Origin of the sequence: Marinobacter sp. UBA3604, assembly GCF_002375325.1 — a bacterium.
GTDB lineage: Bacteria > Pseudomonadota > Gammaproteobacteria > Pseudomonadales > Oleiphilaceae > Marinobacter > Marinobacter salarius.
This window is the reverse complement of the sequence record NZ_DFMB01000013.1, coordinates 1-57,671: the sequence shown is the minus strand read 5'-3', so window position 1 is coordinate 57,671 and position 57,671 is coordinate 1. Positions and strand designations below refer to the sequence as shown.

The 57,671-nt window shown below is 58.9% G+C and carries 49 protein-coding genes; 23 read left to right on the top strand and 26 right to left on the bottom strand.

Features of this window, described 5'->3' with window-relative positions:
• Positions 1-130 precede the first annotated feature (130 nt).
• Together B2590_RS03310 and B2590_RS03305 are read right to left on the bottom strand one after the other, a co-directional pair.
• Entirely contained in the window at positions 131-1,300 is a 1,170-nt protein-coding gene (locus tag B2590_RS03310; RefSeq protein WP_286811075.1) for a phospholipase A, read from the bottom strand.
• Between the two features lie 10 nt (positions 1,301-1,310).
• Positions 1,311-1,643: a hypothetical protein gene (locus tag B2590_RS03305; RefSeq protein ID WP_036202970.1), complete on the bottom strand. Its 333-nt coding sequence runs from the start codon at positions 1,641-1,643 to the stop codon at positions 1,311-1,313.
• 195 nt (positions 1,644-1,838) lie between these two features.
• Here B2590_RS03305 and B2590_RS03300 point away from each other — a divergent pair, with 195 nt between their 5' ends.
• Positions 1,839-2,252, top strand: coding sequence for a c-type cytochrome (locus B2590_RS03300; protein ID WP_036205573.1), 414 nt, complete (start codon positions 1,839-1,841; stop codon positions 2,250-2,252).
• An 81-nt stretch (positions 2,253-2,333) separates the two neighbouring features.
• Here B2590_RS03300 and B2590_RS03295 read toward each other — a convergent pair whose 3' ends face one another.
• From B2590_RS03295 to rep, 3 genes are all read right to left on the bottom strand, one after another.
• On the bottom strand, positions 2,334-2,864 hold the full coding sequence (locus B2590_RS03295; protein WP_286811076.1) for a hypothetical protein: 531 nt from the start codon (positions 2,862-2,864) through the stop codon (positions 2,334-2,336).
• Between the two features lie 17 nt (positions 2,865-2,881).
• Complete coding sequence (locus B2590_RS03290; RefSeq protein ID WP_041332604.1) at positions 2,882-5,146, bottom strand: galactose oxidase-like domain-containing protein; 2,265 nt, start codon at positions 5,144-5,146, stop codon at positions 2,882-2,884.
• A gap of 105 nt (positions 5,147-5,251) precedes the next feature.
• The gene (rep, locus tag B2590_RS03285) at positions 5,252-7,270 is read right to left on the bottom strand and encodes a DNA helicase Rep (RefSeq protein WP_075194993.1); all 2,019 of its coding nucleotides are present in this window, start codon (positions 7,268-7,270) and stop codon (positions 5,252-5,254) included.
• 143 nt (positions 7,271-7,413) lie between these two features.
• Between rep and B2590_RS03280 the strand changes: the two genes are divergently transcribed.
• From B2590_RS03280 to rmf, 4 genes are all read left to right on the top strand, one after another.
• Positions 7,414-9,150, top strand: a complete 1,737-nt coding sequence (locus B2590_RS03280) for an EAL domain-containing response regulator (RefSeq protein WP_151982897.1) — start codon at positions 7,414-7,416, stop codon at positions 9,148-9,150.
• Positions 9,151-9,197: 47 nt separating this feature from the next.
• Positions 9,198-11,528: a Tex family protein gene (locus B2590_RS03275; RefSeq protein ID WP_151982896.1), complete on the top strand. Its 2,331-nt coding sequence runs from the start codon at positions 9,198-9,200 to the stop codon at positions 11,526-11,528.
• A 68-nt stretch (positions 11,529-11,596) separates the two neighbouring features.
• Complete coding sequence (gene gshA / locus B2590_RS03270; protein WP_286811077.1) at positions 11,597-13,150, top strand: glutamate--cysteine ligase; 1,554 nt, start codon at positions 11,597-11,599, stop codon at positions 13,148-13,150.
• A 153-nt stretch (positions 13,151-13,303) separates the two neighbouring features.
• Positions 13,304-13,516: a ribosome modulation factor gene (rmf, locus tag B2590_RS03265; RefSeq protein WP_036202988.1), complete on the top strand. Its 213-nt coding sequence runs from the start codon at positions 13,304-13,306 to the stop codon at positions 13,514-13,516.
• A gap of 36 nt (positions 13,517-13,552) precedes the next feature.
• On the opposite strand, the gene B2590_RS03260 is transcribed toward rmf, so the two are convergent.
• Positions 13,553-14,005, bottom strand: a complete 453-nt coding sequence (locus B2590_RS03260) for a flagellar basal body-associated FliL family protein (RefSeq protein WP_286811078.1) — start codon at positions 14,003-14,005, stop codon at positions 13,553-13,555.
• A gap of 161 nt (positions 14,006-14,166) precedes the next feature.
• Here B2590_RS03260 and B2590_RS03255 point away from each other — a divergent pair, with 161 nt between their 5' ends.
• Both B2590_RS03255 and rsd read left to right on the top strand, forming a co-directional pair.
• Positions 14,167-14,673 carry a disulfide bond formation protein B gene (locus B2590_RS03255; RefSeq protein WP_286811079.1) on the top strand — a complete coding sequence of 169 codons (507 nt, stop codon included), beginning with the start codon at positions 14,167-14,169 and terminating at the stop codon, positions 14,671-14,673.
• A gap of 105 nt (positions 14,674-14,778) precedes the next feature.
• The gene (gene rsd / locus B2590_RS03250) at positions 14,779-15,261 is read left to right on the top strand and encodes a sigma D regulator (protein WP_286811080.1); all 483 of its coding nucleotides are present in this window, start codon (positions 14,779-14,781) and stop codon (positions 15,259-15,261) included.
• Positions 15,262-15,331: 70 nt separating this feature from the next.
• On the opposite strand, the gene B2590_RS03245 is transcribed toward rsd, so the two are convergent.
• The 3 genes from B2590_RS03245 to B2590_RS03235 all read right to left on the bottom strand — a co-directional run bounded on the left by B2590_RS03245 (position 15,332) and on the right by B2590_RS03235 (position 17,058).
• Positions 15,332-16,042: an FKBP-type peptidyl-prolyl cis-trans isomerase gene (locus tag B2590_RS03245; protein ID WP_286811081.1), complete on the bottom strand. Its 711-nt coding sequence runs from the start codon at positions 16,040-16,042 to the stop codon at positions 15,332-15,334.
• Positions 16,043-16,147: 105 nt separating this feature from the next.
• A complete protein-coding gene (locus B2590_RS03240; RefSeq protein WP_286811082.1) occupies positions 16,148-16,534 on the bottom strand; it encodes a DUF4124 domain-containing protein in 387 nt (128 codons plus the stop codon).
• Positions 16,528-17,058, bottom strand: a complete 531-nt coding sequence (locus tag B2590_RS03235) for a DUF2390 domain-containing protein (RefSeq protein WP_041332610.1) — start codon at positions 17,056-17,058, stop codon at positions 16,528-16,530. The genes B2590_RS03240 and B2590_RS03235 overlap by 7 nt, the downstream gene beginning before the upstream one ends.
• A gap of 48 nt (positions 17,059-17,106) precedes the next feature.
• Here B2590_RS03235 and B2590_RS03230 point away from each other — a divergent pair, with 48 nt between their 5' ends.
• Positions 17,107-19,062 (top strand): ATP-binding cassette domain-containing protein, encoded by a 1,956-nt coding sequence (locus B2590_RS03230; protein ID WP_286811083.1) that lies wholly within the window; start codon positions 17,107-17,109, stop codon positions 19,060-19,062.
• Here B2590_RS03230 and ppx read toward each other — a convergent pair.
• Positions 19,059-20,570 (bottom strand): exopolyphosphatase, encoded by a 1,512-nt coding sequence (ppx, locus tag B2590_RS03225; RefSeq protein ID WP_286811084.1) that lies wholly within the window; start codon positions 20,568-20,570, stop codon positions 19,059-19,061. The two genes, B2590_RS03230 and ppx, sit on opposite strands and share 4 nt — an antisense overlap.
• A 372-nt stretch (positions 20,571-20,942) precedes the next feature.
• Here ppx and trxA point away from each other — a divergent pair, with 372 nt between their 5' ends.
• Complete coding sequence (gene trxA, locus B2590_RS03220; protein WP_007153552.1) at positions 20,943-21,269, top strand: thioredoxin TrxA; 327 nt, start codon at positions 20,943-20,945, stop codon at positions 21,267-21,269.
• Between the two features lie 215 nt (positions 21,270-21,484).
• On the opposite strand, the gene B2590_RS03215 is transcribed toward trxA, so the two are convergent.
• Genes B2590_RS03215 through moaB form a run of 4 tightly spaced genes read right to left on the bottom strand, consistent with a single transcriptional unit; the run spans position 21,485 to position 23,989 of the window.
• Positions 21,485-21,931 carry a molybdenum cofactor biosynthesis protein MoaE gene (locus tag B2590_RS03215; RefSeq protein ID WP_041332612.1) on the bottom strand — a complete coding sequence of 149 codons (447 nt, stop codon included), beginning with the start codon at positions 21,929-21,931 and terminating at the stop codon, positions 21,485-21,487.
• Position 21,932: 1 nt separating this feature from the next.
• Positions 21,933-22,202: a molybdopterin converting factor subunit 1 gene (moaD, locus tag B2590_RS03210; protein ID WP_052479373.1), complete on the bottom strand. Its 270-nt coding sequence runs from the start codon at positions 22,200-22,202 to the stop codon at positions 21,933-21,935.
• Positions 22,199-23,413, bottom strand: a complete 1,215-nt coding sequence (glp, locus tag B2590_RS03205) for a gephyrin-like molybdotransferase Glp (RefSeq protein WP_286811085.1) — start codon at positions 23,411-23,413, stop codon at positions 22,199-22,201. The genes moaD and glp overlap by 4 nt, the downstream gene beginning before the upstream one ends.
• A 3-nt stretch (positions 23,414-23,416) precedes the next feature.
• A complete protein-coding gene (moaB, locus tag B2590_RS03200; RefSeq protein ID WP_286811086.1) occupies positions 23,417-23,989 on the bottom strand; it encodes a molybdenum cofactor biosynthesis protein B in 573 nt (190 codons plus the stop codon).
• A gap of 367 nt (positions 23,990-24,356) precedes the next feature.
• Between moaB and rho the strand changes: the two genes are divergently transcribed.
• From rho to B2590_RS03185, 3 genes are all read left to right on the top strand, one after another.
• On the top strand, positions 24,357-25,619 hold the full coding sequence (gene rho, locus B2590_RS03195; protein WP_036203025.1) for a transcription termination factor Rho: 1,263 nt from the start codon (positions 24,357-24,359) through the stop codon (positions 25,617-25,619).
• Positions 25,620-25,884: 265 nt separating this feature from the next.
• Positions 25,885-27,372, top strand: coding sequence for a 4-hydroxy-3-polyprenylbenzoate decarboxylase (gene ubiD, locus B2590_RS03190; RefSeq protein WP_036203027.1), 1,488 nt, complete (start codon positions 25,885-25,887; stop codon positions 27,370-27,372).
• A 1-nt stretch (position 27,373) separates the two neighbouring features.
• Positions 27,374-28,378: a 2Fe-2S iron-sulfur cluster-binding protein gene (locus B2590_RS03185; RefSeq protein WP_286811097.1), complete on the top strand. Its 1,005-nt coding sequence runs from the start codon at positions 27,374-27,376 to the stop codon at positions 28,376-28,378.
• Positions 28,379-28,395: 17 nt separating this feature from the next.
• On the opposite strand, the gene B2590_RS03180 is transcribed toward B2590_RS03185, so the two are convergent.
• The 6 genes from B2590_RS03180 to B2590_RS03155 form a co-directional block, all read right to left on the bottom strand.
• Entirely contained in the window at positions 28,396-29,634 is a 1,239-nt protein-coding gene (locus B2590_RS03180; protein WP_036203032.1) for a heme biosynthesis HemY N-terminal domain-containing protein, read from the bottom strand.
• A complete protein-coding gene (locus tag B2590_RS03175; protein ID WP_286811087.1) occupies positions 29,631-30,749 on the bottom strand; it encodes a uroporphyrinogen-III C-methyltransferase in 1,119 nt (372 codons plus the stop codon). The genes B2590_RS03180 and B2590_RS03175 overlap by 4 nt, the downstream gene beginning before the upstream one ends.
• A gap of 2 nt (positions 30,750-30,751) precedes the next feature.
• Positions 30,752-31,564 (bottom strand): uroporphyrinogen-III synthase, encoded by an 813-nt coding sequence (locus B2590_RS03170; RefSeq protein ID WP_286811088.1) that lies wholly within the window; start codon positions 31,562-31,564, stop codon positions 30,752-30,754.
• The gene (gene hemC, locus B2590_RS03165) at positions 31,545-32,486 is read right to left on the bottom strand and encodes a hydroxymethylbilane synthase (RefSeq protein WP_036203041.1); all 942 of its coding nucleotides are present in this window, start codon (positions 32,484-32,486) and stop codon (positions 31,545-31,547) included. The genes B2590_RS03170 and hemC overlap by 20 nt, the downstream gene beginning before the upstream one ends.
• 85 nt (positions 32,487-32,571) lie before the next feature.
• On the bottom strand, positions 32,572-33,327 hold the full coding sequence (locus B2590_RS03160) for a LytR/AlgR family response regulator transcription factor (RefSeq protein ID WP_286811089.1): 756 nt from the start codon (positions 33,325-33,327) through the stop codon (positions 32,572-32,574).
• A gap of 6 nt (positions 33,328-33,333) precedes the next feature.
• Entirely contained in the window at positions 33,334-34,428 is a 1,095-nt protein-coding gene (locus B2590_RS03155; RefSeq protein WP_286811090.1) for a sensor histidine kinase, read from the bottom strand.
• A gap of 131 nt (positions 34,429-34,559) precedes the next feature.
• Here B2590_RS03155 and argH point away from each other — a divergent pair, with 131 nt between their 5' ends.
• A complete protein-coding gene (gene argH / locus B2590_RS03150; protein ID WP_036203046.1) occupies positions 34,560-35,951 on the top strand; it encodes an argininosuccinate lyase in 1,392 nt (463 codons plus the stop codon).
• On the opposite strand, the gene B2590_RS03145 is transcribed toward argH, so the two are convergent.
• A complete protein-coding gene (locus B2590_RS03145; protein WP_041332615.1) occupies positions 35,952-38,396 on the bottom strand; it encodes an EAL domain-containing protein in 2,445 nt (814 codons plus the stop codon).
• Positions 38,397-38,530: 134 nt separating this feature from the next.
• Here B2590_RS03145 and B2590_RS03140 point away from each other — a divergent pair, with 134 nt between their 5' ends.
• The 7 genes from B2590_RS03140 (at position 38,531) to B2590_RS03110 (ending at position 47,381) form a co-directional block, all read left to right on the top strand.
• Positions 38,531-41,401 carry a class I adenylate cyclase gene (locus tag B2590_RS03140; RefSeq protein WP_286811092.1) on the top strand — a complete coding sequence of 957 codons (2,871 nt, stop codon included), beginning with the start codon at positions 38,531-38,533 and terminating at the stop codon, positions 41,399-41,401.
• An 87-nt stretch (positions 41,402-41,488) separates the two neighbouring features.
• Positions 41,489-41,668, top strand: a complete 180-nt coding sequence (gene lptM / locus B2590_RS03135; protein WP_041332617.1) for an LPS translocon maturation chaperone LptM — start codon at positions 41,489-41,491, stop codon at positions 41,666-41,668.
• Positions 41,669-41,706: 38 nt separating this feature from the next.
• Positions 41,707-42,957, top strand: coding sequence for a diaminopimelate decarboxylase (gene lysA, locus B2590_RS03130; protein ID WP_036203055.1), 1,251 nt, complete (start codon positions 41,707-41,709; stop codon positions 42,955-42,957).
• Positions 42,958-42,971: 14 nt separating this feature from the next.
• Complete coding sequence (gene dapF, locus B2590_RS03125) at positions 42,972-43,937, top strand: diaminopimelate epimerase (RefSeq protein ID WP_051946756.1); 966 nt, start codon at positions 42,972-42,974, stop codon at positions 43,935-43,937.
• A gap of 16 nt (positions 43,938-43,953) precedes the next feature.
• The gene (locus B2590_RS03120; protein WP_036203058.1) at positions 43,954-44,700 is read left to right on the top strand and encodes a DUF484 family protein; all 747 of its coding nucleotides are present in this window, start codon (positions 43,954-43,956) and stop codon (positions 44,698-44,700) included.
• 2 nt (positions 44,701-44,702) lie between these two features.
• Positions 44,703-45,656: a tyrosine recombinase XerC gene (xerC, locus tag B2590_RS03115; RefSeq protein ID WP_051946540.1), complete on the top strand. Its 954-nt coding sequence runs from the start codon at positions 44,703-44,705 to the stop codon at positions 45,654-45,656.
• A gap of 48 nt (positions 45,657-45,704) precedes the next feature.
• Entirely contained in the window at positions 45,705-47,381 is a 1,677-nt protein-coding gene (locus B2590_RS03110; protein WP_036203061.1) for a GGDEF domain-containing protein, read from the top strand.
• A 1-nt stretch (position 47,382) separates the two neighbouring features.
• On the opposite strand, the gene B2590_RS03105 is transcribed toward B2590_RS03110, so the two are convergent.
• The gene (locus tag B2590_RS03105; RefSeq protein ID WP_036203064.1) at positions 47,383-47,616 is read right to left on the bottom strand and encodes a DUF2789 domain-containing protein; all 234 of its coding nucleotides are present in this window, start codon (positions 47,614-47,616) and stop codon (positions 47,383-47,385) included.
• Between the two features lie 141 nt (positions 47,617-47,757).
• Here B2590_RS03105 and B2590_RS03100 point away from each other — a divergent pair, with 141 nt between their 5' ends.
• Positions 47,758-50,583, top strand: coding sequence for a transporter substrate-binding domain-containing protein (locus tag B2590_RS03100; RefSeq protein WP_085681686.1), 2,826 nt, complete (start codon positions 47,758-47,760; stop codon positions 50,581-50,583).
• A gap of 10 nt (positions 50,584-50,593) precedes the next feature.
• On the opposite strand, the gene B2590_RS03095 is transcribed toward B2590_RS03100, so the two are convergent.
• Positions 50,594-50,956, bottom strand: a complete 363-nt coding sequence (locus B2590_RS03095) for a hypothetical protein (RefSeq protein ID WP_075195012.1) — start codon at positions 50,954-50,956, stop codon at positions 50,594-50,596.
• A gap of 219 nt (positions 50,957-51,175) precedes the next feature.
• On the opposite strand from B2590_RS03095, the gene B2590_RS03090 reads away from it, so the two are divergent.
• Complete coding sequence (locus B2590_RS03090) at positions 51,176-51,784, top strand: hypothetical protein (RefSeq protein WP_075195035.1); 609 nt, start codon at positions 51,176-51,178, stop codon at positions 51,782-51,784.
• A gap of 12 nt (positions 51,785-51,796) precedes the next feature.
• Complete coding sequence (locus tag B2590_RS03085; protein ID WP_286811093.1) at positions 51,797-54,001, top strand: patatin-like phospholipase family protein; 2,205 nt, start codon at positions 51,797-51,799, stop codon at positions 53,999-54,001.
• 12 nt (positions 54,002-54,013) lie between these two features.
• On the opposite strand, the gene B2590_RS03080 is transcribed toward B2590_RS03085, so the two are convergent.
• The 3 genes from B2590_RS03080 to B2590_RS03070 form a co-directional block, all read right to left on the bottom strand.
• Positions 54,014-54,688, bottom strand: coding sequence for a GntR family transcriptional regulator (locus B2590_RS03080; RefSeq protein ID WP_036203076.1), 675 nt, complete (start codon positions 54,686-54,688; stop codon positions 54,014-54,016).
• 108 nt (positions 54,689-54,796) lie between these two features.
• A complete protein-coding gene (gene cls, locus B2590_RS03075; RefSeq protein ID WP_136634177.1) occupies positions 54,797-56,233 on the bottom strand; it encodes a cardiolipin synthase in 1,437 nt (478 codons plus the stop codon).
• Positions 56,230-57,294 (bottom strand): AraC family transcriptional regulator, encoded by a 1,065-nt coding sequence (locus B2590_RS03070; protein ID WP_087148992.1) that lies wholly within the window; start codon positions 57,292-57,294, stop codon positions 56,230-56,232. Before B2590_RS03070 ends, cls begins: the two co-directional genes overlap by 4 nt.
• Positions 57,295-57,671: the final 377 nt, after the last annotated feature.

Sequence of the window (57,671 nt, the reverse complement as noted above, 5' to 3'; positions counted from 1 at the left end):
TGTTTCTGGCCTTACTATCCGCCTGATTGGTCTTGCACGAGTGCCCAAGCATCACATGGGTGTGCCGCAAGGAGCGTGTTTCTGAACAGATATCGCCCCAACCGGCCTTGCACCAAAAGTCACAAATAACTCAAAGCCAGTCGTTCAGCATAACCCCGATACCAATCCGCTGAATCCGCTCATTGTAATCAATCAGACTCTCACCATAGCCATTGTAATAGTGGATATACCCCTTGATCGTATCCCCCATCGGAAAGCTGTAACCCAACTCAATCGACGTCTTGTTGTCTGACCGCAAGTTGTTCATCAGCTTCAGCGACAGCGTCCGATCCTCACTCCACTTGTAGATTGCCATATAGTTCGCGTAACCCAGATAGCGCTCAATATCTTCATTGTCGTCCTCGCTGTCATCCTCCGGCAGTCGATACCAGGGCTGAAGGATGAACAGCCAGCGATCATAGCTGTACGCCGCCGACCCCACGATCCGGTTCCAACTGCGGGAGCGGGGTTCCGACTGACCATTGGACTCATGATTAAAGCCCAGCGTGACACCGTTCAGCTTGCCAGGCCCCAGATCATAATTGGTCGCATAGCGCACAAAGATCTCCGGCTCATAATTGGTTTCCCGGAACGGCGCTGAGTCATCCGTGTTATACACCTGCCAGAACGATTTCTGGGTGTAACCGAACCATAGTGTCGTACGCTGATCCAGCCAACCGGTCAGCAAGGGTACCTTGAAACTGATCTGGTACTTCGCCTCCTGATTATCGATGCCATAGTCGTAGTCGGCTGCGCCGAGTCTCGGATTCGTGGGATTACGATTGGCATTCTTCATGTAGCTGAACGGCAGGATGTACATCGGCCGATGGCCAACAAAGCTGCCTGAAAACGAAAAAATAGCCTTCTCGGCCGCCATATAACGGCTCAGGATCGCCGACATCACGCCGGTGTCTTCGCCTTCCTTCCTCTGAGCAGTGTTTTTGACATCCTCAAAAGTGGCGTCATCATCTTCTGCGCTGGTCGCGTCCCTGTACTGCAGTGCTTCTGTTGATTTGTCGATGGCTTCCAGGCTGTCGTCAGAGGCACCGTTTCGAGCCGTGGCGGGATCATTGATCGCGTCATAGCAAGCCAGGCGCTGTACGCCATCCTTGATCAGGGCGCACTCCTCCGACTTCACCCCCTCAAAATTCCGATCTTCGGGGGGCTCGTCCTGCGCGCTGACCGTGCCGGGAAGGAACAGGTTAAGAGACAACAGCAAGCCAGAAAACCCCAAAAATTCATAGCGGCGAACGACAGGCATGGTCCAGTCCTTATGCGTTGGAAACGCTGATCCAGGTATTGGCGACGCCGTAAGCCCATACGCCGAGCAGCGTCATCACCAGCAGGGAAAAAACGATTTTGTGCCGGGGTTTGCGTTCCGCAGCCGCTGCAACCACCCAGCGCAGGTACATCAGCCCGATAAAACTGATGAATACCGCAAGACTTGCGGCGGCGGGAATCAATAACCACACAGGGCTCAGTGCGGCACCCTCTGCCGCGCGGCTGGAAAACCAGCCCATGGACGCCAGCAGTATGGCTACCGCGGTAAACTCGGTGATCAGTAATGGCTTTCGCCAGGGGTGTGGCTGGTTGGTATCAGGCATACATTCGAACCTTCGGTATCTGTTTGGTGCATGGTACCCGGAAAGTGCTTCCGGAGCCCTCTGACTTACGAAATGGCAACGAAAATTGATTGAAATCTGGGGTTCATTTTGCAGTTTGGTTTTTTTGGCCTGCCGCAGTCGCTATAATGCGTGCACTAACGATTATAACGCCCAATTGTGAGGTGCATTGTGATGATGAAGAGAGTCCTGGCTGCCGTATTGCTTGGTTTCGGCCTGACCGCAGGTGCCGTAATGGCCAATGTTGAAGATGAAATTCGTGCTCGCATTGCCCCGGTTGGCGAAGTGTGCGTCCAGGGTGAAGACTGTGGGCAGGCAGCTGCTCCATCTGCAAGCGCAAGCTCGGGCCCTCGTTCTGGAAGTGACGTTTATGATGCAGCCTGTACCGCTTGCCACAGCACTGGCGCGGCAGGCGCTCCCAAGAAGGGCGACACAGCCGCATGGTCACCCCGTATTGAAAAAGGACTGGACACACTGGTCAATCACGCGATCAACGGCTTCAATGCCATGCCGGCCAAGGGCGGTTGTTCCGGGTGCTCTGATGAGGAAATCGAGAGCGCCGTCGAGCACATGGTTGAGGCCAGCCAGTAGCAACTGTATTCCGGCCCACGGTAGATCAAAAAGCCCCCGATATTACGGGGGCTTTTTATTGGTTAGCGGAATGTTCGCCCGTTAGTGAATGGGCATATAGGTCAGTTGCCCTTCGATTCGCTCAGTGCCGTTTTTGGGCGTTGTCACTGCAATTGACCAGGTTTTGGGTCCATCTGCGCTGTTGCTGTCATGCAGAACATTGAGCCGGGAGTCCAGCCAGCCAAAAGCGCCGGATTGAGACATTGTCACCCAGGACGTCTGGCTCGTTTCCGCCGACTGGTTTGGTAGCGCTTTCCAACTGGGGCTCTCCGTATTAACGGTGACTTCGGTTCGGGTAAATCGTATAAACGCCTCCCCGTCCGTGCCCAATACGGTCAGAGGTTCTTCACCTTGATATCGAAGCAATATGCCCGGGCGCGGTGCATCCAGAATGATTGCACTGAGTCCGGGAATGTCGGGTTGATGGGCTATTCGAGCCTTTACGATGCCGTCCGGAACGTCCTCTGTCTCCAGTGCACCGTGGGCCCCTGCCTGCCCGGAGGCTGACAGGGACACCAGGCCGAACAACACCGGGGCCGCCAGGCGAGCTCCGACCTGTTCGATGTGTTTCATAACAATCCTCCTGACGGTCACAGCAGCTCGAGGGTTGACTCAATGATGCCACCGCTGGTGGTGGTATCGCTGGCCACCTGCGTGGGCGCCATGCAGGCGAGATTCTCATTCACCACAGTGATCGGCGCGGACACCGAGGGTACGCGGCCATCTGGGGTGTCCTTGCTGACGAACAGCATGTATTCGCCGGCGGGCACCACGTTGTGGTTGTCGGGCATGGTCAGAGTCAGCTTGTTGCCAGGGCCCCGCTCCATGACCAGTTCAATGGCACGCTGGTCACCGTCAATGACGTGGGTCATGACTGTACGGCGAATCAGCAGGGCCTTGTCGATCTGATCCACCTGGTCGACCTTGATGTTGAATCGGTCGCCAATGGTCAGATTGCTGGGTGCACTTTTAATTTTGGGGCGGTCGTCCCGCATGGCGTAGGGCGGAGTGTAGATTTCGAAACTCGGATCGCGGCCGTCATAGGGTGCGAGTCCGAAATCCTGAAGATCCACGAATGTCAGGTAAGCGGTGTTGATTGGTGAGTGGCCGGCAACCATAACGCGGCCGTCCTCCATCAGTACCGCAGTGTTGTGGTAGGTGCGGGCGCGGTGGCCGGTAGCCATTTCCGTCCATTCTCCGGTTTCCGGGTTGAACTGCTCGGCGGTGCGGATCGGGCCTTCCAGGCCGGGCGCTACCACACCGTCACGATTGCCGCCGCTGAACACCATCACGGTGCCGTCGGGCATCACAACGTTTGTGCCGTACCAGCGAGGCTGATTCAGTGGGCCGGCCAAACGCGACTCGTAGCCGATTTCGTCGCCGTTGGTGGTGACAGTATCGATACGCGTCTGGTCGGTGGGCAGGTAGCCGCCGGGGTTCGTCAGTACTGCATAACTGGGTACGCCGCCCGCGGTCAGCAGTTCCACTTCATTGTAGTTACCGCTGGCGTCTGGTTTCAGCGGCAACATGGTGGACGACGTGGAGCCCCGCATACCACCGGCGATCGCCATGCGCAGATCTTCTTCAGATACCCCAAGATCGGCTGCGCTGGTCAGCAAATCCGTGGGCGAGTCGAGAACATCGCCAAGCAGTGAGCCGACCTGATCAAGCGACAGATTGGTGATGTTCAGGGTGCTGCTCAACTGACCCAGCCCGGCTTCATCCAGCCTTAGTGGGAGGCCGGCATAGCCAATGTCGTTCCAGCGCTGGGTATCCGGGTTGAAACTGGCGACAATGTTCCACAATGCCTGATCGTAACCCTGGCCGAATGGGTTGAAGGCCTGGCCACCAGCGTTGTAGAAGATGTGTCCATTCGGCAGCAGATGCATGCGTGGATAGAGCGGTAAGGAGCGATCAGCGGTGGACGGATTCTGCGTCCAGGCGCCGGCGCAGGGATCGTAGGTCTCCGTTTGCACCACGTTGCGTCCGCTGTTCAGTGGCTCATCCGGGTACACTGGCTTCAGCAGCTTGGTGACACCACTGGCGACGAAGACGTTGCCGTTGCCCATGGTTACGAGTGATGGATACCAGCGCCCGTAGGTCATATCGCCACTTTGGCGCCAGGTGTTGGTCTCCTCGTCGAATATTCTCGAATTCTTGATACCTTCCAGTTCCGCCACCCCAAGAGGCAGGCCATCAATGCCTGGCTCGGAATAGTAGTCGGTGCCGCCAACGGCCATCACATCACCGTTGGCCAGGCCGATGACGTCGGAGCAGAACAGGGCGCCGTCGTTGGCGCTGGTGTTGTCGGCGGTATCGAGCAGGCCATCCAGCTCGGTGCCATTCAGCAGTGTTTCACTGTCGTTGCCATCCGGGTTGGCGCCGGCGTCCAGGGGAGAGGGTTTGATCCAGGATGGATTGTCGTTTTCATCCAGCGACAGAACGCGGGTCTGATCGTTGACGGACACTTCGCCAAATTCCGCAACAATGGATAACTCAACGTTCTCAGTGCCTTCCAGGGCGTTCAGGTAAAGCAGGCGACCGTCTTTGAGAAGTGCCATGGTGCCGGCCGCGGGTTTGCACTCATCCATGCCGTCAGCGCGGGTAATGCATTTTTCGTCCGTTTCGACAGCTTCACCATCCACAATAATGGTGGGTTCCGCAAAGGGCTCACTGAACGTGCCCTTGCTGTTGTAACTGTCAGGAGCTGCCGGTTCCTCAGTCTGGGTCGTTGAGTCCTCGGATGAGCCGCCCAGCAGGCTGCCGAGAAGGCCCGCGTTGGCGGTGCCTGATCCTGCGATGAGCAGAATCAGCGAACCGGTGACGCTTGATAATCGATTGAATCGACGGGACATGGTGTTCTCCTGATCTTGTTTTTGTGTTTGCCGGAAGCAAAGCTCCCTAGGCTGTTACGGATCAGGAGGTCATAAGGTTGCAGGGATTGTGAAAAAACGTGAAATTCAGCTTCCGAGGTCGCCGAGTAATGCACTGAGGGTGGCCTTACCTTTTTGCTGGTTGGCTTCCACGTCCAGGTCGCCGGTGCCTTCCCATCTCAGGTCGTCCTCGGGCAGCTCATCAAGAAACCGGCTTGGAATAGTTTCCAGCTTTTCGCCGTACTGTTTTCGCTGGGCGGCAAACGTAAGGGTCAGGGTTTCCCGGGCTCGGGTGATACCCACGTACATCAGTCGCCGTTCTTCCTCGACATTGCCTTCCTCAATGCTGGAGCGGTGGGGCAGTATTTCCTCTTCCAGACCCATGATGAACACGTGGGGGAATTCCAGGCCTTTTGAGGCGTGGAGGGTCAGTAGCTGGACCTTGTCGCTGTCGTCCTCTTCTTCGCGCTGCTCCATCATGTCGCGCAGGATTAGCCTGCTGATGGCGTCTTCAATGCCCATTTCGTCGGCCGTACCCTTGCCGTCGTCCAGCATGCGCTGGATGGACTCCACCAGATACCAGATGTTCTCCATTCGCCGTTCCGCCTGTTTTGGCGAGCCGGAATGCAGGTGCAGCCATTCCTCGTATTCGATATCGGTGAACAACTGCTTGATCACCGGAATCGGATCTTCGCTGTGCAGGCGCTCGCAGGTGTTGTCCACCCAGTGAGCGAAGCGCCGCAGACGGTCCAGCCCCTTCTCGGTAACGTGGGTTTCGGCACCCATATCGCCCAGGGCACGAAACAGGCTGACGTTGCGGGAGCGGGCGTAATGGCTGAGCTGTTCCAGCGTGCGGGGGCCGATCTCCCGGCGGGGCACGTTCACGACGCGCAGGAATGCCGCGTCGTCATCCGGGTTCACCAACAGACGCAGATAGGACATGGCGTCCTTGATCTCGTTCTTGGAGAAAAACGACTGGCCACCGGAGATGTGATAGGGGATCTGGTAAGCCTGCAGTTTCATTTCCAGCAGCCGTGCCTGGTGGTTGCCCCGATAGAGAACGGCGAAGTCCCGGAAAGCCAGGCCTTTCTTGAGTTTCTGGTCGAGAATTTCCGTGGCCACCCGTTCGGCTTCCGCGTCTTCGCTGCGGCAGCGGACGATTCTTAGCTCGTCCCCGACCGTATGATCACTCCACAGGGCTTTCTCGAACACGTGGGGATTATTGGCAATGACCGTGTTGGCACAACGAAGGATGCGAACCGTGGAACGGTAGTTCTGCTCCAGCTTGACGATTTTGAGGCTTGGGAAGTCTTCCTTGAGCTGAGCAAGGTTTTCAGGTCGGGCGCCGCGCCAGGCATAGATCGACTGGTCGTCATCACCAACGACGGTAAAGGCGGCCCGTTCTGCCACCAACAGCTTGACCAGTTCGTACTGGCACAGGTTGGTGTCCTGGTATTCGTCCACCAGCATGTAGCGGATTTTTCGCCGCCATTTCTGCAACACCTCGGGGTTGTCGCGGAACAGCTGTACCGGCAGCAGGATCAGATCATCGAAATCCACCGCGTTATAGGCCTTCAGGTATTCGTTGTAGTGGCGGTAAATGATGGCAATACGCTGCTCCCGCTCATCAGCGGCCCGGCTCCAGGCGTCCTGGGGGCTGCGCATGGCATTCTTCCAGGACGAGATGGTCATCTGCACGTCAGACAGTTCATCGCCGGCATCCGCGCTGGCCTCGCGCATCATCAGGTCCTGCAGCAGGGCCTTGGCATCTTCCGCATCGAAGATCGAAAAACCGGGGTGATAGCCCAGGTGCTCGTGCTCCTCGCGGATCATGTTCAGCCCGAGGTTATGGAAGGTGGAAACAATCAATCCCCGGGTCAGTTTGCGATCCACCAGGCGTCCGACACGTTCTTTCATTTCGCGCGCGGCCTTGTTGGTGAAGGTCACGGCGGCGATATGACGCCCTGGAATGCCAAGGTGTTCGATCAGATAAGCCACTTTGCGGGTGATCACGCTGGTCTTACCGCTGCCGGCACCAGCCAGTACCAGCATAGGACCCTCCGCGTAGCGGACGGCTTCACTCTGTCGGGGGTTGAGCTTGTTCACAATAATTGCGCCAATCCGGGAAATTCCGAGATAACCTGGGAAGCAAACATTCTACACTAGGCAGACATGCTGTACCTTGACGATCTATCAGCTATTCTTGAGGGAACGGAGATGTTTGATCACGAGGAACGGGACGCTTCTTAATGACCCTGGCAGTAAAACAACCCAATCCCAGCCATGTACGGCTGCTGGTGCTGACGCCGGAGTATGCGGATTTTCTCTGGCTGGGTGCGCTCCTGTCACGTGATTGTGAAATGGAACCGGACCTGACCTGGTGCCCGGATCTTATCGACTGCGATGATCTGATTCGCAATACCCATTTTGACGTTATCCTCTGGGACTGTGTGTTTCATGGCGGTTCCGAAGACGCTTTCCTGCAGTACCTGTCCGTGTCCAGCAATGAGAAACCGGTGTTGGCACTGAGTGCCGAGCCAGCCTCCGAGCGTGCTGTTGACCTGCTTGCCAATGGCGCTTCGGACTACCTGAGTCGCCAGTCATTGGAAGAGTGGGGGCTGCGCCGCGCGGTACGCTGTCTTTGGTATCGGCAGCAGCTTTCGGAGTCCGCTCACGGCCAGTTGGGCCGGGAAGTGGCCAGTGGTTTTATCAACCGTGACCTGTTCTTCGATCGCCTGCAACAGGCATTGCTGAGGGCCGAGCGTGCCAGCCAGCGGCTGGCGTTGTTGCACATCAACCTGGATGATTTCCGCAGCTTCAATGAATCCTTCGGTTACCAGAAGAGTGACCAGATCATGCTGAAGCTGGCGGAACGGCTGCGACAGAATTTGCGGCGAGTGGATTCGCTGATGCGCATTGGCGGCGACGAGTTTGCGATCATTGTCGAGAAAGTGGAAGACTCCCTGGATATTACCCAGATCATCCGCAAGCTCGTGACTGCGATGGGTGAACCATTCAGCCTTGACGGCCAGAATGTCGTCGTCAGCGCCAGCCTCGGCGTGGCCACCTACCCGGAAGCGGGTGACAGCCCGGAAAACCTTCTGCGACGTGCCAACCGAGCCATGTTTGAGGCCAAGCGCGATCCAGGTACCAGCTACCGGTTTTACGATCGTCAGTTGCACATAACGGCCGGATACCAACTGCGCCTGGAGGCGGATCTCCGTAACGCTCTGCGGGGTAATGAGCTGGAAGTGTATTATCAGCCGCGCATCGACCTCGCGTCGGAAGAAGTTCGGGGGGTGGAGTGCCTGCTCCGGTGGAATCATCCGGAAAGGGGGTTGGTGGGGCCGGACGAATTCATTCCAGTGGCAGAGCGCAGCGGGTTGATCGTTCCTGTCGGCTACTGGGTGATTGAACAGGCCTGCAAGCGTCTGCAGGAGTGTTCAGACCTCGGGCACCCGGGGCTGGTGTTTGCCGTGAACCTGTCGTTCCGTCAGTTCCATGATCGCAAGATGACCGAAACCATTTTCCGCATTATCTTCAATGCCAATATCGACACCAGTCTGTTGGAGTTGGAGCTTACGGAAAGCGCCATGATGCATGACCCGGAATATGCCCAGCGATGTCTGCGGGAGCTCAATCAACTGGGTATCAGTTTTGCCCTGGATGACTTCGGAACCGGGTTCTCCTCACTCAGCAATCTTCAGCACCTGCCTATATCCCTCGTAAAAATCGACAAGTCTTTCGTTCAGGAGTTGGGGCAGTCTGCCGACGCCGAGCATATCATCCGTGCCATTATCAGCCTGGCTCACAGCCTGCAAATCAGCGTGGTGGCGGAAGGGGTGGAGACGGAAGGACAACTGGAATTCCTGCGCCAGCAACACTGTGATGAAATTCAGGGTTACTACTACGCGCGCCCCATGCCATGGGCAGATCTTGTGCAATTCCTGGACAACCGTAGCCGCGCTGCTTGCCTGCAGCAATAAGCCGCTGTACCTTTGCGCTTTGACTCGTAAGCATCAGATGAGGTTGCATGAACAGTATCATCAGGCGCATTGCTGACGAACTGGGTGTTCGTGAACAGCAGGTGAACGCCACCGTTGAAATGCTGGACGGTGGCGCCACCGTTCCTTTTATTGCCCGTTATCGCAAGGAAGTCACCGGTTCGCTCGATGACAGCCAGTTACGGTCCCTGGAAGACCGCCTGCGTTATCTGCGTGAGCTGGAAGACCGTCGTTCCACGATCCTCAACAGCATTGAGGAGCAGGGCAAGCTGACCGATGAGCTGCGTGCCAGCATCGATTCGGCGGACACCAAGAACCGCCTCGAAGACCTCTACCTGCCGTATAAGCCCAAGCGCCGAACCAAAGCGCAGATTGCCCGTGAAGCCGGTCTGGAGCCCCTGGCCGATGCCCTGTATGACGACCCCACGCTGGAGCCAGAGAGCACAGCGGAAGGCTATATCAATGATGAGGCCGGTGTTACCGACACCAAGGCCGCGCTTGATGGTGCCCGCTACATTCTGATGGAACGCTTTGCCGAGGATGCGGAACTCCTGGGTGAGCTGCGTGACTTTATCTGGCAGCAGGGGCAGCTCAAGGTCACCGTGGTGGACGGCAAGGAAAATGAAGGTGCCAAGTTCCGCGACTACTTCGACCATGTCGAGCCACTGAAAAAGGTGCCATCCCATCGTGCGCTTGCCATCCTCCGGGGGCGCAATGAAGGCGTGCTTACCTACTCCATTGTGGTTGGCGATGCGGAAGACGACCGTCGCCAGCCCCATCCGGCGGAACAGCGTATTGCCGCGCGCTGGCATATCCGTGACAACGGCCGTGCGGCCGACCGCTGGTTGTCGGAAGTGGTGCGCTGGACCTGGCGCGTAAAGCTGTCCACCCAGATCGAAACCGACCTTATGGCCCAGGTGCGGGAAGCGGCAGAAACCGAGGCCATCAATGTGTTTGCCGCCAACCTCAAGGATCTGCTGTTACTGGCGCCGGCGGGCCCCCGCGCCACACTGGGGCTGGACCCCGGCCTGCGCACCGGTGTGAAGGTTGCCATCATCGACGGCACCGGCCAGGTGGTGGGTCACGGTGGTATTTTCCCGCACGCGCCCCGCAACCAGTGGGACCAGTCCATTGAACAGTTGGCGAGCTGGTGTCGGCAGTACCGCATTGAACTGGTGGCCATTGGTAACGGTACGGCCTCCCGCGAAACCGAAAAGCTGGTCGCGGACCTGAGCAAGCGTTACCCGGAGCTGAAGCTGGCGCGGATTGTGGTCAGCGAATCCGGTGCTTCGATCTATTCCGCCTCTGAATTCGCCTCCCGCGAACTGCCGGACCTGGACGTGACCATTCGCGGGGCGGTTTCCATCGCCCGCCGGTTGCAGGACCCACTGGCGGAAATGGTGAAGATCGAACCCAAGTCCATCGGTGTGGGGCAGTACCAGCACGACGTGTCTCAGGTTCAGTTGGCCCGCAGCCTGGATGCCGTGGTGGAGGACTGTGTTAACGGTGTTGGTGTGGATCTCAACACCGCATCCATCCCCCTGCTGGCACGGGTGTCCGGCCTGAACCAGAGTATTGCCCAGAACATCGTCGATTTTCGTAACCAGAATGGCGTGTTCCGTGATCGCAGGCAGTTGCTTAAAGTTTCCCGCCTTGGTGATCGTACCTTTGAGCAGTCGGCCGGTTTCCTTCGCATTGCGGGGGGCGACAATCCGCTGGACCGCTCGTCGGTGCATCCGGAAGCCTATGGTGTGGTTGAGGATATTGCCCGCCAGAACAATCGCAAGATTGAAGGTATCGTCGGCGACGCCGATTTCCTGCGCTCGTTGAACCCGCAGGACTATGTCACCGAACAGTTTGGTCTGCCGACCATAAAGGATATTATTACGGAATTGGAAAAGCCGGGCCGTGACCCCCGGCCGGAGTTCCGCTTTGCCAGCTTCGAGGAGGGAGTGGAAACCCTCAATGACCTGAAGCCGGGCATGGTGCTGGAAGGGTCGGTCACCAACGTGACCAACTTCGGCGCGTTCGTGGACATCGGCGTCCATCAGGATGGCCTTGTGCATATCTCTGCGTTGTCGAATACCTTCGTGAAAGATCCGAGGGAAGTGGTCAAGGCAGGGGATATCGTCAAGGTGAAAGTGATGGACGTTGATATCCCGAGAAAGCGGATTGCGCTTTCCATGCGTATGGATGACCAGCCCGGGGAGAAATCCGACAACCGCGCCGGCTCCAGCAGTAAAGGTGGCAAACCTTCCGCAAGAAATGACCGCCACAAGGGCGCAGACAGCGGGCAAAAGGGTGCCATGGCCGGAGCGCTGGCACAGGCTCTGGCGTCGGCCCGCAAAGACGGCCGTTAACCCGCGCCGCTACACACTACCGTAATGGCCGCCGGTGTTCCCGGCGGCCATTCAAGCAGGAGTCATTCATGGGTGAATCCCGCCATCAGCTTTTTCAGCAGTTCACGGCCAACCAATGGGCCGGATTTCGAAAAGGCGTTGAGAAAGAAGGCCTGCGGGTCGATCGCAACGGCTTTATCGCACAGACTCCGCACCCCCGCTCGCTGGGTTCCACACTGACTCATCCCCGTATCACCACGGATTACTCCGAAGCTTTGTTGGAGCTGATTACCCCGGTGTTCGATACCACGCGAGGGATGCTCGATTCGCTCCGGGATACCCATCGCTTCGTTCAGTGCAATCTTGGGGATGAGGTGTTCTGGGCCGCGAGTATGCCGTGTGAGCTGGACGGCGACGCGAGCATTCCCATTGCCGAGTATGGCACTGCCAATATCGGTCGCCTGAAGCATGTGTATCGCCAGGGGCTGGCCGTGCGTTACGGTCGCATGATGCAAAGCATTGCTGGCGCCCACTACAACCTGTCGCTGCCTGACAGTTTCTGGAGGCTTTGGCAGGACGCCCTTGGTAACCAACAAAGCCTGCAGGACTTCAAGTCGGACCAGTATTTCTGGCTGATCCGCAATTTCCGTCGTCGCAGCTGGATGCTGATGCTGCTGTTCGGCGCTTCTCCGGCGCTGGATGCCAGCTTTGTGGCGGGTGTACGTCATGACCTGAGCAGGTTCGGCGATGATACCTGGTATGGCCGCGAGGCCACATCGCTGCGCATGGGCGACCTGGGCTATCACAACAACGCTCAGGCATCGCTGAACATCTGTTTCAATGAACTGAAGACCTACACCGACACCCTGTTCAGGGCGATTCATACCCCGTGGCCAGCCTACGAAGAGATGGGAACCCGGCGCGACGGCGAATTCATCCAGATCAACACCAGCGTGCTGCAGATTGAGAACGAGTATTACAGTGCCGTGCGGCCAAAGCGTACCACCGAGCGTGGGGAAAAGCCGATACAGGCTCTGGAGTCACGGGGCGTGGAGTACATTGAAGTGCGCTGTCTGGACCTGGATCCGTTCTCCCCGGTTGGCGTCAACGAAAGCCAAATCGATTTTCTTGACCTGTTCCTGCTGGATTGCCTGCTGTCAGACAGCCCGCGCATTGATGATGACGAATGCGATCGCCTGGATGACAACTATCAGGATGTGGTAGCTCAGGGCCGGAATCCGGACCTGACGATCTGTCGCTCCGGTGAACGGGGCCGGGTTGGTGACGCTGCCGTTGCCCTGATGGATCGTCTTGCCCCCCTTGCAGAACAACTAGACAGCTTGAACGGAGATTCCACCTATCGACGAGCGCTGGATGACCAGCGTGCCAAGCTCGACGATCCGCGTGAGTTACCATCAGCGAAGGTACTTGAAGCCATGGAGGCTTCCGGCATGGGTCACCGGGAATGGGGGCTGGAAATGTCCAGGCAGCACCAGCAAACGCTGCGAGAGGAAGGGCTGTCGCCGGATGTGATGGCAGCGTTTGAAAAAATGACCGCTGATTCGCTTTCCGAGCAGGATGAAATGGAGCAAGCCGAAAACCAGCCGTTTGGAGAATTTCTGGAACAATACCTGCAATCCTGAACCGGGAGTGCCCCTCCCGGTCGGGCGTCACACTCTCCCCGGACCTGTCGCACAGAAACGTAATTAACGTTTGTCAGCTTCGGTTCGCGCTGTTAATTTCTGTAAGCAGAGTGACAGCATCTGATGGTGGCTACAGGTAAAGGGAGAACCGGTATGGCCAGAGACATCAAGTTAGGGTGGGATGTTGAGTCCCTGAATAAAGCCTATCGCCAGGGCTATATGGCCGCCTCTATGGGCATGGAACGCAGCCGCTGTCCCTATCGCGGAGAAGTCGTTGTTGCCGCCTGGGAAGCAGGATGGGAAGACGCTGAACAGGTTACCAATGAGGCGCGGCCGGTCGACGACCTGTTCTCCCGCATCGCCTGATGCCTGCGCCTGCCGCTTGCTCACCCGGCCGTTGTATTACTTCTGAACAACGAACTCCGTAAACAGCACACCGGTAATGCTCTCGCCGGTCTGTTGCTCTTCCAGTGCAGTATTTATTCTCTTCGTGGCTTCTTCACGCAGCGACTGCTGTCCCTCGGTCGAGGACAACTGTTCTGCGTCAGTCTGCTCCCCGAACAGCATCACCAGCTCATGACGGAGCCTGGGCATGTGTGCCTCCACCGCCGGACGAGTGGTTTCCTTCGACGCCCTGATAGTAACCGCGGCCTTGAGGTAGGTCAGTTTGGTGCCCGGTTCCCCCACGTGGGTGACAAAGGGCGGATCCATTTCGATGTAGTCCGTGATTGCTGGTTCCTTTTCCTGCTCTTCCTGTGCCTCGTCTCCCCCTTCGTCCTCTTGGGCAGAGGCGGTTGGAGCCAGGAGGAAGGCAAAAAACAGGGCCAGCAGAACGTACTTTGGCTTAAGTGTCATAGGCTTGAAGTTCGTATTGGTTTAAGGTTAAGTAGCTGGGCGCACGCAGCCGCCACCTGATGCTGGGAGAATAGCAGGCTAGGTGCGCGGTTGCAGCATCCGATGCTTTACCGCCCAAGGCGGGAGACAGACTGACCTGAACGTTGACCCGAGGTACCCCTTTGAACTCCAGAGCCGTTTTCTTTCTGATATTCCTGCTGTGCGCCGGGCTGCTTGGTGTGGCCCTCTACATGGAGCATGTTATGGGGTTGGAACCCTGTCCTCTGTGTTGGCTGCAGCGATTCGGTTTTATGGCTGCTGGCATCGTCAGCCTCCTGGCAGCGCTTCACGGCCCCCATGGGTTTGGTGCAAGGGTCTATGGGCTGTTGTTGTCCGTCAGCGCGGGTGCGGGCCTGGCGATGGCGGGTCGACAACTGTGGCTTCAAAGCCTGCCGGCGGATCAGGTGCCAGCCTGCGGGCCTTCGGTGGATTACATGCTGGATGTGTTGCCCTGGATGGAGGTGTTGACCACGGCGCTGAAAGGCACGGGCGATTGCGCCGAAGTGACCTGGCGTTTCCTGGGGCTCAGTATTCCTGGCTGGACGGCCATCTTTTTCTCGTTGCTGGTGATTGTCGGCCTGGTGATGCTGTTCCGGCCCCCAAGAAAGCCGGAATGGATACAGGGATGAAACGGTTGCGACCGACCGCTGGCATGGGGTAACTTGAGTTTCGATACACTTGAGTTTCGATACAACAGAAATCAAACCAGAACGCGGTAACCGGAGATAGGCGTCATGTTGGATAATTGCCGTAATGCCAGGGAGCGTTGGGGTGGCGTCAGCGAACTGATTGATCGCTGGCTGAAAGAAAGGCAGGAACTGCTGGTACACTACTGCGATTTGTCCGGTACGACGGACTATTCCCAGACGGAGGCGCTGCGCACGAAATTTATCAAGCTGTGTGAGGTGCTGGTGGATTACGTGTCGGCAGGGCACTTCGAAATATACGAGCAATTGGTTCAGGAAGCCCGTGAATTTAACGACGGTGGGCTGGAACTGGCGGCAAAGCTGTACCCAAAAATCGAGCAGACCACGGAAACGGCGCTCAATTTCAATGATCGCCTTAACGGGCAATCGCTGACGGAGAACGAAGTTCGCGATTTGTTCCAGCAGTTATCAGAGCTCGGCGAAACCCTGGAAAGCCGGTTTGAGATGGAAGATTTCCTGATTGAGCATCTGCACAATGCCCATGCTGACAAGGTAATGTCGTCGGCTTGAGGTGAAGGCTTGAAACCTCCCCCCGATTCCAGAAGGAAATGGGGGGAGTGGCCGTTGCCAAGCGGCTTATTTATTCCGGGTTGATTTCCAGAAGCTCCACGTCGAAGACCAGGGTCTCGTTGGGTCCGATCCTCTGGTTTCCTCCAGGCCCATAAGCCAATTCAGAAGGAATGTAGAGTTTCGCCCTGCTGCCTTCAGACATCAGTTGCAGTCCTTCGGTCCAGCCCGGTATGACCTGGTTCAGGCCAAAGGTGACCGGCTCGCCACGCTCGCGGGAGCTGTCGAACACTTCGCCTGAGATCAACTCGCCGGTGTAGTGCACCTGTACGCGGTCCTCGGCCGTTGGCTTTTCACCATCGCCTTCTTCCAGGATTTCATATTGCAGGCCGGATTCCGTGGTTTTGACGCCGTCGCGTTTGGCGTTCTCCGCCAGGAACTGTTCCCCGGCTTCCTGATTTTTCTTGGCCAGTTCTTCCGCCTGGGCCGACTCCTGCTCCTGGAGTTGGCTCTGGTAGGCCATCAGGGCTTCCTGGATCTCCTCACGGCTCATTCGCGTCTGTTCTTCATCGCCGTCGTGGCCGTGCTGAATGCCTTGAAGGAATTGCTCCATTTTAAGGTTCGGCAGGTCGTTGCTCATTCTCTGGCCCATGACCAGGCCCATGCCGTAGCTGACTTTCTCATCCGTGGATTCCAGCGCCGGATCTTCCGGAACCGCTTCCTGGGAAGAAGAACAGCCTGCCATGACACCGGCCACAGTCAGTGCGATCAGGGTTTTTCTCATTACATCGTCCTTAGTTAAGCTTGCGTTGAATGATCGGGAACGCACAAAAGGTAACGGGTTCTGTGGCCAGATGCCACTGAACATGTGTTAAGGAAGGGGGTAATCTCAACTACCGTTATTGGCCGTGTCAGGGCCGAGCGAAAAAGGTGCGCGGTAGGGCGATTGCCAATCGGTTTCCGAGTCGGACACGGGCGGGCGTACGTTCTTACTTTCAGATCGCTCTATTGCCAACGCGTTCCAGGGCCCTTGCGCAGGCGGCTTGTCAGCGTAGTGCCAGCTGCCGTCGCTGTCCCTCCATTTGAAGACGATGTCGGGCCCTTCAGTCGGAACCGGTGAGGGAACCAAGCCCTCAAACGCGGGAATTTCCGCGTTGGTTTCGGCCTTTGCGGGTTCGCTGGTGGTTTCGGCGGGGTCATTCAGGCCGAAAAACATCAGTGCCACCAGGACGCCGAGAGCGGGAAACGCCAGCCGGATTAGCCATTTCATCAACATGGCTTGTTATCTCCTTCAACGAGGGTCGACAGTTCTCTGGTCAAAATGTCCAGCAAGCTGCCGGTCTCGTTATCCATTGTCTTCTCTGGTGCTGCGGCGAGCAAGTTGCTGAGGGCCAGATTGGCCGTTGTTGCCTCACCGCTGCCTGTATGTTTGTTTGAAACCAGGGCCTGATAGGCCAAGGCCAGTTCCACCCGCTCCGCTTCAAGTTCGCTACGAGCGATGCACTCTCTTACAATAGCAGTGCCGGGGTCATTCTTTGTAATGGTTTTCTTCGCTGCTCGGAGCGGCTCTGTGACTTGGCGCCGCCAGGCGGTTACCTGTGCGCTCTCAGTACCCGGGAACAGGTTGCCTGACGTGGCCAGCCACGTTGCGCAGAGAATCCGGGTAACGCTCCAGCCACGATCCTGCAGGCCGAGACACGCCTCCCGTGCCGCAGAGGATTCCCAGAAACGACAGGCAAACCGCCACAATGGGTTTTCCGGATCTGCATCCTCCGGTATCTTGCTACCGCTACACGCCATAGGGGCCAGGCCGGTTCCTTATCAAACGTTCCTTGATACTATTACGCTATGTTAACGATAACCGATCTCAGTTTACAACGAGGTGGCGTCTGGTTACTAGAAGCCGTCAACCTGACCATCCAACCCGGCCAACGGGTAGCGATAGTGGGTGCCAATGGTGCTGGCAAGTCCAGTTTGTTCCAGTTATTGCTGGGTCAACTGGCGCCGGAGCAGGGCAGTGCGTCTCTGCCCGGGGGGTGCCGAATCGCCCACATGGCTCAGGAAGTGGCCGCCTCGTCCCGCTCAGCCCGGGATTTTGTGCTGGATGGCGACTATGACCTGCGACGCATGGAGTCAGAGCTAGCTGACGCAGAAGAGCAGGGTGACGATCACCGCATTGCCCGCATTCATGGCGAGCTCGACATCCATGAAGCCTGGTCAGCGTCTCGCCGCGCGGAAGCGTTGCTGAGAGGTTTGGGATTTTCGGATGCCGACGCCGATCGGCCGGTGTCTTCGTTTTCTGGCGGCTGGCGGATACGCCTTAACCTGGCCCAGGCGTTGATGCGCCCGTCCGATCTGTTGTTGTTGGACGAACCCACCAACCACCTGGACCTGGACGCCTGCCTTTGGCTTGAGAACTGGCTGCGGCGGTACGAGGGCACCCTGCTGTTCATTTCCCACGACCGTGACTTCATGGACCGTGTGGCGACTCACCTGGTGCATTTCGACCAGCGGCGGCTGGACCTGTATACGGGTAATTACTCATCATTTGAGACCCAGCGCAGTGAGCGCATTGCCCAGCAGCAGGCCGGGTATGAGCGCCAGCAGGCAAGAATCGCCGAGATTCAGCGTTTCATCGATCGTTTTAAAGCAAAAGCCACCAAAGCCCGCCAGGCTCAGAGCCGGGTCAAAGCGCTGGAGCGCATGGAGAAAATTGCTCCGGCCCACGTCGACTCTCCGTTCAGTTTCGAGTTTCCGGTAGCCGATAAAGTGTCCAATCCGCTGATGTCGATTCGTAACGGCTCGGCCGGTTATGGCGACGCCGTTGTGCTCGAAGGCATTAACCTGTCTCTGCTGCCGGGCAGCCGCATTGGTCTTTTGGGCCCTAACGGCGCTGGTAAGTCCACGTTGATGGATGCCCTGCGGGGGCAAAGCACCTTGCTGCGAGGTGAGCGGACCACGGGAGAACACGTGGCGATCGGTTATTTTGCCCAGCATCAGTTGGAGTCGCTGGACCTGGATGCAAGCCCGTTCCTGCACCTGCAGCGGCTGGCTCCGAAAGCCTCCGAGCAAAGTGTCCGTAATTTTTTGGGAGGCTTTGACTTTCACGGCGATGAGGCCCTGAGTGCTATCCGCTCATTCTCCGGTGGTGAAAAGGCCCGTGTGGCGCTGGCGGTGATCGCCTGGCAAAAGCCCAACCTGTTGCTGCTGGACGAGCCCACCAACCATCTGGATCTGGAAATGCGTCAGGCCCTGACCATGGCGCTGCAAAACTTTGAGGGGGCGATTGTGGTGGTCTCCCACGACCGTCACCTGCTGCGCAACACGGTCGATGACTTCTGGCTGGTGAACGAGGGTCGGGTTACGGAATACGAAGGCGACCTGGAAGACTATGAGCGCTGGCTGGCGGACCGTCGCAAGGATGAAACCGAAGCTCCACGCCGGGAAAGTGGTGAGGCCCAGGCCGCAGGCGGTAACGCATTGGCTGCGGATAGTGGTGTTGGTGAGAACGCCGAAGATCGTAAGGCCCGAAAGCGGGCGGAAGCGGCCATTCGCCAGAAGCTTAGCCCCTACCGCAAACAACAGGGTGCGCTGGAGAACGAGATGGATCGGCTCCAGTCCACGTTGGTGACGCTGGAGCAGGAGCTTTCAGAGCCGGAGCTCTATGCCGATCAGGGCAAACAGAAGCTAAAGGATCTGTTAGGGCAACAAGCCACCGCAAAGAGTCGTCTGGCAGAGGTAGAAGCCGAATGGCTTGAAATCAGCGAAACGGTCGAGAGCCTCGAGGCAGAGTTAACGCCCTAGAATTTCACCTCCAGGGTGAAATTCTGTTTGGCCAGGTAATCCCGTTCGTTTTCAAGATCGGCCAGGGTCAGCGGGCGTTCATCCAGCCACCCTTCAGTGAATTCCAGGGCCAGACCATTGGTGGACGGGTGCAGGCGGAATTCGGGGGGCTGCTCATGATTCCGCGGATGCTGCAATAGCACTGCCAATCGAACCAGTACACACAGGTAACGCAGACGGGGAACGTCTTCGGGGTTCAGCCCTTCGAAAATGGCGGAAGAGAACTTGCGCCGGTGCCCGCGAACCAGGGTTGCCAGATCGCGCTGAAACTGTTGACTGAAGCCGGGAAGGTCGGAATACCGCAACAGGTAGGCGCCGTGCTTGTGGTACTGGCTGTGTGAAATGGTCAGGCCGATTTCATGCAGCCGGCAGGCCCAGCGCAGCACTTCTTCATCAGTTGCTGTGTTCAGCTCCCAGGTGCTCGCCACCTGCCTCCAGGCCGCGATGGCGGTGTGTTCCACGGCGCTGCCGTGTTCCTGGTCGACGTGATAGCGTTCCTGCAGGGCCTGAATCGTTCGTACCCTTACATCCTCGTGCTGAATCCGGCCGGCGATGTCGTACAGCAGGCCTTCCCTCAGGGCGCCATCAGCGAACGTCATTTCCGTTATTCGCAGCGACTGGAACGCTCCCATCAAAATCGCAAACCCCGCCGGGAAGATACTTTGTCGGTCGGCGCGGACGCCCAGGTCGCCGAGCTTCTCAGCCTTGCCCATATCGACCAGTCGGGTCCTGAGTTCCATCATCGCGTCCAGGGTGATGGTGCCGTCAGTGATCCTGAGGCTGGTCAACACACTGGCAATTGCCTTGATCGAGCCGGATGACCCCACCGCACTTTGCCAGCCCTTACTGCGGAAGTGCTGACGGATATTGAGCAGTTCCTGTTCGGCGTGGGTAACGGCCCTGTCCATTTGCTTGCGGGTGATCTTGCCGTCCGGAAAGTATCGATTGCGAAACGACACGCAGCCCATGTGCAGACTTTCCAGTTCCTGGGGTTCGAAGCGCTCCCCGATAATAAACTCGGTACTGCCGCCCCCAATATCAATCACCAGGCGCCGGCCACTGTCATCCGACAGGGTGTGTGACACGCCCAGGTAAATCAGACGGGCCTCCTCCCGGCCGGCGATGATTTCCACTGGGTATCCCAGCACCTCTTCCGCCCTGGTCATGAATTCATGGGCGTTGCGCGCCACCCGCAATGCGTTGGTGCCCACCACCTGGACCGCCGCTGGTGGCATTCCCTGGAGCCTCTGGGCAAAACGGCTAAGGCAGGCCAGGGCACGTTCCTGGGCGTCTTCGGTCAGGCGGTTATGACTGTCCAGCCCGGCACCGAGCTGTACCTTTTCCCCCATCTTCTCCAGGGTGCGGATTTCACCGTGAACCAGGCGGGCGACCACCATGTGGAAGCTGTTGGAGCCCATGTCGATTGCAGCGAGCAGTTCTGGCGGGGTGGCGGAAGAGTTGGCCGTCACGTGTATTGAATTCCTTCTGCCAGGCCCTAAATAGAGGGAAGGGAGCTTGAAAGGATGCATGCCGGAAACACGGCAGCGTTCATACAACCATTGTTGTCAGGGCGAAGGCGGACGTTAACCACCATGCCTGGGGATTACTATAAGCGATATGCGGTGTAACGCAATGGGGCGTCAACGCTCTGGGTGAGGGTAATCCGAAGTGCCGGGGTGGAACGAAGCGCTTCACATCCGCCTGACCAATCGCGTAAAGTAAGGCTTACAATAATTTAGGAAATCGGTTGCCCCAAGCCTTTTGCGGCAACTGTCAGAACAGCCAACAGCATCGTTCAGGCGGCCAAAGCCGCTGGTGGGTGCACGAATCGGGAAACTGAAATGAGCGGAAATATTGTAAACGTTACAGATGCCTCCTTTGAGCAGGATGTGCTGCAGTCAGACGTGCCGGTACTGGTCGACTACTGGGCAGAGTGGTGCGGCCCATGCAAGATGATCGCGCCAGTCTTGGAAGAGATGGCTGAAGAGTACGAAGGCAAGCTGAAAGTCTGCAAACTGAACATTGATGAAAACGAGCAGACCCCGCCCAAATTCAACATCCGCGGCATCCCCACCCTGATGCTGTTCAAGAACGGCAACGTGGACGCCACCAAAGTAGGCGCACTGTCCAAGTCACAACTGGCCGCGTTCCTCGACAGCAATCTCTGATAGCTGCTGTCGGCCAAAGCCGCCCCTGAGCAAACGCTCACGGGCGGTTTTTTATTGCCAGGCAAACAACCAATCAGGCGAGCAATGCCGAACAGCCCTTCCGAAAATGTGCGGAGCCATGGATGGCGGAGCCCAAGCGTACACGGACGTATTCAAAGCGTTTTTCGGAAGGGCTGTTCGTCATTGCTTGCCGTCTTGCTATGCGGCGTCGAGCGCTAGTCCCAGCTCTGAGTCCGATCCAGATCAGCAGCCTTCTGCTCAACCCAGTGCTCCGTGTCGCCCGTGATCTCCTTCTTCCAGAACGGCGCCGACGTCTTCAGCGCATCCATGATGAACTCACAGGCTGAAAAGGCATCTCCGCGATGGGCACTGCACACCCCCACAAACACAATCTGATCAGCCAATGCCAGCGCTCCCACCCGGTGAATAATCCGCGCGTCCCGCACATCCCAGCGCCGTGAGGCTTCATGAACCAGCCCCTCGATAACTTGCTCCGTCATCCCCGGATAGTGCTCCAGAAACAGCCCCGTAACGCCGTTCATGTCACCATTGTCCCGAACCAGTCCGGTAAAGGTCGCGATGGCTCCAGTACCAGAACCGCTGTTCCGAAGGGCTCGGTATTCTTCAGCAGGATCAAAATCCTGTTGCTGGACGCGGATCACATCAACCTCCTGTCACCGGCGGGAAAAAGGCCACTTCATCGCCAGGCTGTAACGCCCTGTCGGGCTTGGTCATTACCTGATTAACCGCAATCATCACCGGTTGCGCGCCGTCCAGCTGGGCCCAGTTTCCCCCTCGAGAGGCAAGGCTGTGCAGCAGTTGCCCGGCAGTCAGCCCGGGTTGGGCCTCAACCGTCAGCGTGCTTGTATCCAGTTCCTCCCTCAGACGGGCAAAGAACTTCACCGTAATAGAATTATCCGTAGCCATGGTCATTCCAGCAGCTCCGCAAACGAGTAGTAGACAATAGGGTCGCCGAGGGTAATGGTCGTGTTCTCAGGTACTACAGCCAACCCTTCAGCCCAGCAGGCAGAACTCAGAACGCCGGAGCTCTGGTTGGGGTAGGCCGTGATCGTCAGGCCATCATCGCCAATGTTCTTACGGGCACGGACATACTGCCGGCGGATCGAGGGCTTCTCGGTTGAAAATCCGGCCGGGATCCGTTCACCGCGGACTGTAACACTTGTCCGACCCTGGCACGCGCGAATAAACGGCATGCCCATCACCATAAAGCTGACCAGCACGGCCACCGGGTTGCCGGGCAGGCCGAGCACCGGCGTGTCGCCAATCGTACCGAAGGCCATTGGTTTTCCTGGTTTGCTGGCAAGCCGCCACAGGGACAGGTCGCCTGATTCCTCCAGCACCGCCCGAACATGGTCTTCCTCGCCCACCGACACGCCGCCGCTGGTGATGATCAGGTCGGCCTCGGTTGCGGCCCGCTCAAGAGTGCTGCGGGTCGCGTCCCGGGCATCCTTCAGGGCCTCACAAAGCACCACCTCGCAGCCTGCTTTCGCCAGCAATCCCAGCAGGGTGTAGCGATTGCTATTGTAGATCTGTCCAGGCCCCAGTGGTTGTCCGGGGTCCACCAGCTCGTCACCGGTCGTGAGAACGGCGACTTTCAGTTTTGCGTACACGGCAACGTCTGCCGTACCAATGGAGCCCAGCAGGCCCATTTCCTGGGGGCGAATCCTGGTGCCCGCCGCCAATGCCAGCTCGCCCTGAGCCAGATCCTGGCCACGGCGACGGATATTCTGGCCTTCACTGACAGGCCCATTGACGGTGATACCGTCGCCGCAAACGCTGACCCGTTCCTGCATGATGACCGCGTCTGCACCTGAGGGGATTTCCGAACCGGTGAAAAGACGCACGGCCGTTCCGGGCTTAAGGGTAAGACGTTCTTCACCGGCCGCTGTGCGGCCAGACACCGGCAGTGGTCCCCCGCCAGCAAGATCCCCTGCACGTACGGCGTAACCGTCGACGGCGCTGTTATCCGCTGGTGGTACATCCGCCGGAACTGTGTAGTCCCGGGCCAGAACCCGGTTCAGGCTATTTGCCAGGGTCACGGTTTGTGAGTGCGTGATCGGGCGCGCCCGGGCGACCAGGTGATCAATGGCTTCTTCAACGGGAGTCAGGTCAGGGCTTGCCATGGATTATCGCTCCGAGCGCTCGCCAATAACCTGGTTGATCCGGCTGAGAGGCTTGTCCGGCTTGCCCAGGGCCAGGTCTGAGAAATTGCAGGGGCCGTGGCGGCTGTCCAACTGGCTGACCAGAATGCCGTTCCAGCCCGTGCGGCAGGCACCTGTGGAGCCGGGCAGGCAAAAAATCACCGTATGATTGGCCAATCCTCCAAAGGCACGAGATTGAATAGTGGAAGAGCCAATCTCGCTGGCGGAAAGCCGGCGGAACTCCTCACCGAAGCCGTCGATGGCTTTGTCCAACAGCGGGGCGACGGCTTCCGGTGTACTATCGCGTTCATGGAAGCCGGTGCCGCCGGTGATGATCACCACGTTGATCTCCGGGTCAGCAATCCAGCCGGACATCAGCGCCCGTATGAGATAGACATCATCCGGCAGGATGCGTCGGGCAACCAGTCGGTGGCCCGCTTCAATGATGCTGTTCTCCAGGAACTTTCCTGATGAGTCTTCCGCTTCACCACGGCTGTCGGACACCGTCAGCAGGGCGATGCTCAGGGGTTTCAGTTCGACGGTGGCGTCGATACTCATGGATGCTCTCCAAAGTTTTTATAGGTCTGTCTAACAGTATCTCTATTGGGAATGATGAATGGAAGGGGAGACACCCGTTAGAGGGATGCAGGGTATTTTCGGATGCCGAGGAAGGCCCCTTCAGAAGGAATTGGTTCAAAAATGCGCGACATTACTTGACATTGGTACGCAAGGTGGCTGATGATCGCTCTTGCCCGGCGAACGGTTGTTCTTCCTGTCTCTGGCTTCAGTACCTTTCCGGACTCCATCTACACCGGTTGCTCCATCTGGCCAGCACCAAGTTCAACGTATATCCGATCAATCCGTTTAGGGGCACCCCTTTCATTTCCATATTCGTTTACTTCCATTCCTGACTATCTAACAACCTATGAACCTTACTGAACTCAAGCAGAACTCCATGCCCGAATTGCTCGATATTGCGCAAGAGATGGGCCTCGATAACCTGGCTCGCTCGCGCAAGCAGGATGTCATCTTCACGATCCTGAAGAAGCATGCTAAAAGCGGCGAAGACATTTACGGTGACGGCGTACTGGAAATTCTGCAGGACGGTTTCGGCTTCCTCCGTTCCGCCGACGCCTCATACCTTGCCGGTCCTGACGACATCTACGTGTCGCCAAGCCAGATTCGCCGTTTTAACCTGCGGACCGGTGACACCGTTGCCGGCAAGATACGCCCGCCGAAAGACGGCGAGCGTTACTTTGCCCTGCTGAAAGTTAACGAGATTAACTTCGACAAGCCGGACAACGCCCGAAACAAGATCCTGTTCGAGAACCTGACACCGCTGTTCCCGGACGAGCGCCTGATGCTTGAAGCCGGTAATGGTAGCACCGAGGATCTGTCCTCACGGGTTCTGGATCTGGTAGCGCCCATCGGCAAGGGCCAGCGCGGCCTGATCGTGTCTCCGCCCAAAGCCGGTAAGACGCTGCTGATGCAAAGCATCGCCCAGTCCATCACCCGTAACAATCCAGAGTGCCATGTGATGGTGCTGCTGATTGACGAGCGTCCGGAAGAAGTAACCGAGATGCAGCGCACCGTGCGTGGTGAAGTGATCGCCTCCACCTTCGATGAGCCCCCGGCCCGTCATGTGCAGGTGGCCGAGATGGTCATCGAAAAGGCCAAGCGTTTGGTCGAGCACAAGAAAGACGTGGTGATTCTGCTGGATTCCATCACCCGTCTGGCCCGTGCCTACAACACGGTGATTCCGTCCTCCGGCAAGGTACTGACCGGTGGTGTGGACGCCCACGCCCTTGAGAAGCCCAAGCGTTTCTTTGGTGCGGCCCGTAACGTGGAAGAGGGCGGCAGCCTGACCATTCTTGCCACCGCGCTGGTCAACACTGGCTCCAAGATGGATGAAGTCATCTATGAGGAGTTCAAGGGAACCGGTAACATGGAGATCCATCTGGATCGCAAGATTGCCGAGAAGCGCACCTATCCCGCCATCAATATTCGCAGCTCTGGCACCCGCCGTGAGGACCTGCTGATGAGCGAGGCGGATATCCAGCGCATCTGGATTCTGCGCAAGCTGCTGCACTCCATGGACGACGATACCGGTGCCATTGAGTTCCTGCTGGACAAGCTGCGTGAAACCAAGACCAACGACGAATTCTTCCAGTCGATGAAGCGTCGTTAAGTCCTGCTGCGCCTCAGGTTTGGGGGCAGGCGGAGCCGGGGTGAGCTGCCCCGGACACGCCGTAAACCCATCCCTGGGGGCTCGGCATTGCCATCCCTGGCAATGCACGGTCCGGGGCAGCTCACCCCGACTCCGCCGTCCAGAGTTGGTACGCGCGCTGATCCCCCATCCAGTTCCCGCACCCACGCAGAAATCCAAGCCAATACCCAGGCCGAACCAAAACCAAAGAATTCGCGTACAATGCCGGAATCAACCGGAGTAGCCGATGAAATACAACGACCTGAGAGACTTCATAGGCCAGCTTGAAAAGTTGGGAGAGCTGAAGCGTATTTCAGTGGAAGTCGATCCCCACCTGGAAATGACCGAGATCTGCGACCGCACGCTGCGGGCAGGTGGCCCCGCGTTGTTGTTCGAGAACCCCAAAGGCTACGACATGCCCGTGCTGGCCAACCTGTTTGGTACGCCGAAACGCGTGGCCATGGGCATGGGGCAAGACAGCGTGACCGCGCTGCGGGACATCGGCAAGCTGCTCGCTTTCCTGAAAGAACCGGATCCTCCCAAGGGCTTCAAAGATGCCATCGAGAAACTGCCGCTGTTCAGGCAGGTGATGCGTATGAGCCCCAAAGTGCTTCGCTCGGCGCCCTGCCAGGACGTGGTGATCGAAAAGGACCAGGTGGATCTGTACCAGATACCGGTTCAGCACTGCTGGCCCGGGGACGCAGGGCCTTTGGTGACCTGGCCGTTGGTGATAACCCGTGGGCCCCATAAAGAACGCCAGAATCTTGGTATTTACCGGCAACAGGTCATTGGCCGTAACCGGCTGATCATGCGCTGGCTGAGCCATCGTGGAGGTGCGCTGGATTTTCAGGAGTTCCAGAAAGCCAACCCGGGTAAACCCTACCCTGTGGCCGTTGCCCTTGGGGCGGACCCGGCGACCATCCTGGGTGCGGTGACGCCGGTGCCGGATTCGTTATCGGAATACGCCTTTGCTGGCCTGCTCCGCGGCGGAAGAACCGAATTGGTGCAGTGTGGTCTCAGCGATCTGCAGGTGCCGGCCAGTGCCGAGATTGTGCTGGAAGGGTTCATCTATCCGGACGACGTAGCGCCGGAAGGCCCGTTCGGGGACCATACCGGTTATTACAACGAAGTGGATGAATTCCCGGTGTTCACCGTGGAGCGGGTGACGCACCGCAAGGACCCGATTTACCACAGTACCTACACTGGCCGCCCACCCGATGAGCCCGCCATTCTGGGTGTGGCACTGAACGAAGTCTTCATTCCCATCCTGCAGAAGCAGTTCCCCGAGATTGTGGATTTTTACCTGCCTCCCGAGGGGTGCTCCTACCGTCTTGCAGTGGTGACCATGAAGAAACAGTACCCCGGCCATGCCAAACGGGTGATGATGGGAGTATGGTCATTCCTGCGGCAGTTCATGTACACCAAGTTTGTGATCGTTACCGACGACGACGTAAACGCACGGGACTGGAAAGACGTGATCTGGGCCATGACCACCCGCATGGACCCATCCAGGGATACCACGCTGGTTGAGAGCACTCCCATCGACTACCTGGACTTCGCTTCGCCGGTGTCCGGGCTGGGCTCGAAAATGGGGATGGATGCCACCAGCAAGTGGCCGGGCGAAACCGATCGGGAGTGGGGCACGCCCATCACCATGTCCGACGACGTCAAAAGGCGTGTGGACGACATCTGGGACAGCCTGGGGATTGAAGTTTCATCCGATCGCCCCGATTGATATGGCCAGCCGTGAATGTCGTATTCAACTCGTGCCGGCGGTATTGTCCTTTACCGCAGCCGCCGACGAGACGCTGCTTGCGGCAGCCGGCAGGGCGGGGATCGCGGTTCCCGCCGCCTGTCGCAATGGCGTGTGCGAGCTCTGTGAGGCTCGCCTGGTCAGTGGCGAGGCCCTGAATACCCGCAATCAACACACAATTCCGGTCACCGGGCGACTGATGATGTGTCGCACCCTGGCGCTCAGTGACCTTGAACTGGAGATAGACGCCGTTATGGCAGCCGGAGACAACCAGCCTCGCAAGTTCCAGGCAAAGGTGGTGGACGTTCGTTCCATCAGCCACGATGTTTACCGTGTGGAACTGCAACTGCCCCGTCGCCGGGAACTGTCGTTTCACGCCGGCCAGTACCTGTCCGTGAATCTGCCGGATACAGACCCCTGTTATTTTTCCATCGCCAGCAGTCCGTCTGAAGAATTGATTGAGCTGCACATTCAGGCGACACCGGAGTGGGTGTCTGCACAGAAAGTGATTGATGCATTGACCTCTGGCGGAGAGGTGACCGTTGAATTACCCCACGGCCGCGCGTGCCTGGCGTCCGCGCCGGACAAACCGCTGTTGCTGGTTGCCGCCGGAACGGGGTTTGCCCAAATGAAGAGCCTGGTGGATTACCTGCAGAAAACGTCTTACGACAAGCCTGTGAAATTCTACTGGGGCGTTCGCCGCCACGAGGATATGTACCTGCGATCCCTGGCCCAGCAGTGGCAGGAAGAATGGCCGCCCTTTATCTTCCTGCCCGTGGTAGGAGATGACGAAGACAACGAGTGGAGTGGCCACCACGACCAGCTGGTGCGAACCGTGCTGGCGTCGGGCATGGACTGGAGCAACGTGGAAGTTCACGCCAGCGGCTCGCCGACGATGGTCTACACCTTGATGGATGCGTTACTGGAGGTGGGGTTGCCGCAGGAAGCATTTTTCTCCGATGTACTGGAATACGCCCCGAGAGGTTGAGACCCGGGGCCAGCCCCTCAGGCCTTGGGCATCGGCAAATCCGGCAACCCACTATCGTTAACCAATCCCTGCATCAACAGCTTCACACTGTTTTCACCTTCTCCCATGTGAGCATTCAGGCGGCTCAACTCGGCCATGGTTTCGCGGCTGCGGCGTAGCCGAAGGCTCGTTTCGAAATACTCCCGCGCCTTGCCCCAGAGCTCGTTGCGCAAGCTTAGACGGCCGAGTGCCAACAGCAGCTCTGCATTGTTGGGACGATCCTTCAGCCACTGCTCCGCCACCAGCAACTGCTCATCCGGCTTCAGGCCTTTTACGCGACCATACAGATTGACCAGCTCATCACCCCAGTGATTGCGCAGGACTTTCCTCAGCAGGGTTTCAGCCTGGGCTTCGTCGCCCAGATCGGCAAGCAGCCGGGCATACTCGCGAATGGTGTGCTCGTCACGGCGGAGAAACCCTGGCAGCTCATCCCAAAGTTTGGTGAGAGGCTCAAGGGACGCCGAAGGCTCACCCGAGTGGCGGCGGCATTCCTCAGCGGCACGCTGCAGAAGGTTTTGCCAAACCAGGCGTTCCAGGTCGCCCTGTTCTTCGCTCTCCATCAGGTTGCGTTTGCGGATTTCCGGCAACAGGCGGGACAGCTCGCGCCAGTCTTCCAGGCGCACGTAGGTGTTTTTCAGCAACTTGAGTACAAACGGATGGTGGGGCGCCTGCTTGCGCAGCCGCACCAGGGTTGCCAGGGCCTGCTCCAGTCGATTGCCGGCCAGTTGCAGTTGGGCCTGGGTGATACCCACTGCCATGTCGGAGCCCGGGGTGCTCTCAAAGGCCTTGCGCAGCAGTTCGTCAACCGCCTCGTGATCGCCGGATTCAAACGAGGCCTGGGCCGCTGCCAGGTAGTTGATCAGTGGCGTGTCCGCATGCTCTGCTGAAGAAGTGAGCAGCTTGCGGGCACGGGGCCAGTTACCCTCCGCCAGGGCCAGCAGCCCCTGAGTGGTTCGGCGCCGGGCCCGGCGTTCATTGCTGCGGGCCAGCCAGCCGGCGACCATGCCGGTGCCATGGCGCAATCGACGGAACAGGTTGATGGTTAGCACGGAGGCTGCCACCAGCAGTACCAGCAACGCCAGACCAATCCAGAAATTGGTTTCTATCAGATAGTTGCCCAGGCTGATGCGGATGTAGCCAAGGTCGTACTGCAACCCCAGCGCAAGCCCGGTGCCCAGCAGTAAGGCGACCAGGATGATCAGCAAAATGCGGATCATGATGCGTCTCCCTGTTCACCGTTACTGCCATTCTTTTCGGCCTCTCCGTTGTCCAGTCGACCGGCTAGTCGCGCCTTGAGCAATTCCAGCGAGCGGCTGATGTCTGGCAGTTCCGGGTCAACGTTCTTTTGGGAGAGTTCCTCCAGGGTCTGGGAGAGCGCGATGATGCGGGTGTTGCTGCTGTCGTACCAGTCATTGATGGCATTGTTGGCTTTGGTCAGGGAGCGTGAGTAGAGCTGTTGATGGCCGCGAAGTACGGCCAACTCGGCTTCTTCCAGCATCAACTGCAGATTGAGCCGTGCATAGGCGCTTTGCTCCGGAGACAGCAGGGGTTTGACCGGCTCATCGAGCCTGCGGACCACAACCACCTGAGACAGGGTTTGCTTGACCTTGTGCCATCCCTCGGCAACGAGTCCCTGCCCGGAAGCATCGGCTTCCGGGTTCTCGCCGCTACTGACAAACCCTGGGGCGCGATCATGAATCAGTGCACTGTCTGTCAGTTGGTGGATGCTGTCGATGGCCGCTTCCAGTTTCAGGTAGAGCCCGGTGCGGTCGACATCGACAATGCCCTTGAGCGCCAGGATTTCCTTGGCCAGTTGCTGGCGAACCGGGTAAACGCCGATATCGTCTGATTCCGCCAGAACTTCATCACCGGATTCCAGTGCCGCCAAGGCTCCGCGAATGTCCTTCTCGATCATGAGCCTCTGGTTGGCCACTCTCAGCAGATATTCCGCCTCCGCCAGCAGCCAGTCGGTACGAGTACGGTTGCCGGCCTCCAGCAGTTCACGGGCGTTGTGGTCGATCTGCCGTTGCTGGGTCGCGATCAGTTCACGCTGTTCGGATAGCTTGTCTTCCAGCGCTTGCAGGCGACGGCTCTGCTCACTACCGGTCTGGCCGTACATCCGGTCCAGTTGCTCGGTATCGCTTTCCAGGCCGGTGATGGACTGTTGCAGTGCCTGGTAGTTGTTCCATTGTTGCCAGCTCCAAAGGGCCAGGGCAACGGCCAGGGCAAGCGCCAGTAGCGTAATGATCCAGAGGGGCCACAGTTTTTGCCGTGTTTGCTGACGCTTTTCGATCGGGGCAGGCAGTTGTGCGTTTGATTCTGTCACGGGCATCCTTACTTGGTGTTTCCGGAGCCTCCGTCCAGGCTGGCAAGTTGTCCGGCAACTGCAGCCACAATCGAGCTATCGGCAAGGCTTCCTGGTATACACGTTCGCCGGAGGCCGGCCAGACGTGCTTGTTCGGCAATCCGCTCAACGGGGACAACCAGCAAAGTGTTTTCAAGATTATGGCCGGTATTGTCACTGAGTGCGATGAGATTGTTCAATGTTTCTCCCGACAGTGTGACGATGGCCTCGGGGGAAAAGTCGTTCAACATCGCGTTCAGCGTTGCTTTATCATAGTCGGGACAGAAGCGACGATAAAGGGGCAGCACGGTGACGCGCGCACCTCTGCGTTCCAGGGTTTGCGGGATCAGTTCCCGGCCTTCCTCCCCGCGCACGACCAGAACCTTCTCGTGATTTAGTGTGGCGAGCTCCGGCAACTGTAGCAAATCTTCGCTGGTGTGGCCGGTTTCCGGTTGCCGGGTTTCCAGGCCGTAATTGCCCAGCACCGCGGCGGTTCCGGCCCCAACGCCGTACCAGTGGATGCCGGTGGGTGTCTGGGGCCACCACTCGTCCAGCCATTCCAGCAACAGGGCGGCGGCGTAGGGGCTGACGGCAATAACGTGGGCGAACTCGTCCAGGTTGAGGATCAGCGTGCGGGTTGCGGGGTCTTCCGGGAGCGGCTCGCGGGCGATAAGCGGCATGACCCGCGCATCGGCGCCGGCATCGCAAAAGCGCGAGGCCAGTCGGTCGGCTTCCGGTTGTGGCCGGCAGATGAGTATCCGCCGGCCCTTGAGGGGTAGTGAATCAGGTTGGGGTGTGGCCATAGATGTCAGCCAGTACCTTGTCTGCACCCAGTGCGAGTAGATCTTCCGCCAGTTCGCGTCCGAGACGCTCGCCCTCGCTGCGGGGCGCGCGGCCTTCAACGCGGAACACCTGAGTGCCGTCGACGGCACCCACGAGTCCGCGAAGCCAAAGCATGTCATCGTCTTCCAGTAACGCGTAGGCCGCGATGGGGACCTGGCAGCCGCCCTGCAGCCGCCGGTTCAGGGCCCGTTCCGCTTTCACTCGGTCCGAGCTGTCGCGATGATCCAGGGGCTCCAGCATGGCGATCAGTTCGGCATCATCGAGACGGCATTCGATGCCGAGCGCGCCCTGGCCCACGGCAGGCAGGGATATGCTGTCTGGCAGGCAGTAGCGGATACGGTCGTGGAAGCCGAGACGTTTGAGCCCGGAGCTGGCCAGGACGATCGCCTGATAGTCGCCGGCATCCAGTTTTGCCAGACGGGTGTTGACGTTGCCGCGCAAGGTGCGGATTTCCAGGTCGGGCCGATAGGCGCGCAACTGGGCTTCCCGGCGCAGGCTGGCGGTGCCGACAACGGCGCCGTGGGGAAGGGCGTCCACGTTGTCGTAGTCATTGCTGACGAACGCATCGGTGGGGTCTTCCCGCTCACAGATAGCTACCAACCCCAACCCTTCCGGAAACTCCATGGGCACATCTTTCATGGAGTGCACAGCCAGGTCAGCGCTGCCCGCCAGCATGGCCTCTTCCAGTTCCTTGACGAACAGCCCCTTGCCGCCAATCTTGGCCAGTGGCACGTCCAGGATCTTGTCGCCCTGGGTTTTGATCTTGACCAGTTCCACGGTCACGTTGTCGTGGAGCCGTTCCAGTTCAGATTTGATAAATTCCGCCTGCCACAACGCCAGTGCGCTGCTGCGGGTTGCGATGCGAAGGGTTCGTTTTGACATGGTGTTCGTTGCCGGATCTGAAAAATGGTACGCCAAGGGTACTCTTTGTGAGGCGAATTGTGGAGCCGAATGTTGTGGATCCAGGCTACCCGGGGCGATGCTCCTTCAGCCATTGCCTCACAGCGGCGGCGTGTCTCCGACTCACGGGCAGTTGCCCGTGCTGGTCTGTCAGATCAATCAGATTCTGACCATCCCGTTGCTTTAACAGCGCTCGGATATAGCGCACGCCCACCAGCGTGTGTCGGTGAATCCGGAGCAGGTATTGCGAGTAGGTGCTTTCCAGCTCTTTCAGGGTGTAATCGGTGACGGTCTCGCCGCGCAGATGATGAATGGTGACGTATTTCTGGTCGGCTTCGCAGTACAGGATGCCCCGGATATCGATCAGTTCGGTCCCGCGGTGGGTACGGATGGCCAACTGTTCATCCGTGCCCGATTGCTTTTCAGCCAGCGCCTGCAATTGCACCCGGTTGACACGACCGGCCCGATTCAGGGCGTCGGCCAGCGCTTCCCGGCGCACCGGTTTGAGCAGGTAGGCCACCGCGTGTACATCGAAAGCCTGGATGGCGTAATGATCATAAGCGGTACAGAAGATAACGGCCGGAGGTGCCTCCAGTGCAGTCATTCGTCGTGCGGCTTCCATGCCATCGGTCCCCGGCATGCGGATATCGAGCAGCAGTATGTCCGGCGCCAGGCGCGCGGTTTTTTCCAGTGCTTCCTCGCCGTCGCCAGCCTCGTCACAGACATTGTAGCCAGGCAACGCCTCCACCAGTCGGCGTATCCGCTCCCTGGCCAGAGGTTCGTCGTCGGCAATCAGTACGCTGCGGTGATTGTTGTCGCCCATGCTTGCCTACTTGCTCCCTGTTGCCGGTTTTCCGTTGCCACTCGCTTTCTGCCACGGCAATCGGAGAGTGACGGTATATATATCATTCTGGTGGCTGTGTTTCAGCACGGCGGGTTCACCGAACAGGGCGTGCAGCCGGGACTGAATGTTGGCCAGTGCCATTCGGTTGCCTTCGTGGCTACCCTGGTCAGAGTCGGGGCGCGGGTTCTGCACCATCAGGTAGACCGAGGATCCCTTGCGGTAGGCCTCAATTTTTACGGTGCCTCCGTTCGGACGGGGCTGAATGCCGTGATAAATGGCGTTCTCGACCAGTGGCTGAACGGTCAGGGGTGGGATGGCCTGTTGATCCAGCCCGTCCTCGATATGCCATTCCAGTGTCAGCCGGTCTTCCAGACGCAGCTTTTCAATGGCCAGGTAGCGTTTGCACAGGTCCAGTTCGGCGCTCAGAGGAATCAGGCGGTCACCGGTGCGCAGGCTGGCGCGGAACAGTTCGGACAGATCCAGCACGGCGTCTTCAGCCCGTTCCGGGTTTACGACGATCAGGCTGGCAATGGTGTTCATACTGTTGAACAGGAAGTGTGGATGGATTCGTGCCTGCAGCGCTGTCAGCCGGGCCTGCATTTCTGATTCCCGTTGTTGTTGCCACTGGAACTGCATATAGAAGTACCGCAACACCATCAGTGTGATCAACAGTGCCAGCAGCAGTTTCTTGGCAACGCCCTGCCAGGCTTCCAGGCCGGGTTGCGGGTGGAGCACGCTGTCGGCGAAGAGGCTGAAAGCCAGCACATCCAGCATCACGATGGCGACAATCACCGTTGTGGCACGAGTAACCGTCAGCCGTGAGAGCCAGCGCCGCATGAGGCAGATCAGCGCAGCGCTGGTCAGCACCGTCCATTGCACGAACAGGGACAGCAGGCCGAAGTAGTTCCAGTCAATCCAGTGGCTTTCAGCCTGAACGATGGACAGTACCAGCACCAGCAATTCACTGGTGACCACTAGCAGGAAAACGGCCCTGACCCGGCACAGGTCCGGCACATAGAAATCGGCGTCGCTGTCCGCGACTGCCTGGGCTGGGCGTTCCCTGTTGTGTCTTGCGGCCATTGGACCTGTTCCTGATTCTTGTTCCTGATTAGGGGAGGGCAACTGAGTGCCACGGAATGCTATAATCCCGCGATATTCCATTTACCCATTCCCGCAGAATGATGCCGGGCTGTCAGCAGGAAAGATAGACCATGACGGATCAGAACAAGAGCGCCGAGAAACCCTGGGGCGGTCGTTTCACCGAACCCACCGATGCCTTTGTGGAGCGTTTCACCGCATCCGTAGGCTTTGACCAGCGCCTATACCATCACGATATTACCGGGTCCATTGCCCATGCCACCATGCTGGCGGAAGTGGGTGTGCTGACTGTGGAAGAGCGTGACACTATTATTGACGGCCTGAAAGCCGTCAAGGCGGACATTGAGGCCGGCACCTTTGAGTGGTCGGTCAGTCTGGAAGACGTGCACATGAACATTGAAGCGCGACTGACGGATCGGATTGGCATCACGGGCAAGAAGTTGCACACCGGTCGCAGCCGCAACGATCAGGTGGCCACAGATATTCGCCTCTACCTGCGCGACGAAATCGACGTCATCGCCGAAGAGCTTCGGCGCCTGCAAGCCGGCCTGCTGGATCTGGCCGAGCGCGAAGCCGAGACTATCATGCCGGGATTTACCCACCTGCAGACCGCTCAGCCGGTTACCTTCGGTCATCACCTGCTGGCCTGGTACGAAATGCTGGTGCGGGATGCCGAGCGCCTGCAGGACTGCCGCAAGCGTGTGAATGTGATGCCCTTGGGTGCTGCGGCGCTGGCGGGCACAACCTATCCGATTGATCGCGGCATCACTGCAAAACTGCTGGGCTTTGATCGGGCCAGTGAGAATTCCCTGGATTCCGTGAGTGACCGGGATTTTGCCATCGAATTCTGCAGCTTTGCCGCCCTGTTGATGACCCACCTGTCGCGCTTCAGCGAAGAACTGGTGTTGTGGACCTCTGCCCAGTTTGATTTCATCGACCTGCCGGACCGTTTCTGCACCGGGTCGTCGATCATGCCCCAGAAGAAAAATCCGGACGTGCCCGAACTGGTACGTGGCAAGACCGGCCGGGTGAACGGCCACCTGATCAGTTTGCTGACCCTGATGAAGAGCCAGCCGCTGGCCTATAACAAGGACAATCAGGAGGACAAGGAGCCGTTGTTCGATACCGTGGACACCGTGAAAGGCTGCCTCAAGGCTTACGCGGATATGATCCCGGCCATCGAAGCGCGGGCCGACAACATGCGCGTGGCGGCCAAGCGGGGATTCTCCACCGCAACTGATCTGGCGGACTATCTGGTCAAGAAGGGCGTGGCTTTCCGCGATGCCCATGAAATTGTGGGCAAAGCGGTTGCGTTTGGCGTTGCCGAAGGGCGTGACCTCTCGGAGATGACCACGGAAGAACTCACCCGCTTCTCCGACGTCATCGGCGAAGACGTGTTCGATGTGCTGACGCTGGAAGGCTCCGTGCAGGCGCGTGATCACCTTGGCGGCACTGCGCCGAAGCAGGTGCGCGCTGCAGTCGCACGCGCGCGCCAGGCACTCTAGCTAGCCGCCGATCTTCCCCGTGGTCAGGGTAACCTCCACCGGTTTCAGCTCCTCCAGTGGGCGTGGCCGGTAGAGGCGGAAGCCCTGGCCGTAGTGAATTCCAAGGGTTCGTACCTTTCGGAGGGTGTCGTCGTTCTCAATGAAGGTGGCGACCGTCACCTTGCCCGAGGCTTCCGCTATTTTATGAAGCGCCTCTACCATTACCTGCTGCACTGGATCGTCGTTCAGGTGCTGCATGATCTTGTGGTCCAGCTTGATGATGTCCACCGGCAGCTTTGCCGCCAGGCCATAACTTTCCACCGACGCTCCCGCACCATCCAGCGCTACCCGGCAGCCAATGCGGTGCAGGCTGTCGCACAGCACCGCGACATCGTCCGGGTATTGGGTGGCGTGGGCTTCCCTTATCTCCAGGCAGAAGCATTCCGGGGCAAAGGGTGATCCTTTCAGTGCGGCTTCCATAAAGTCCGCAAACGAGTCATCCAGTACGCTCGCCAGGGACAGGTTGAAGCCGCAGTACTTGAGGCGCGGCTCCAGCAGACGGTGCTGTTCGAGCCAGGCCAGGGTCTGACGGATCACCTGGCGATCCAGGCGCTTGGCCAGGTCAAATCGTTCGGCAACGGGCAGGAAAGCGTCCGGGGTCAGGGGAGGGCTGTCAGGCGTCTCACCGGGAATCCGGGTCAGTATTTCGATGTGGTCGCCCCAGGTAACGCTGGCCACGGGGCGCAGCGATTGGTATTCAAGCTTCAGGTGGCCACTGTCGAGTGCCTGCTGGATTTGTGCCAGCACCTCGTTGGCCGTGCCCTCGTCCAGCGACAGGGACATGGCCCGGGCGGCATGAATCCGGTTGCGACCGGACGTTTTTGCGGTGTGGCACAGGTCAGCCGCCTGGGTCAGCAGTTGTTCGGAATCGGTGGGCGCGTCGTCGTCCAGAAACAGCAGGCCGCCACTGGCCGTTGTCTGTAACTGCTTGTCCTGCCAGTGGAACACGAAGCCGCCGATCAGCTCGAGAATGCTGTCGGCAATCTTGCGGGCGCGCGCTTCGGGGCAGTTTTCGATCAGCAGGGCGAAGGTGTCGCCGGCCAGTCGTGCCAGCGCATCCCGCTGTCGGATCTTGACCCCGAGATTGCCGGCCAGCTCACGCAGGTAACGGTCGCAGGTGCCGCTGCCGGCGATGTCGTTGAAGTGGTCAAACCCATCCAGGTCGAGATAGAGCAGGCTGTCACTGCTCTCCCGCCGTGGCTTCTGCTCCAGTGTTCGTTGCAGGCGGCCCAGGAAGGCTTTGCGGTTCATCAGGCCGGTGACCGGATCATGCTGGACGCGGTATTCGCTGCTGGAGGAGTTCTGCAGGCGGTCGCTGATGTCCCGGGCCACATGAACGGCGCCAATCACGTCGCCCTGGTCATTGGTCAGGCGTTGATAGTGGATCTCGTACAGGGGCAGCTCCCGGTGTTGCTGCGCCATGGGCATTTCCACCACGAAACTGTCGCGTTCGAAGGCGCGGTGCCAGAGTCGCTCGATAAGCCGTCGTTCGTTGGGGAAGCCCTGCAATGCGGCGCTCAGGTTGCTTCCGGATTCCGGCCGGAGGCCGAAGGTAATCTCGAACTGGCGACTGAAGGCACGGTTGAAATGCAACAGGTTTAGCTGGCGATCAACGGCGACCACCAGGTCGTTGGTGGCGTTGATCGTGGCGCCCAGCATTTGCTCCGCCTGCTGGCGGGCGAGGGTATGATTGCGCTCAGGCGTGTGGTCAACCAGCGTTCCTCCCAGTCGCTGTATCCGTTCGCCGGCTTTCAGGGCCCGGCCAGTCAACGTCACTTGGCGAACGTTCTGTCGCGCGGTTATCAGATCCAGCGTCAGGGAGAAGGGCTGCCCGGTGCGGATGCAGCGACGGAACAGGGCGCGTATCCTGCCCTGGCTGGACTGGCAGTAGAAAAGTGCCTGTTCGGGCGTGATTTCGCTGCCGGGTCTTAATTCCAGCAAATGATACATGCCGTCCGTCCAGATCAACTCATTGCTGTGGAGGTCCAGCTCCCAGATACCAACGCCGGCGGAAGTTTCAGTCAGCCGAATCAGGCGGTGGTCGATGGGGGAATGATCCCGCTGGCTTATAAATGCGCTGGCGGCCTGGTCGGAATCGCGAATGTCCATGCGCAGGCTGAGACCCGCTGTGAAGAAAAAGCCTTCCTTGTGGCGGAAGGTGATCAGTATCGACTCGCCATTTTCAATTCGGTGGCGATGGGCCGGTGCAAAGGGATCGTCCTGGCGTGCGGCCAGGATGCACTGAACCTTGCGACCCTCCAGTTCGCTGGCGTCGTAGCCCAGCACTGCCTCGGCGTGATGATCAGCGAACAGGATGACGCCGTCGTCGTTGATGCGGATCAGGGTTCGACGTTCGGCACCCTGGGGGGTGTCGGAACGGTCTCGACGGATAAAGAATTCTTTCACGACGGAAAAGCCTCAGCCAAGTTGTGGCAGGAGCGTGCTAATGTTCTCCCGCTTTTATTTTTTTGCCGATTTTGCCACGATTCGGTCATCATACTGATAATGGTATCGGAAAGAACCTCTCCCGCGGAGTCGCCTTGACCATCCAAACCGCTCCTATTGCCCTGGACTTTGATGAGGGTATAGACCGAAAAACGCTGCGCCGGCTGCGGGACCGGTTCATGGCTGTCAACCGGGAGCGCTGGGATCGTGCCCATTCGGCCCTGACCTATCGGCAACAGGCTGTTCTGGAAGTGTTGCCACTGGTTTTCCATCTAAATCACCCGTCTTTGCCCGGCTATCTCGACAGCGACTGCCCTTACGGACTGAGCCACTATCGGCCCCCTGAGTCCACGCTGAACGCTGCCCGGCGCCTGGCAAGAACCTTTTCACTCAAGGACGAGGGGCGCAGAAAGCCAGACCTGGAAGCCCTCTTCCTGATGGGCAGCCCCGGGACCCTGGGCCATTCGGTGGCCAGTGATCTGGATATCTGGCTGTGTCATCGCCCGGATCTCTCGGAGCGGGGCGTGCGTTGCCTGGAACGTAAGGCTCAAAGTCTGTCCATCTGGGCCGAAAGCCTGGGGGTTGAGCTTCATGTGTTTGTGTTTTCCGCCGCTGACTGGCGTGCCGGAAGGCAGCGAGCGGAAGTGACCGGGGAAAACTGCGGCAGTTCACAGCACTATTTGCTGCTGGACGAATTCTACCGCACGAGCATTCATCTTGGCGGCCGTTATCCATTGTGGTGGCTGGTCCCCGTGGAGGATGAGCGACGCTATGACGAGTGCGCCCGGCAGCTGATTGACTGCCGTTTTATCCGGGGTGATGAGTACATTGATTTCGGCCCCGTGTCCTCGATACCGCAGGAAGAGTTTCTGGGGGCTGGAGTCTGGCAGTTGTACAAAGGCATCGACATGCCCTGGAAGTCGATCCTCAAGCTGCTGCTGATCGAGTGTTATGCCCGTAGTAATGAGAGCCAAGAGAGCGATGAGAAACCACTGCTGTCCCGGGTCTTCAAGGCGGCGGTGTATTCCGGTGAAACCAACCCTGACCGGCTCGATCCCTACGTACTGCTTTACGAACGCCTTGAGCAGTGGCTGTTTGAAGAAGATGCCCCCCAACGCCTGGTCCTGGTGCGTCAGAGCCTTTATCTCAAAGCAGGCCTGCCGCTTACCCGTTCGGCACAGACCCTCTCAGGCTGGAGAGCCAGGCTGTTGCAGGCCCTGGTGGACTCCTGGGGCTGGTCGGCTGCTGAGTTGAAAAACCTGGACAACCGGATCCGCTGGCGCGCAGAGGACGTGGTCACCCTTCGGCGGGCCGTGGTGGCCGAGTTAACCCACAGCTACCGGCTGTTGTCTCGGCTGGCTCGGGATCATGGCACCCGTGCGGCAATCACCAGCAATGACATGAACCTGCTGGGGCGTAAGTTGTATGCGGCGTTTCAGCGTAAGGCCGGGAAGGTAGAGCAGATCAACCCCGGGCTAGCCCCCTCCCTGGCAGAAGAGAATCTTGCGTTCCATCACCAGTCGGAACAGGGTGGTTCGGCTGGTCACGACGGCTGGTTGCTATACCGTGATCTTGAGGACCCGTCAGATGCGCTCTGGCAACCGGTCATACGCCGTTCGGGCAATCTCAGTGAACTGTTGGTGTGGGGCTATTACAACGGCTTGCTGACCCGGGCCACACGGTTGAATGTGCGAGCCGGCAGCAGCATTGCCTCGGTGGCGGAACTGCGGGAAATGCTGGATGCACTTGGTGCGTTCCTGCCATTCCCGGTGGAGCCGGCTGGCCGGGAGGCGCTTTCCCGGGGTGTGCACCCGCTGCGCAACCTGCTGTTTGTCAATGTCGGGGTCGACCCTCAGGCCTATCTGACCGAGCGGGGCTTGCACAAGCTTAGCGCCCGTCACGATTCACTGGGCTTCAGCGGTGGACGGGAAAACCTGGTGAATACCATTGACCAGGTCACCTTCAATAGCTGGCACGAGGTGAGTTTGCAGCACTACGCCGCCGGAGACACGCTGGTGCAGTGCCTCAAAAACGTGCTGGCATCAGTCGCCAACGCTCCGGACCGGTTGCCGGATATCATGGTTCATAGCCACAGCACAGGCCACGGAGCCGCCATAGCCCGGCGCGTACGCGAGCTGTTCATGGACGTGATGCGTTATTTCTTCGCCGGCGGTGTCGGCCCTCATCCCCTGCGTTACGTCATCGAGATGGATCGGCGATACTTCCTGCTTCAATTCAGTGGCGCTGAGCCCGGATTCGTGGCCTTGGACAGCAACGAAGCGCTGATGGCGTATCTGTCCAAACCGCAGGAATCCTACGTGCCAGTGGTGTTTGACCAATACGCCTTGCTGGATGACCTGCCATTACGCGCCGTGTGCCATGCCAGCGAGCCGGATAACATTCAGGTGTTCTACCGCGTCACAGGAGAGACCGCGAAGGTGTGGGTCGTGGATGAACTGGGATCGGTGTTCTGCTGGCAGCAGGGTTACACCAATCGTCGCTTCCTGCTGGTGCCCTTGCTGCGATTCCTAGAGAACCTGATCGAACGCCGGCAGTTGCGACAACTGGACGCCGTGACCGATGTTGCAGGTGTTCAGTGCTATGAGATGGTGCTTCGCGACAGTCAGTGGCGTGCGGAGAGGCGGCCGGACGCCGACAGCAACGTGCGCCTGCCCGGGCTGGATGTACAGGCCATCGGTATTCAGGAGGGTGACTCTCAGGTGCGTTTCGATATTTTCTGTGGCGACCAGGAATTTACCGTCCAGGAGTATGGAGACCAGCTGATACCCGCGGTGGCCCACTATATTCGCTCGCTCCGCCAAAGTGACGAGCGCTACCCGGTCTACCTGACGGATGTTCACCTACCCCATGACCTGGATCCACAGATATACCAGCAGCATATCCAGACCATCCAGTATCTCTACTACCGTACCGAGTTGGAAGATTTGCTGAACCGGCATCTGTAGTATCCGGAATCGTGGGTGGTAGCATCTCGCCGGGCGCGGCCTCACTCAGGTATACTGCGTGCATACAGACAACGGGGGCAGCTACCCATGAAGCCAGGACAGACACTTACGTTCCTGCTGGTGATGGTCGTGTTTCTGGTTGGGTGTGGCCAGAAGGGGCCGTTGTATCGTCAGGCACCTGCCAGTGACGATGCCGCAACCGAGCAGGCCGCACCCAGTCAGAAATCCAGCGAACACGACAGCAGCGAACCGGCTGAAGACCACTAGGTTCGGCAGGCTGCCCCGATAACAGGCTCAGGAAATCCATGGATCACTTCAATTACCGCAGCGGTGAATTGTTCGCTGAGAACGTGGCGGTTGAGGACATTGCCCGGCGTTTTGGTACGCCAGCCTATGTCTATTCCCGCGCCACCCTCGAGCGCCATTACCGCGCCTATGATGATGCGCTTGCCGGTCGGCCACACCTGGTGTGCTACGCCGTCAAGGCCAACAGTAATATCGCCGTGCTGAACGTGTTGGCAAGGCTCGGCGCCGGTTTTGATATTGTGTCTGCCGGAGAACTGGAGCGGGTGATCCGTGCTGGCGGGGATCCTGCGAAAACCGTCTTTTCCGGGGTCGGCAAACAGCGCTGGGAAATGCGCCGCGCCCTCGAGGCCGGTGTTCGCTGTTTCAATGTGGAGTCCGACACCGAACTGGATCGCCTGAACGAAGTGGCGGGTGAGCTCGGTGTCAGGGCGCCGGTTTCCCTGCGTGTGAATCCGGACGTGGACGCCGGTACCCACCCCTATATTTCCACGGGGCTGAAAGAGAACAAGTTCGGCATCGACATTGCGGAAGCTCCGGCCGTCTATGAGCGTGCCGCTGCCATGCCAAACCTGGACATACAAGGTGTGGATTGTCACATCGGCTCGCAGCTCACGTCGGTGTCACCTTTCCTCGATGCGCTGGACCGTGTGTTGGAACTGATCGATGCCCTGGCGCAAAAGAATATTAATATCCGGCATCTGGACATGGGCGGTGGCCTGGGGGTCACCTACGATCAGGAGCAGCCGCCGCAACCGTCGGATTATGTGACCGCGCTGGCGGAACGCCTGGGCGATCGGTCGCTGGAGCTGATCATGGAGCCGGGGCGGTCCATTGCCGCCAACGCCGGCATCTTGCTGACGCGGGTGGAATTCCTCAAGTGCACTGAACATCGCAACTTCGCCATCATAGATGCGGCAATGAACGACCTGATTCGTCCCGCGCTCTACAGCGCGTGGCAATCCATTGTCCCGGTAACGCCCCGCAACGACGGTGACGAGAAAGCGTGGGACCTGGTTGGGCCGGTGTGTGAGACCGGTGATTTCCTCGGCAAGGATCGCAAGCTGAGACTCCAGGCGGGCGATTTGCTGGCGGTTCGGTCCGCCGGGGCCTATGGTTTTGTGATGAGCTCCAACTACAACACCCGTAACCGTCCACCGGAACTGATGGTTGATGGTGAACAGGTGCACATTGTGCGTCGGCGGGAAACCCTGGAAGAACAGCTTGGCCCAGAAAGCTGTTTGCCGGAATGAGTGGAGAGGCGGAGATGAGTCAGTCCCGGCGCAATCAGGGCCCAATGCTTAACTTCACCAAGATGCACGGTCTTGGGAACGACTTCATGGTGGTGGACGCCATCAGCCAGCCCTTTCGCCTGCGCCCGGAGATGATCCGCGAACTGGCCGACCGGAATTTTGGCATTGGCTTTGATCAGTTGCTGGTGGTTGAACCCCCGGGGCTTCCCGATGTGGACTTCCGCTACCGGATATTCAACAGCGATGGCTCGGAAGTCGAGCAGTGCGGCAACGGGGCCCGCTGTTTTGCCCGCTTTGTCCGCGACCAGCGCCTGACCAACAAGAAGGTGATCCGGGTTCAGACCGCCAAGGGCGTTATCGAATTGAGAGTCGGACGTGCAGGCATGGTCACCGTCGATATGGGGGTGCCGGAACTCAATCCTCCGGCCATCCCGTTCGCTGCCGACCGCCGCAAGGACGTGTACACGGTGGAACTCGGCGGTGATACCGTGGAACTCAGTGCCGTCTCCATGGGCAATCCCCATGGGGTGCTATTGGTGGATGACGTGGATGCCGCCCCGGTAGGCGAGTTTGGCCCCAGGCTTGAGAGCCATCCGCGGTTCCCGGCGCGGGCCAACATCGGGTTCCTGCAGATTATTGACCGGACCCGCGTTCGCCTGAGGGTGTTCGAGCGTGGTTCCGGCGAAACCATGGCCTGCGGCAGTGGCGCCTGTGCGGCGGTGGTCGCCGGCTGCCTGCGAGGGCTGCTGGACAGCCGGGTGGACGTCGAGCTGAAAGGCGGGCGCCTGGTCATCGAATGGCAGGGTGAGGGGGCCCCTGTTATGATGGAAGGCCCGACGGCCAGCGTTTTCGAGGGTCAGCTTCGCCTGCCGGCAGACCAGCCCCCGAAACGACGTAAGAGCACGCGGCACAGCGATGCAAAATCAGGTACCAACCGACAGAACAATCGCCATCGCCAGCCGGCCACATCAAGGCCCTGACCATCAGGAGAGCAGCATGACAGAACAAACGGCCCACAAGAAGGCCGAAGGGCTCACCCGGGAAGCCGTCGCAGATTATCTGCGGAATAACCCCGATTTCTTTATTGATCAGGACGAGCTCCTGCGCAGCCTGACCCTGCCCCACGACAGCGGCCGGGCGATCTCGCTGGTAGAGCGCCAGGTGCACCTGTTTCGCGAACAGCGCGACACCTTGCGTCGCGAGTTGGTAGAGCTGGTGTCCATTGCACGCCACAACGACCGTCTGTTCGAAAAGAGCAAGCGCCTGCTGATGCAGGTGATCGAGGCCCGCAACCTGAATGATATGGCCGCCGCGATTGATGACAGTATCCGTGGTGATTTCGGTCTGGACGCGGCCTCGGTGATTCTCTTCACCGACAGCGAGTTGCCGGCAGCGGCGCAAGGCGCCCTACACGTGGTGTCGCCGGATGAGGCGAAAGCGCGCCTGGGTGGCTTGCTGGAAGGGGATCGCGCCGTTTGTGGCCAGTTCCGTGAGAGCGAGCGCAGTTTCCTGTTCCCGGACCGGGAGGAACCCATTGCCTCCGTGGCGTTAGTGCCACTGCGTAACAACGAATTGGTCGGGGTGTTTGCCGTGGGTAGTTGCGAACCCGGGTACTTCGACCAGAGTATGGGATCACTCTTCCTGACCTACATCAGCGACACCCTGAGCCGTCTGTTGCCGCCTATCCTGCAAAGGCATGCCGCCACGTTGCCTGTCACCGATGTGGTCGCGGAGTCCCGCTGACCATGTCGCTGGCTGACGAGGAAACCGGCCCGGCTGCCGCACTGGCAGAGCCTGTGGCCGCGTTCCTGCGTTATCTGGCGTCGGAGAAGCGACACTCACCACGCACCTGCGGCAGTTATCGCGATGACCTGAACCGCTTTGCTGCGTGGGTTGAGCATCTACCGTCACCGGCCTGGCGATCGGTCACCAGCCACGACTTGCGACGATACGTTGCCCAGCTCAGCCGTGAAGGTTTGGGCGGTCGGAGTATTGCCCGTCACCTGTCTGCCATCCGCCGGTTCTACGAATACCTGTTACGGGAACACCTGGCTGTCGACAATCCGGCGTTGGACATCCGGGCTCCGAAGTCCGGTAGGCGTCTACCGAAGGTGGCGGACGTGGACCAGCTCAATCACCTGCTGGACGCAACGCCCGATGATCCGCTGGAAATTCGCGACCTGAGCATGTTCGAGCTGATGTATTCCTCAGGGCTGCGGTTGTCGGAACTGGCGGGGCTGGATCTCCAATCCGTAGACGTCCGAGGTGGGGAGGTCAGGGTGCTGGGTAAGGGGCGCAAGGAACGCCTCCTGCCGGTTGGGCGAAGGGCGTTGGAGGCACTGGCTCGGTGGCTTGACGTGCGCGGAGCGATGGCGCCAGACGGAGAGAATGCCCTGTATGTGAGCCGGCGAGGTGATCGGCTCAGTACTCGCAGTATCCAGTCCCGCCTCAGCCGGTGGGGAATGTCGAAAGGGGCGGACCAAAGACTGCATCCCCACCTGCTTCGGCATTCCTTCGCCAGCCATATGCTGGAGTCCAGTGGTGACCTGCGAGCGGTGCAGGAGTTGCTGGGCCATGCGGACATCGCGACGACCCAGGTCTATACTCATCTGGATTTCCAGCATCTGGCAAAGGTCTACGATCAGAGCCATCCCAGGGCTCGCCGTCGCGGTAACAGGCGGGAAACGGAGCATCGTTGAGGCATCAGTCACGGAACAGGCGTCCAGTAAAAGGGCCAGGAGCGCTAAATGTCATCGGACCCATCCTGGAAGGATAAGTACCTCCAGGCACTTGAATCTTCAGAACAGCGTGAATCGCATTGGGAAGCTGAAAGGAACCTGCTTCAGCGTATGCTGGTGCGTACCAGTCTGGCGTCCGAAGGACAGACTGCGGAGCTGGACCGTTTGCTGGAACGGGTTCGTGACGAGTTACGAAAGCCCCCTCTCAACGCAGACAGCTGGCGGGATTTGCAGGAGAGAATTGACCGTCAGGTGGCGGCCCTGGACGACCGCAAGTCTGAATCCACGGACCGGCTGAGAACCACATTCGAGCAGTTGCTGTCGGAACTGCGCTCCCATCCTATGTTCAAATCCGGCAAGGACCGTATTCGAGACCTGGAGAAGCGACTCCGGAAACCGGAAACCCTTCAGCTCGATGCGACCGGATGGTTGGTCGATCTGGCATTGGTGTTGGAAACTGGGCTGGGCAGCGGTGACGGGCAGGATCGCAAACGAAGTCGGTTTGGCCGGCTGTTTGGTGGCCGGGGAAGCCAGGAGCCGTCCGACCAGCCGATGTTGGCGGAAGCCGCCGAGAACGCGCTGGCTTCGCCTGCCGTTGAACTGGCGATGCCTGGCACAGAAGACAGCGAACGCCTGAAGATTGCACGGCGGGTTGGTGAACTGCTGGGGCATATGCTGGATCAGGTGACACTGGAGGCAGCGTCGGAGGCAAGAGCCCGACGGCTACAGGAATCGCTGTTGAGCAGCGATAACTGGGATGAGCTGCGGGAGGGGCTGAGCAGCGTGGCGGAACTGGTAATCGCCGCGGTTACCCGGGGGCAAAGGGAGTTTGAGGCCTTCCTTCGGCGTCTCGATGAACGGCTGGACGCGTTGCGCCAGTGTTTTACCGAGCAGGCGAATGCCCAGGCCGGGCGACTGGATGCCTCGCAGGAATTGGATCGCGATATCCGCCAGGAGCTATGGTCGTTCGGCCAGCAAGTGGAAAGCAGCGTTGACTTCGACGGGCTGAAAGACTCAGTGAGCCAGCACCTCGAGACGATCAGTGGGGCTGTCGAGCGGTTTCGGGAGCAGGAGTCCGAGCGCGAGCGCAACCTGTCGCTGCAACTGGAGCTCATGCAGGAAAAACTGGTGACGATGGAGGCTCAGTCGGAACAGGTCCGGGAAAAACTCCGGGAGGAACGCGAAAAAGCCCTTACCGATGTCCTGACCCAATTACCCAACCGGGAAGCCTGGCAGGAGCGACTGTCGTTCGAGTATCAGCGCTGGCAGCGTTATCGTCATTCACTGTCGGTCTGTGTGCTTGATATTGATTTTTTCAAGCGTGTGAACGATTCCTATGGCCACAAGGCGGGTGATCGCGTGTTGCAACTGGTTGCCCGTGCCCTCCGTGAGCGGCTGAGGGCAACCGACTTCATCGCCCGTTTTGGCGGGGAAGAGTTCGTGATCCTGTTGCCGGAAACCAATGTGGACAACGCCCGGTCGGTATTGGATAGCATGCGCGGGCATATCGCGGAGCTGCCGTTCCATTTCCGGGGAGAACCGGTGTCGGTGACGTTTTCGGCAGGGCTGGCGGAATTTGATGGGGACGATGACGAGGACGATGTGTTCGACCGGGCCGACAAGGCTCTGTACCTCGCCAAGGACTCCGGCCGCGACCAGGTGCTTATTGCAGGGCGTGATGTCTGATTCAGTGCCGCATCAGGGCATCGAGCTCATCGATAATTTCCGCCCAGTCTGAGTCGTCCTCGAGGCCCTCTTCGAGGAAGTGTGACTGGCTTTCCGACCAGAAAGGGGCATCCTGCAACGCAATTTCCGGGGGCAGTGGCGAGTGCTGGGCGATAAAACTCTCAATGCTGACGCTGTCGGATGGCATACCGAGTTGTTCAAAAAGCGTGCTGAAATCGTGTTTGCTGGTATCCATGGTTGTGGTTCTCCCCAAGGTTGCCGGTGCTTTAAAACGCTGTGGGCACGATCAGAGTAGATCGGGTAACCCGCTGAATGCAATCGGAAGAATTTACGGGTATGGTTCCCTGAACTGTAGCCGAACCGGTGAGGATATCCAGTGAGGTCCGTTTTTCATTTTGTGCTGTTGCTGACCGCTATTCTGGTGCCCGGCGTGCCCGCTGCTGAGCCGCCGCAACCCTCTCCGGCGCCGGTGCTGGGTAGCGAGGATCTGCGCTGGCTGGCGGAGAGAGAATCGTTCCGGGTCGGGGTGCGAAGTGGTCAGGTGCCGCTGGTGTTTGATACCGGCGAGGGAGAGCTGGCGGGCATCTTCATTGATTACCTCAATCGGCTGTCAGAGAAGCTTGGTGTGCCTATTGAGCCGGTGTCGGCTCCGGAAGAACAACTCGGTGAATGGTTGCAGGATGGGACCCTGGATGCCCGGTTGAGTACCCATCTGGCCCATCGTTCCCCTCCTTCCAATGTAGTGCTTTCCTCGCCGCTGATGAGTTTGACCTATGGCATATTCGTTGGTGCCGATGATGCAGGCATTCGCACGCTCTCGGACCTTGAGGACGCGAACATTGCCCTGATCACCAACGATCCCAACCAGTTCGCATTGCTTGACCCTGTCGATAGCTTTTCACCCGTGCCGGTTTCCAGTATCAGCGAAGCCGTTGGCAGGGTGTTGTCAGGACAGGCGGATGCGTTTCTGGGCCCGGTTCCGGTGGTGTCGGACTATCTGCAGTCTGCCATGGTCAATGGGGTTGGGGTGGCCACGCTGCTGAACCAGCAATCGGTCGACGTGGTGCTGGAAATGGCAGCGGAGAGTCACCAGGAGAATGACCAGGAGCGCGACCAGTTGTATCGGGTGCTCAACCAGGCAGTTCTGGCGATTGACCACGGTGAGCACCGGTCGATCCGCCAGTCGTGGTTGCAGACCGAGTTGCCGGAACTGGATCCCTCCGCCATTTCCCTGTCGGTTGACGAGAGGGCATTTCTCAATCAAAACCCGAATCTTCGAGTGGCCTTCCGGCCGGATTGGCCGCCGTTCGAGTATACCCAGAATGGTCAGTCTGCCGGGCTCGTGCCGGATCTGGTCAAACGCCTGGAAGAACAACTGAACATTCGCTTCAGCCGTCAGGTGATGGACAACAGCGCCGATGAGGAAAACGCTTTGCGTTCGGGGGAGGTGGATATACTGCCCGCAATGTCCCGAACCCCAAGGGTCGAGGAATCTTTCCTGTTCAGCCGTGCCTATTTGACCGTTCCCATTGCCCTTGCCATCCGTGACGACGGTCGCTTTATCGGCGAATTGAGGGAGCTGAGAGACGAAAAGGTGGGTGTGGTTAACCGCCAGGCGGGGCATGACTACCTATTGATCAACCACCCCAATCTCGATCTGTATCCGATGACGTCCATCGAGGAAGGGCTGCTGGCCCTGTCCAACGGCGACCTCGACGTCATGGTGACTCATATTCCGGCAGTCAGCTATACCGTTGCCCGCCTGGGGTTGTCCAACCTTCGGATAACAAGCATCACGCCTTACCAGTATGAGCTAAGGTTCGCCGTCAGTAAGGAGCGGCCTGAATTACAGCGCATCCTCAATAAAGCGCTGGGCAGTCTGGATGCCACCGAGACCGAGTCGATCTACAATCGCTGGATCCACCTGGATATCGAACAGGAAACGGACTACACCGTGGTGCGTCGTATTGTGCTTATCGCCCTCGTGGTGGTACTGATCTTCCTGTACTGGAACCGTAAACTGTCGCGGGAGGTAGACGAGCGAATCCGATCTGAAAACGCACTACGCCGCAGCGAAGACGAGCTTCGGGCGGCCAAACTGGAGGCGGAGCGCCTGGCGCGGGAAGCTGAGGCGGCCAGCCTGACGAAAAGCGAATTCCTCGCCAATATGTCCCATGAGATCCGCACGCCGATGAACGCGGTGATTGGCTACAGCGACTTGCTCAGTAATACCGTCAAGGATCCCCAGCAACGCAATTACCTGGATGCCATTCGCGCGGGCAGCCGCAGCCTGTTGATGCTGATCAACGACATCCTGGATCTGTCCCGCATCGAAGCAGGAAAAATGCGGCTGGAGTATTCGGCGGTATCGGTGCGACGGCTGCTCAGTGACGTACGCCACATATTCGACCTGCGCGCCACCGAGCAGGGTATCTCGTTGGAAGTCAGCGTTGATTCCAAGATGCCGGCGGCAATGATGCTGGATGAAACGCGACTGAGGCAGGTGCTTTTCAATCTTGTTGGCAATGCCATCAAGTTTACCCATGAAGGTGGTGTGACAGTCCGTGCCACGGCCACACCGCGAAAGTCATCGGAGAAGCCGGTCGAGGAGGCGGACAGTGAGGCTGATCGTCGCTGCTTTTACCGTTTGGTTGTGACAGTGTCTGATACCGGCATCGGTATTCCTCCTGACCAGCAGGAGCAGATCTTTGACGCCTTTGAACAGCAGGAAGGGCAGAACACGCGGCGTTATGGGGGTACGGGGCTGGGCCTGGCCATCAGCCGCAAGCTGGTGCGGATGATGGGTGGTGAACTACAGGTTGAAAGTGAGCCCGGGTCGGGCTCCACCTTTACGGTCAAGCTTCCTCGGGTTGAGGCAACGGGCGCCCAGGCCGAAGACGATGGCACACCCGAGGAATCGGAGCGTCTGCTGGCCCAGACACTCAGTATGCAGGAACGCGGATGGCTGCAGGAACAGCTTGCACGAGATTTTGGCGACGAGTGGGAGACGGTGCGGGAAAGCGGCGATCCGGAACAGATGAAGGATTTTGCCAACCGGGTGCTGGTATGGGGTAAGCGGTTCCGTTCGCCCTCGGTTACACGATATGGAGAGAAACTGCTGGCGGACGTGGAGGCGTTTAATCTGGATTCCGTGAACAGTGCTCTCGAATCCTTTCCGCGCCTTCTGGGACGGGATCAGTGACTGGAACGTGTCAGAGGCAGTCGAACTGCGACTTGCGGTCAAAGGCGACGGCGACCGTGTCGTAGCCCGAGTCGGACAGCGAACGAATCAGCTCGCGATCTTTCAGCAGAGCCATGCAGACCCGGTGTACGTTGGCCTGAAGCTGTTCCTGAGGGGGCTCGGACTCGAATCTGAAATCGACGATCAGGTATTTACGCTCGACGGCCGATGTGGCGGGAATGTCTTCACGCTCAATGCTTTCATAGCCAATGTAAGTAGCTTGTTTATCGGGGAAGATTCCACTTAGCAACACGTCCAGGTTGCCTGCCATGACCGGTTGCGAGGCCAGTGCCAGTAACAGGCTGAGAGCGCCGGTGATGCGTTTGATGGCCATGAGAGCCACTCCTTTGGAATCGGTTCGTCGATCAGTGTAAACATATGTAACGTTTAGTTACTGTTGATTATCGCAGAGTGCGAACGAGTTTGCGCATTTTTTGCGCGCATTTTTCAATTGTTTGCAATGTTCAGAAGATCCGTCGGCTGGGTGTGGATTTCCGGAGCCTGCCAGGATCAACTACTATGGATAAAAACAGAAGCGCATAGAGGCAGGATGATGTTCCAACTCGTCTTTAAAGGTGAATGCACACCGGGGACCGACCCGGCAACCGCTCGCAGTAATGCCAGAACCCTGTTCAAGGCAACGGTGGACCAGATTGAGCGTATGTTCAGCGGTCAGCCAGTTGTTATCCGCAACAAGCTGGAGGAAGTCCAGGCGGAAAAGTACCGCTCGGTGCTGCAAAAGCACGGCATGGTGGCTTATGTGCAGCCCATGGAGGGCGCTGTCACCTCTGCCGCGCGTACGGCACCCGCCGCTCAATCACCGTCAGAGCCAAAACCAGTACCTTCAGCGCCTCCGGCGGAGCCGGCGCGCAATGATACCAGATCAGGAAGCGCCGTTGCCGTTGAGCCGGGCGACCGCTTGCCGGTGGCGGGCGACAAGGTCGACAGCATTCTTTCCGGGTCCGGACTGACACTTGACCCCGTTGGCGTCACGCTGGAGGAGCACCGGGAGGCTCCCGCTCCCATGTTCCAGCACCTGGACGACTGGTCGCTGGCGCCTCCGGGCAGCGACCTGGGTGTGAAGCGTGAGGTTCCACCACCGGTTGTGCCAGATGTCTCCCACCTGTCGCTGGCGGACGAGGATCCCGCAGACGATGCCTGACAGTTGGACGGGATGATGTTAACAGCCAGATTGACTGCCCTCCTGCTTGCCGTGCTCGCAGCTATGCCCCTTATGGCCGACGTAGGGCGGCCGAAAGTGGGCCTGGTGCTAAGCGGCGGAGGGGCCAAGGGCATGGCCCATGTGGGTGTGCTGCGAGTGCTGGAAGAATTGAAGGTGCCCGTGGATATTGTGGTGGGCACCAGTGCCGGCTCCGCGGTTGGGGCACTCTATGCCTCTGGTATGGAGGTCCAGGAGATTGAAGAGCGCTTTATCGAGATGGACTGGGTGTCCAGTTTTCGTGACGACCCGGGCCGTGCCTACAAGCCTGTCAGGCGCAAGCGTCAGGACTGGCGCTACCCGGTCTCGCCCGGCATCGGTGTGCGCATGGACGGCCTGCATTTGGGGGGCGGTATCATCGCCGGTCAGAACCTCGGTTTTATCCTCAATGAGCTCACCCGTGATGCAGCCCTGGTTGAAGATTTTGATGAACTGGCCATCCCGTTCAGGGCCGTCGCCACGGACCTGGAAACCGGCGAGGAAGTGGTGATCGGCAGTGGCAACCTGTCGGAAGCGATCCGCGCCAGCATGAGTATTCCCGGCGTCTATGCGCCGGTCACACTGAATGGGCGTTTGCTGGTGGATGGAGGTGTGGCCAATAACCTGCCGGTCAGCGTGGCCCATGAGCTTGGGGCCGACATTGTCATTGCCGTGGACATCACCGATCCCCTGTTGGAGCGGGAGGACATACGCGAGGCGTTCTCTGTGGTTGGTCAGTTGACCACCATGATGACGCGGCAAAACACCGAGCGGCAGCTCAAGTTGCTGGATGATCAGGACATCCTGATGCGACCGGATCTGCAGGGCTTGTCCTCAGCAGATTTCTATGAGGCTCCGGCGCTGTTTGAGCTGGGCGCCAGCAGTGCTCGTGGTCACGCAGGGGAACTTCGTCATCTGAGCGTCAGTGATGATGAGTGGGATCGATTTCGCGGTCGCCTGAAGGCGCACTCGTTCAACCCGGGCGTTATCACCGATATTCGCATTGACGACCGTTCTCGCCTGGCGGGGGATTTCCTTCGTGAGCGCATACGCCAGCAGACGGGTGAGCCTCTGGATGTGGATGCACTGGAGGAGGATCTCAAGCGTATTTACGGTCTTGGTTACTATGAAACCGTTTCCCATTCGCTGGTGCCGACCGACGGCCCCGGCACGGACCTGGTTATCCGGGTTCGCGAGAAAAGCTGGGGGCCGAACTACCTGTCCTTTGGCCTGAACTACGAAGACAATTTCGAGAACGATACTCGGTTTAATGTCGCCACGTCGTTGCGGATGACGGGGCTGAATGCCCTGGGCGGTGAGTGGACGACCGGGCTTCAGTTGGGCACCCAGCCCCGGGTTCGAACCGAATGGTTCCAGCCACTGGACTATGGTTTCGAAAGATTCCTCACGCTGGGCGGTGCCTATTCCCGTGAAAGCCTGAGTGCGTTCGATGGCGAAGGCGAGCGCATAACCGAAGTGGATATCACCAATCGCCAGGTGGATCTGGCCCTGGGTACCGAACTGGGTGTAAACGGAGAGGTGCGTCTTGAGTATGTGCGGGGCTACGCCACCGTCGACGAGCAGATCGGCGAACCGATGGCGCCCTCCGGCTCCATCCAGAGTGGCAGTCTCCGGCTCCAGCTTGTTCACGACTCCCTCGACGATACCTTCCTGCCGGAGTCCGGCGGGTTCGCCGGCATCCGTGGCCGGTTCGAGCGCCCGGGCCTTGGGTCCGACCGTCATTTTGATTCGGTCACCGTCATGGCCCTGGGCACCGCAAGCTGGAGACGGGCGAGTATCACCGGCCTGTTGTATGCCAACGCGGTCACCAAGGGCGTTGCCGGCATCGAGAATTCAGTACTGCTGGGCGGCTTTCACCGGCTATCGGCATACAGCCAGGGCGAAGTGGCGGGAGAGGATGCGGCTCTGGCAGGCGTCTTTGTCCGGCAGGAATTTGGCGGGCCGTTTGTGCCCTGGTTTGCCGGAGCCGGGTTCGAGACTGGTAACGCCTGGTCCTCGCTGGGGGAGGCCCGCTGGAACAACCTGTTGCGCTCTGGGAGCCTGTTTGCCGGCGTTGAAACCTTTCTGGGACCGGTGCAGATTGCCACGGCCTACAACAACCGGGATGACTGGAGTGCCTACCTCAACGTCGGCTTTTCGTTTACCCGGTTGTTTGAATGAGCCGCCCGTTGCTCAAGCCGTAGCCGATGCGCTGTGAATAGCGTCAAGCACCTGCTGACACTGTTGTTCCGCGTACCCGGCCAGAATGGCCGCAAGACGTTCCTCGTCCCGTTCCTTGATCGCACCGATCGATTCCCGCACATGGGCCAGGTTGTCTTCCAGCACCCGGTTGCCACCACGCTGGAACGCCACAAAGGCGCAACGTTTTGCCGATGGCCACAGATCCTCAATGGCGGAAATGATGAAATAGTTGTCGGCATAGGCCAGTGAGGCCTGAGTGTACTCTATGCCCAGCTCCAGAAACGCCAGCAGGTCGTTATTGTCATGGCAGCCTTTCATACGCTGGTAGAGGGATTCGAGTTTGTCCATGTCGGCTGCCTGCCACTGCCGCACCAGCTTGCGACCGGTATGGGTCAGGTACAGTTGCAGCACTTCGTACAGGCTGCGTACAAAATAGTCGTCCAGCGGCGTAACGAATGCGCCCTTGCGGGGCACGTTCTGTACCAGATGGCGTTTTTCAAGCAGCAGCAAGCCTTCGCGGATCGACCCGTGGCTTACGTCCATTTGCTTTGCCATGGCGCTTTCGTAGATGCGTTCGCCGGAGCGAAGCTGACCGAAAGCGATGAGGTTTTCGATGTGACGGGCGACCTGTTCGGTCAGGGTTTCGCGAGGCTTGAATGTGGTCATGGTCCTGCTTCGTTACAGCATGCTGGCTCAATGGTTCTGGAATACTCTCACATTCTTTGCGTATGGAAAATGGGCACACCAAAACGGGCCAGGCCCTGGTGGAGGGTTTCAGAGCAGGGGGCCAAGCAACCGTATGGTGCGGCACGTCAACCGGAAGGCCACAGAACGGTCCCGGTAATCCCGTTCCGTCATCAGTCGACTGGTGGTGAGATCCTGTTCCAGCAGATGTTCAATGCCGCTCACAAACTCAACGGCGGTACTGATGGCGGTTATCTCGAAGTTCAGTCGCATCGAGCGGTTGTCCAGGTTGGCGGTGCCGATGGCCGCGTAGCGGTCATCCACCAATACGACTTTCTGATGCATGAAGCCCGGCTGGTAGCGATAGATGCCAATGCCGGCGCGGCATGCCTGTACCAGGTATGAGTACGCAGCCAGTCGGATCAGCCGGCTGTCAGATTTCTCGGGGATAATGATTCGCACGTCTACACCCCGCAGGGCCGCCAGTTGCAGGGCGTTCATGATCTGAACGTCGGGCACGAAATACGGTGAGGCGATCCAGATCCGCGTACGGGCATTGTTGATGCAATTGAGGAAAAACAGCGTGCAGGTTTCGTAGGTATCCGCCGGGCCGGTGGGCAGAATCAGAACTTCCTGGTTGCCAGGCGTCGGTTGGGAAGGCGTCCAGTTGAGCGTCGGGAAGTCCTCACTGGCCCAGTTCCAGTCCTCGAGCCAGGCCAGTTGCAGCCCGGTCACCGCCGGGCCGGTAATGCGGCAGTGGCTGTCACGCCAGGGCTCCTCGTCCATGGCAGTGCCCAGATACTCGTCGCCGAGGTTGATGCCTCCGACAAATCCGACCTCACCATCACAGACCAGCAGTTTCCGATGATTGCGGAAGTTGACCTGCAGGCGCATGCGACGAAAATTGCCGTCTCCGAACGAGGCAACCTTTGCACCGGCGGCGGCCAGTTCCCGGAGGTACTTCCGCGGTAGCCAGACACTGCCAATGTCGTCATAGAGGAACCAGACCTGAACGCCCTGGGCCAGCTTGCGTTTCAGGATCGACTTGATGCGTTGGCCGACCTTGTCGGAGCGAACAATGTAGAACTCCAGGAGAATGTAGTGTCGGGCGTTTTCCATGGCATCGAACAGCGCCTCAAAGGTGGCTTCCCCATTCTTGAGGAGGTCGCATCGATTCCCGGTGGTAAACGGCTGTCGGCCCAGCTTGCAGAGGACCTGGAGTTCGTCCGGAACATGTTCATCGTTGCGTTTGCTGACCGCTGCCGTCTGCTGTTCGAAATGGTTGAGCAGTTCCGTCAGCGCGGCGTCGCCGGTGCGTCTGGCCCTGATATAGCCGCCGAACCGGTTGCGTCCGAACAACAGGAACATGGGAACGGCGACATAGGGCAGGCCGATCAGTGCCAGAATCCAGGCGATGGCTCCCTGTGCCACGCGGTAGGTCATCAGTATCCGATAGATGCAGGCAGCCGCGGCCAGGTAGATCAGGGCCAGTGCGAGGGGCAGCCAGGGCACGTCAGCGATACTCATTCCGGCGCGTCTCCATTGTCGATGTTCAGGTGGCGGGCGCGGTACTGGGCCGGTGCCATCCCGGTCCAGCGCTTGAACGCGCGGCTGAAGGCGCTGAGCTCGGAAAAACCCAGCAGGAAAGCGATTTCGCCCAATGCGTAGTGGTCCGACGCCACGTAGCGCATGGCTTTGTCCTTGCGGACTTCCTCCACCAGCTCGTGAAATCCAAGCCCTTCTTTCTTTAACCGTCGATATAGGGTTTGTCGGCTCATATGGCACTGTTTCGCCAGTGTGTCGGCGTCGATGCGATCGGTGGACATCTGGCGTGAAATCAGTCGCCGGATCTTGCGGCCGAAGGTACGCCTGCTTTGCAGCCGGGCCAGCACTGCGTTGACCTGCTTCAGCACGGCGGAATAAACGTAGGGGTTGCGATGGGGAATCGGATGGCTCAGGTGGTGGCTACTGAAGGCCAGGCGAGTTGCACCACAGCCAAAAAACACCGGGCCACCCAGTAATCGCTGGTATTCATCGGCATAGCCCGGTTTCGGGTGGGCGATCTCGGCCCACTCGGCAACGATGGATGGGTGGATGAAATGCCGGGTGCGGCATAGAGCCGCCGCCAGCGTCCGGTCCATATCCTGGCGACAGTAGTGCCCGGGGGTGTCCGCCTGCCAGGTCAGGATGGCCTGCTCGCCGGTTTGTTCAAAACTCAGGATCACGGATTCGTTAATCAACCGGTGCAGGCGAACATACTGGGTAACGGCCTCGCCGAGAGTGTCGCAATTGAAAAACACGTGGCCGACCAGGCCCATTCGGTCAGGATCGACCACCTGGCCGGCATGGAGGCCAACGGCAGGGTCTCCGGTGACCTTTTCAGCGTGTTCCCAGAGGCGGTAATGGCGCTCGGCGGGAATGCGCAGGTCCGGGTCTGCCAGCTCGTTTTTGTTGAACCCGGCGATCCGCTCAACGGTGGGGATGTCCAGCACGCCCTGGCGGTCCAGGTAATGAACCAGGGCCAGCGTGCTCGAGGCTGCAACCAGTGGCGATGTGGTGGCTTTTGCCTGGGGTGAGTTCACGGTCACCTATGATTGAGGGTTAACAGGAATTCATCGGTGCTGATACAAAATGTCAAACCTGTGGGACAGCCTGTCAACGGTTTATTGTCCTAACAACGATAGCATTAAGTCATCGAGGATTCTCACTCGCCCATCTGGATTGGAGGTGTTTTCATGGAACTGGAAATTTTTGTGCCCCATAACGAGCTGGAGCGCTCCAATATTGCCGCTTTGGCTGAGTACCTGAACAGCATGTACTACTGCTAATCAGTTTCAGCAAACGTTTATGACCTGAGCCGGGGGAGACCCCGGCTTTTTTTTGGTTCATCGCAGGTTAGCGTGAAAAAGTAGGAGACGCGGTAAAACCGGTTAGTTTTGAGTTCGCCAAAACAACAAAATTAGCC

Excerpts from the sequence above, each read along its gene's own strand:
- B2590_RS03310 (WP_286811075.1), bottom strand. The coding sequence starts at position 1,300 with ATGCCTGTCGTTCGCCGCTATGAATTTTTGGGGTTTTCTGGCTTGCTG.
- B2590_RS03305 (WP_036202970.1), bottom strand. The coding sequence starts at position 1,643 with ATGCCTGATACCAACCAGCCACACCCCTGGCGAAAGCCATTACTGATC.
- B2590_RS03300 (WP_036205573.1), top strand. The coding sequence starts at position 1,839 with ATGAAGAGAGTCCTGGCTGCCGTATTGCTTGGTTTCGGCCTGACCGCA.
- B2590_RS03295 (WP_286811076.1), bottom strand. The coding sequence starts at position 2,864 with ATGAAACACATCGAACAGGTCGGAGCTCGCCTGGCGGCCCCGGTGTTG.
- B2590_RS03290 (WP_041332604.1), bottom strand. The coding sequence starts at position 5,146 with ATGTCCCGTCGATTCAATCGATTATCAAGCGTCACCGGTTCGCTGATT.
- B2590_RS03280 (WP_151982897.1), top strand. The coding sequence starts at position 7,414 with ATGACCCTGGCAGTAAAACAACCCAATCCCAGCCATGTACGGCTGCTG.
- B2590_RS03275 (WP_151982896.1), top strand. The coding sequence starts at position 9,198 with ATGAACAGTATCATCAGGCGCATTGCTGACGAACTGGGTGTTCGTGAA.
- gshA (WP_286811077.1), top strand. The coding sequence starts at position 11,597 with ATGGGTGAATCCCGCCATCAGCTTTTTCAGCAGTTCACGGCCAACCAA.
- rmf (WP_036202988.1), top strand. The coding sequence starts at position 13,304 with ATGGCCAGAGACATCAAGTTAGGGTGGGATGTTGAGTCCCTGAATAAA.
- B2590_RS03260 (WP_286811078.1), bottom strand. The coding sequence starts at position 14,005 with ATGACACTTAAGCCAAAGTACGTTCTGCTGGCCCTGTTTTTTGCCTTC.
- rsd (WP_286811080.1), top strand. The coding sequence starts at position 14,779 with ATGTTGGATAATTGCCGTAATGCCAGGGAGCGTTGGGGTGGCGTCAGC.
- B2590_RS03245 (WP_286811081.1), bottom strand. The coding sequence starts at position 16,042 with ATGAGAAAAACCCTGATCGCACTGACTGTGGCCGGTGTCATGGCAGGC.
- B2590_RS03240 (WP_286811082.1), bottom strand. The coding sequence starts at position 16,534 with ATGTTGATGAAATGGCTAATCCGGCTGGCGTTTCCCGCTCTCGGCGTC.
- B2590_RS03235 (WP_041332610.1), bottom strand. The coding sequence starts at position 17,058 with ATGGCGTGTAGCGGTAGCAAGATACCGGAGGATGCAGATCCGGAAAAC.
- B2590_RS03230 (WP_286811083.1), top strand. The coding sequence starts at position 17,107 with ATGTTAACGATAACCGATCTCAGTTTACAACGAGGTGGCGTCTGGTTA.
- trxA (WP_007153552.1), top strand. The coding sequence starts at position 20,943 with ATGAGCGGAAATATTGTAAACGTTACAGATGCCTCCTTTGAGCAGGAT.
- moaD (WP_052479373.1), bottom strand. The coding sequence starts at position 22,202 with ATGACCATGGCTACGGATAATTCTATTACGGTGAAGTTCTTTGCCCGT.
- glp (WP_286811085.1), bottom strand. The coding sequence starts at position 23,413 with ATGGCAAGCCCTGACCTGACTCCCGTTGAAGAAGCCATTGATCACCTG.
- moaB (WP_286811086.1), bottom strand. The coding sequence starts at position 23,989 with ATGAGTATCGACGCCACCGTCGAACTGAAACCCCTGAGCATCGCCCTG.
- rho (WP_036203025.1), top strand. The coding sequence starts at position 24,357 with ATGAACCTTACTGAACTCAAGCAGAACTCCATGCCCGAATTGCTCGAT.
- ubiD (WP_036203027.1), top strand. The coding sequence starts at position 25,885 with ATGAAATACAACGACCTGAGAGACTTCATAGGCCAGCTTGAAAAGTTG.
- B2590_RS03185 (WP_286811097.1), top strand. The coding sequence starts at position 27,374 with ATGGCCAGCCGTGAATGTCGTATTCAACTCGTGCCGGCGGTATTGTCC.
- B2590_RS03180 (WP_036203032.1), bottom strand. The coding sequence starts at position 29,634 with ATGATCCGCATTTTGCTGATCATCCTGGTCGCCTTACTGCTGGGCACC.
- B2590_RS03175 (WP_286811087.1), bottom strand. The coding sequence starts at position 30,749 with ATGCCCGTGACAGAATCAAACGCACAACTGCCTGCCCCGATCGAAAAG.
- B2590_RS03170 (WP_286811088.1), bottom strand. The coding sequence starts at position 31,564 with ATGGCCACACCCCAACCTGATTCACTACCCCTCAAGGGCCGGCGGATA.
- hemC (WP_036203041.1), bottom strand. The coding sequence starts at position 32,486 with ATGTCAAAACGAACCCTTCGCATCGCAACCCGCAGCAGCGCACTGGCG.
- B2590_RS03160 (WP_286811089.1), bottom strand. The coding sequence starts at position 33,327 with ATGGGCGACAACAATCACCGCAGCGTACTGATTGCCGACGACGAACCT.
- B2590_RS03155 (WP_286811090.1), bottom strand. The coding sequence starts at position 34,428 with ATGGCCGCAAGACACAACAGGGAACGCCCAGCCCAGGCAGTCGCGGAC.
- argH (WP_036203046.1), top strand. The coding sequence starts at position 34,560 with ATGACGGATCAGAACAAGAGCGCCGAGAAACCCTGGGGCGGTCGTTTC.
- lptM (WP_041332617.1), top strand. The coding sequence starts at position 41,489 with ATGAAGCCAGGACAGACACTTACGTTCCTGCTGGTGATGGTCGTGTTT.
- lysA (WP_036203055.1), top strand. The coding sequence starts at position 41,707 with ATGGATCACTTCAATTACCGCAGCGGTGAATTGTTCGCTGAGAACGTG.
- dapF (WP_051946756.1), top strand. The coding sequence starts at position 42,972 with ATGAGTCAGTCCCGGCGCAATCAGGGCCCAATGCTTAACTTCACCAAG.
- B2590_RS03120 (WP_036203058.1), top strand. The coding sequence starts at position 43,954 with ATGACAGAACAAACGGCCCACAAGAAGGCCGAAGGGCTCACCCGGGAA.
- xerC (WP_051946540.1), top strand. The coding sequence starts at position 44,703 with ATGTCGCTGGCTGACGAGGAAACCGGCCCGGCTGCCGCACTGGCAGAG.
- B2590_RS03110 (WP_036203061.1), top strand. The coding sequence starts at position 45,705 with ATGTCATCGGACCCATCCTGGAAGGATAAGTACCTCCAGGCACTTGAA.
- B2590_RS03105 (WP_036203064.1), bottom strand. The coding sequence starts at position 47,616 with ATGGATACCAGCAAACACGATTTCAGCACGCTTTTTGAACAACTCGGT.
- B2590_RS03095 (WP_075195012.1), bottom strand. The coding sequence starts at position 50,956 with ATGGCCATCAAACGCATCACCGGCGCTCTCAGCCTGTTACTGGCACTG.
- B2590_RS03090 (WP_075195035.1), top strand. The coding sequence starts at position 51,176 with ATGTTCCAACTCGTCTTTAAAGGTGAATGCACACCGGGGACCGACCCG.
- B2590_RS03085 (WP_286811093.1), top strand. The coding sequence starts at position 51,797 with ATGATGTTAACAGCCAGATTGACTGCCCTCCTGCTTGCCGTGCTCGCA.
- B2590_RS03080 (WP_036203076.1), bottom strand. The coding sequence starts at position 54,688 with ATGACCACATTCAAGCCTCGCGAAACCCTGACCGAACAGGTCGCCCGT.
- cls (WP_136634177.1), bottom strand. The coding sequence starts at position 56,233 with ATGAGTATCGCTGACGTGCCCTGGCTGCCCCTCGCACTGGCCCTGATC.